This window comes from Sorangium sp. So ce321 (genome assembly GCF_051530195.1).
Taxonomy (GTDB): Bacteria; Myxococcota_A; Polyangia; order Polyangiales; family Polyangiaceae; genus Sorangium.
Genome location: NZ_CP150329.1, coordinates 9,567,248 through 9,624,918, shown reverse-complemented (window position 1 = coordinate 9,624,918; position 57,671 = coordinate 9,567,248). Strand labels below are relative to the sequence as shown.

Here is a 57,671-nt window from a genome sequence, read left to right as displayed (position 1 = left end):
ACAGCGGGCCACCCTGTCTCGCCCTCGGACGAGGTCGATCAGGTCTGGCACCTGCACCTGCTCTACACGCGATCCTACTGGGAGGACCTCTGCGGCCGCGCGCTCGGTCGCCCGCTGCACCACGAGCCCACGCGGGGAGGCCGCGAGGAGCAGGCGAAGTTCGCGGACTGGTACGCGCGGACCCTCGAGAGCTACCGCCGCGTCTTCGGCGAGGCGCCGCCGCCGGACCTCTGGCCCGCGCCCGCGGCGCGGTGGCGTCCCGGCCAGCGCTTCCAGCGCATCGACGTGACCGCGTGGTGGCGCCTGCCCCGGATCCGCCTCGGCCGGGGCGGCCTCGCCCTGCTCGCGGCGATCGCCGCGTTGATCTCCGCCTCGGGCTGCGCCGCGGGCGCGCGAAGCCTCGAGGCCATGAGCCTGAGCGGGGCGCAGCTCCTCGCCGTCTACCTCATCCTCGAGGCGAGCCTCTTCGCCGCGGCCCTGTGGATCCGGTCTCGCGCCCGGAAGCCGCATCTCCGCGACGTCGCGCCCGTGCCGGAGCTCGATCCCCATGAGGTCGCCTACCTGAGCGGCGGCGCCGAGCGCGCTGCCGACGCAGTGCTCACGAGCCTGGTCGACCGGGGCGCTGCCGCGATGCACCCCTCGCACGGCCTCGTCCGCCAGGAGCCCTCGAAGGCCGCGAACCTGGGTGAGGGCTCGTACCGCGGCTCCTCGTCATGGCCGGCTGGCTCGCACCCCTTCGAGCGCTCCGTTCTCACGGCCCTCAGCTACACCGAGCCCACGTCGCTGCGCGACGCGCGCGCCGCGTCGGCCAGCGCCGCCTCGGCCCTCGCACAGCGTCTCGAGGCCGCCGGCCTCGTCCTGCGCGCCGACGTGCAGCGGCGTCTCCGTCGTATCGGCCGCGCCGTCGCGCTCGCGGCGCCCGCGCTGGGGGCGCTCCTGTTCTTCGTCGGCCTCTCGCTCGCCATGGGGGGCTGGTTCTGCGCCCTCGCGCTCCTGGGTGCGCTGGCGTCGTGGCTGCTCGCCCGCGACCTCTTCGGCGCCCGTCCGGTCCACCGCACCCACGCTGGCGACGCGGTCCTCGCTGCCCTGCAGCTCGCCCATCGCGACCTCCGCGAGCGTGGGCCGGCCCTCGCCGGCGTCGAGGCGTCCCTGGGCGCTGCCCTGTTCGGCGTGGCCATCCTCGGCGGCGGCTCGCTGGATCCAGTAGCGCGCGGCCTCCAGCAGGCGCAGCGGCCGGTCCCCGCCGCCGCCAACGGCAACGGCGGCGGTTGCGGCGGCGGTGGCGGGTGCGGCAGCGGTGGTGACTGCGGCGGCGGCGGCGGCGGCGGTTGCGGCGGCGGCGGCGGTTGCGGCGGTTGCGATGGTTGATCACCGCCGTCCCCCCGGGGTCGTCCCTCCGGGGCGGCGGCCTCCTCAGTGCTCTCCGCGACGCTCGCGCTGAGCGGCGGAGGTTCCCGCCGCAGAGCGGCCCTCCGCCCGCCTACCTGGCGAAGATCGACCCGTTCCAGACGTAGCGCACCGGCTGCGCTCCCCCCCACGGCAAGAGCAGCGGCTCGAAGCCGCCGACAGGCCCCTTGTCCTGGTTGAAGGGATACGTCTGCTCCGTCCACTCCCCGGCCCGCCCGGGGGCGAGCTCGATCCCCACCTTGTCGCCCACGCGCACGAACTTGAGCTCTCCGGAGACCTTCTTGTCGCCGATGCTGCGCGCGACCTCGGCCGCGAAGATGCGCTGGATGCTCTCGCCCTCGACCCGGAAGATGAGCACCACGTCGCGGTCCACGGTCCCGGCGCCCGCCTCCTTCGGCGCCGCCGCGCGCACCGTGCCGTGGACGATGATCTCCGCCTTCCCGTCGCCGGTCAGATCGCGCGCGCTCACCGAGCGGATGTCGGCCGGCGAGGCGAACTGCGCGAGCGTCATGAACGCGTACCCCGTGCCGCCCCGGAAGCCCTTGCCGAACACGACGAGATCGCGGTCGTGCAGGAGCACCCGCTCGGGCTCGCGGCCGCTCGCCACGTCGGCCCCCAGGTCGAACCGCGGCTTGCTCGACGAGGCGCTCCGGTCGCGCCGGTAGAGCGCGTACACCTTGTCGAGCATCTCGGCCGGCGAGAGCGCGGGCGGCTTCGCCGGGCCCCGCGCCTCCTCGGCCTTGGCCTGCGGCGGGCGCGGCCCCGCGGCCGCCGCCTGCTTCTGCTCGCTGGCCTTCGTGAACACCGCCCCGGTCAGCTTGTAGAGCTGCGACTTGATCGACCCCCACGGCAGCAGCAGCGGGTCGTACGTCGTCTCCACCCCCTCCGCGTAGTTGCTCGCGTCGTACCGGGTCGCCTTGCCCGGCTCCACGCGGATCGCCATCTTCGCGCCGTCGGGGACGAACTCGACGTCGTTGACCACGGAGCCCTTCTCCGTCGCGATCGCGATCTCGTGCTGGAAGATCGGCTTCGGCGTGTCGCCGCCGCCGAACTGCAGCACGTGCATCACCTCGCGGTACTTGGCGCCGCTGCCGGACCGCTTCCTCAGGATGAGCTCGGCCTGGCCGTCGCCCGTCACGTCGCGCGCCGTGAGCGACGGCAGCATCCCCTCGTTGGCGTCGACCCCGAGGTCCTCGAAGTAGTACTGCGCGCCCTTCCGGAACCCGGGGCCGAGGACGATCAGGTAGCGCTCGTGGACGATCACCCGCTCGCGCATCGCATCCCCGGCGATGTCGGCGACGAGGTCGTAGCGCGCGGCGCCGCGGATGCCCTTGCTCCGCAGGAGGCCGTCGGTCAGCGCGAGCTCCGGCTCGGTCGCGAGCGGCGAGAGCGACCCGTAGGCCTCCGAGGCGGCGCTGCCGACGACAGCGTCGACCCCCCCGCCGCCGTCGGCGTCGTGGACGAAGAACCCCGCCCGTAGCCCGACCCGGGTCGTCGCCGCCTCCGGGAACGCCGACCAGGGGATGCTCGCCTCCAGCGTGTACCCGCCGCTCCGGGGCGCCTCGACCACCTTCGCCCCGGCCACCGCCTTGCCGCCCGGGAGCTTGACGCTGCCCGCGGTCTTGCCCGGCTCGCCCGGGTACAGCGCGACCTCCTGGACCCTGCCGCCCGGGAAGCCGAGGACGAGCTTCACGTGGTCGGCGCCGCCGCGCAGCGCGTCATCGGTCACGTCGGCCGCCACGTAGACGCGCGCGTCGTCATAGGCGATGGCCGCCTGCGCGGAGAGATCGGCCTTGGTCGGCTTGCCCGTCACCCGGGTGCCGAGGGAGACGAGCGCCACCGGCCACTCCTTCGGGACCCCATCGAGCTTGAGCCACTTCGACTCGACCAGCGGCGCCGCGAGGGGCGCGCCGGCGGCGAGGGCGGGGGAGGGCGCGGCGGCGCTTACGGTGACCAGCGCGACCAGCGCGACCGGCGCCAGCGCGGCGAGGCGAGAACCGAGGGCGGGAGCCCCCGGCGCACGGAGATTCGGTGTTCGACGTCTCATAAGCTCGGGTTTGGACGCCTCTCCGCGCCCGCTTGTTCTTACCACGAGCACTTTGTTTCCGGATCGTCCCGCGTGAGCGCGGCGACCCCCCCGAGCTCGCCCCCCGAGCGTGGCCTGGGCGGCTACCTCGACGCGGCAGGGGAGGGGGCCGGCGACGCCGGCCCACAGCGGCGGTCAGCGGGGATCGGTCGACGCGGCGAGGCGGGCAGGGCCGGCGTCGGCGGGGCGGATCCGGCGGTACACGAGCTTTGCGATCTCGACGGCCGGCACGATGAGCGCCGAGAGGACGAGCAGGAGCATCCACTCGTTCGTGGACATCGCGTAGGTGCGGAAGACCGGGCGCAGCGCGGGCACGAGCAGCGCGATCAGGTGGATCGCGGCGCTCGCCGCGACCGCCAGCAGGAGCGGCAGGCTGACGAGCGGCTTCGACGCGAAGATCGAGGTCACCGGGCTCCGGCAGCTCCAGGCGTGGAAGAGCGGCGACAGCGCGAGCAGCGAGAAGGCCACGGCGCGCGTGCGGAGCAGCGCGTCCTCGGTCTGCTCCGACGTCGCGTAGAGCGCCACGGCCGCGAGCCCCATGATCGCGCCGACGTAGAGGATCCCGAGGTAGTCGCGCTTCACGAGCAGGCCCTCGTCGCGCGGGCGCGGCGCCTCGGACATGAGCTGCGGATCCGGCGGATCGATGCCGAGCGCGAGCGCCGGCAGGCCGTTCGTCACGAGGTTGATCCAGAGGATCATGAGCGGCGTCAGCGGCGGCCACTTGCCGAAGAACGAGACGACGAACACCGCCACGAGCAGGCCCATGTTCGACGAGAGGAGGAAGAAGATGAACTTCTGGATGTTGCGGTAGATGGCGCGCCCCTCGCGCACCGCCTCGACGATGGTCGCGAAGTTGTCGTCCGCCAGCACGAGGTCCGCCGCCTGGCGCGCGACGTCGGTGCCGCCGCGCCCCATCGCCACGCCGATGTGCGCCTCGCGCAGCGCGGGCGCGTCGTTCACCCCGTCGCCCGTCATCGCCACGATGTGGCCGTGCGCCTTGAACGCCCGCACCAGCCGGAGCTTCTGCTCCGCCGTCGTCCGGGCGAAGACGCGCAGGTGCATGATCCGCCGCGAGAGCTCCTCGTCGCTCATCGCGGCGAGCTCCGCGCCGCTGAGCGCCTCGTCGCCCTCGTCCCAGAGCCCGATCTCCTTCGCGATCGCCGTCGCGGTGAGCCGGTGATCGCCCGTGATCATGACGGCGCGGATGCCGGCGCGGCGGCACTCGGCCACCGCCTCCTTCACCCCTTGCCGCGGCGGGTCCATCATCCCGACCAGGCCGAGGAACGTGAGCTCGCGCTCGACGTCGGCCTCGTCGCGGCTGACCCGGACGCGGCGGCAGATCGCGAGCACGCGCAGCGCGGACGCGCTCAGGCGATCGGCCTCGGCGAGGATCGCGCGCCGGTCGTCCTCGGTCAGCGCGCGCACGCCCTTGTCGTCGGCGAACTTCACGCAGAGCGGCAGGAGCACGTCGACGCTCCCCTTCACGTGCGCGATGTCGCGGCCGCGATCGTCCCGCGTGATCACCGTCATCCGCTTGCGGTCGCTGTCGAAGGGCAGCTCGTGCACGAACGCGTGCGACGGCGCCACCGACTCGCGCGAGAGGTCGCCCTTCGCGGCGAGCGTGAGCAGCGCCGCCTCGGTCGGGTCGCCGACGATGTTCCAGCGGCCCGTCTCCTTGTCCTCGTTGAGCGACGCGTTGTTGCAGAGCGCCGCCGTCGCGAGCAGGTACGTGAGGGGCGCCGTGAGCTCGACGACCTCCGCGCCGGCCTCGTCGCGCAGCGCGCCGACCGGGTTGTACCCCTCGCCGGTCACCGTGTACTGGTGGCCGCCCGCGTAGAGGTTGCGGACGGTCATCTCGTTCTGGGTGAGCGTGCCCGTCTTGTCCGACGCGATGATCGTCGCGGCGCCGAGCGTCTCGACCGCGGGCAGCTTGCGCACGATCGCCCCGCGCCGCGCCATGCGCTGCATCCCCAGCGCGAGCGTGATCGTCGTGATCGCGGGCAGCCCCTCGGGGATGGCCGCCACGGCGAGGCTCACGCCCTCGAGCAGGAGCTCGTGCCACGGCCGGCCGCCCCGGATGAACCCCCAGCCGAGCAGCACCGCGGACAGCCCCAGGCACACCCGCAGGATCACCGAGCCGAAGCGGTCGAGCCGCTCCTCGAGCGGCGTCTTCTGGTCGCCGACCGAGCGGATCATCTCGCCGATGCGGCCGAGCTCGGTGTTCACGCCGGTCGCGGTCACCACCGCGCGCCCCTTGCCGCGCACGATGCTCGTGCCGGTGAAGACCATCGTGACCCGGTCCCCGAGCGGCGCGTCGCGCGCGACCGGGGCGAGGGCGTCCTTGACCGCGGCCGCGCTCTCGCCCGTCAGCGCCGCCTCCTCGGTGGCGAAGCTGATCGTCTGCACGAGCCGCGCGTCGGCGGGGATCGAGTCGCCCGCCTCGAGCTCGAGGATGTCGCCGGGCGCGACGTCCTCGGCCGCGATGACCACGGTCTTGCCGCCGCGGCGCACGCGCGCGTTCGGCGCGCTGAGCTTCTGGAGGGCCTCGAGGGCCGCCTCCGCGCGCCGCTCCTGGTAGTAGCCGAGGAACGCGTTCAGGATGACGATGAGCAGGATCGCGATCGCGTCGCCGAACCGGTGGAGGAAGCTCTCCGCCTTGTCGGCGGTGAACCCCACGACCACGGCGATCGTCGCCGCGGCGAGGAGCGTGAGCACGAGCGGGTTCGCGAACTGCTCCAGGATCCGGACGAGCGCGCTCTTCTTCTTCGTCTCGGGCAGGCGGTTCTTGCCGTGCTCGGCGAGGCGCTTCTGGGCCTCGTCCTCGGAGAGCCCTCCGGACGAGCTCACCCCGACGCGCTCGAGGAACGCGCCGACCTCTTCGGCGTGCACGGGGATGGGGGCGGAAGGCGGAGCGGCGTTCGACTCGGTCCGGCGGAGCGCCGTGGCGGCTTGGCTCATGGGCGGTCGTGCTCTAGCGCTTCATCCTGGCTTGTTCACGTTGTTCTTCGGCCTCGAGCTCCGCGATCGCCGCCGCGAGCTCGTCCTGCTCGGCCTGGGGCATGCCGGTCGGCGCGCCCCCCGTCCCGGCCACGCGCACCTGCGGCGGCGCCGCGGCGGGCGGCGGCTCGGGCGGCAGCACGCCCATCTTCCGCTTGAGCGCGAGCAGCTCCTCGTCCGCGCCCGCCGTCGCCTCGAGCTGACCGAACTTGTGCGCCAGCGTGTCGCCCGTGTACTGCTCGGCGATCTCCCCCGCGGCCTCGGCCTCGGCCTCGATCTGGTCGACCTTGCTCGCCATGCGGTCGAACGTCTCGAAGGCGGAGGCGTTGTTGAGACCGCTCATGGTCTCCTGGATCGCCTTCTGCGCCTCGGCCCGCTTCTTCCGGGCGATGAGCACGTTCTTCTTGCGCTTCGCCTCCTCGATCTTGTTGTTGAGGAGGCGCAGCGCCGTCTTCAGCTGGTCGACCGCCTGCTTCTGCTTCTGCCACTGGTCCTTGTAGGTGGCGGCGAGCTGGTCGTGCTCCTTCTTGCGGTTCAGCGCCTCCTTGGCCAGCGCGTCGTCCCCCGCCTTGATCGCGAGCATGGCCCTGCGCTCCCACTCCGCGGCGTGCGCGGCCTCCTGCTCGGCCTGCTTGGCCAGCCGCTTCTCGTCGGCGATCGAGACGGCGACCTGCTTCTTCGCCTCGATCAGCTGGTTCGACATGTCGATGACGACCTGGTTCAGCATCTTCTCGGGGTCCTCCGAGCGGCTGATGAGGTCGTTCAGGTTCGACTTGATGAGGGTCGCAAGGCGCGCGAAAATTCCCATAGATCAGCTCCAACTCTCGGGTAGCGCAGGGGTCGAGGGCGCGGCGGGTCCAGTCAGCTCAGCGCGAGATCGTGCAACACGGGAACGTGGCGGGCGAGCGCGAGATCGATGTCGCTCAGGATCGCCTCGAGCTCGTTCATGTCGAGGTTCTCGAGCTCCAGCGCCGCTGACAGGACCACGGTGCCCGCTTCGATCCCGTACGAGGCGTGCATGAGATCCGTCGCGTTGTACTCCAGCAGGCGCCGGAAGAGCTTGGTCTGGTGGGCGTCGTCCCCGGGCACGGCGCCGATCGAGACGCGCACCGCGACGATCGGCGGATCGATGCGGATCGCGATCGGCGGCGCGTCGGGGCCCCCCGAGACGAGGTAAGTACCGGCGTCGTTTTCGAACCGGCGATCGAGCTGCAGGAGGTAGGTTTCGACGTCCTCGGCTGTACGCGGCATGGCGCGGCGAGCCTACAGAATCATCTCGCCTCGGGCTAGTGCCGCGTCCCCCGAGTTCCTCCCGGGATTCCGCGTCGTGGCGCGGGGCACGGTCACGCCCGGCGGGAGCGCCCCGCAGGGCCGCGCTCCGCAGGGCGCGCTCCGCGCCGCGACGAGCCTGGTTGGGGCGCGCGCCGACCCGCGCCGGCCCCGCGCGGACGAGCGCCGCGCGCCGACCCGCGCCGGCCCCGCGCGGGCGGGAGCCGCGCGCCGGCTCCCGTCGAGCAGCGCCCGCGCTCCCCTCGCGCCGCCGCCGCGCGGGCGCTGCTCGACGGGAGCCGGCGCGTTTTTTCGCTCTCTCCTCGTGCCACGCGAGCGCGCCGCGATGTGCCGCGCGAGCGCGCCGCGATCGGCGGCTCCCCCGCGCCGCGAGACGGCGCGTGTCGGCCGCGCCTCGCGCCGCGAGAATCTCGGCGTTTGCCCGCGCTCTCGCTTTTTTCTCACCCGATCGAGGATGGCGGTGGTACGGTCCCGATCCAGGTTACGTGGCGATCCACCCGGGCGACCTTGTTGCTGGCTACCGTGTCACCCGCCTGCTCGGGCGGGGTGGTATGGGCGAAGTCTGGGCCGCGACGCGGGAGTCGGACATGCAGCAGGTGGCCATCAAGGTCCTGCTCGCGCGCGCCGCGATGAAGCCCGACCTGGTGCGGCGCTTCGACCGGGAGGCGAAGATCGCCTCGGCCATCAAGAGCCCCTACGTCTGCCAGCTGCTCGAGGTCAACGAGGCGGACGACGGCGCGCACCTGCTCGTGTTCGAGCAGCTCGACGGCGAGTCGCTGGCGGACCGGCTGAAGCGCGAGCAGTACCTGCCGTTCAGCGAGGTCGGCCCGATCATCGACGACGTGCTCCAGGGGCTCGTGGCCGCGCACGCCGCGGGCGTCATCCACCGCGACCTCAAGCCGGGCAACATCTACCTGGAGCACCTCGGCCTGCCGGACCGGCGCGAGCGCGCGAAGATCCTCGACTTCGGCATCTCCAAGCTCACGCGGCGCGAGAAGGAGGAGCCGACGCTCACCGCCTTCGACGCGACGCTCGGCTCGTTCGCGTACATGGCGCCGGAGCAGGTGCGGGGCGCCGCGCGGGCCGACGAGCGGGCCGACATCTACGCGGTGGGCGCCGTGGCCTTCCGGGCCCTGTCCGGGCGGCTGCCGTTCGAGGGCGCGACGGCCGCGGTGCTCGTCGCGATGAAGCTCGACCGCGCGGCGCCGTCGCTCGCCGAGGCGACCGGCGAGAAGTGGCCGGTGGGCATCGAGCGCTTCCTCGAGCGGGCGCTCGATCGCCGGCGCGAGCGGCGCTTCAGCACCGCGGGGGAGGCGCTCACGAGCTGGCGCGCCATCCAGCCGGCGAACATCACGCGCGCGGCGCGCCGCGCGCAGCGGAGCAGGCTGCCGTCCGAGCTGCCCGACGAGTTCCTGGAGGACAACCCCACGGTCGTGGACGGCCCGCCGACGATGACGGAGAACGGCGGCTTCGCCGACACCGGCCAGAGCGCGCCGCCCCCCGCCCCGTCCAGCAGGACGGGCGGCTCCGCGCCCTCCAGCCGGAGCGGCGCCGTACCGCCGCCGCCCCCGAGCAGGACGGGCGGCTCCGCGCCCTCCAGCCGGAGAGGCGCCGTACCGCCGCCGCCGCCGAGCCGGACCGGCGGCGCCGTGCCCGCGGCGCCTCCGAGCCGGAGCGGCGCCGTGCCGCCGCCGCCGCCCCTGAGCCGGAGCGGCGCCGTGCCCGCGGCGCCTCCGAGCCGGGGCGGCGCCGTGCCGCCGCCGCCGCCCCTGAGCCGGAGCGGCGCCGTGCCCGCGGCGCCTCCGAGCCGGAGCGGCGCCGTGCCCGCGGCGCCTCCGAGCCGGAGCGGCGCCGTGCCGCCGCCGCCGCCCCCGAGCCGGAGCGGCGGCGCAGAGATCCCTCGGCCGGAGGGCCCGCCTTCGCGCCGCAAGACAGAGAGGAACTGATTTGCTCGACGCCACGGTAGGCACGAAGAACAGGGTGGAGGTGCGCGGCGGTCGCATCCGCCCGATGAAGTCGTCGGCCGCGCGCGGCGGCGGGTGGCTCGAGATCGGCACGGATCCCGTCATCGTGGGCCGCAACGCGGCCTGCCAGCTCGTCCTCGACGACGCCAAGGTGAGCGCCGTGCACGCCGAGTTCGTCGCCACCGAGCAGGGCGTGCGCGTGCGCGATCTCGACAGCAGGAACGGCACCTTCGTCGGCGGCGTGCGCGTCGGCGACATCTACCTGCTCACGAACACGAAGCTCAGGCTGGGCGAGACGGAGATCCAGTTCGAGCCGCTGCGCCCCGAGCGCATCACGGTCTCGGCGATCCCGGCGTTCGGCCCGCTCGTGGCGAGCAGCGCCGGGATGCGCGGCATCTTCGAGCGCCTCTCCAAGATGGCGCCGACCGACCTCACGGTGCTGATCACGGGCGAGACCGGGACGGGCAAGGAGCTCGTCGCGCAGGCGCTGCACATCGCGAGCGCCCGCTCGAAGAAGCCGTTCGTGGTCGTGGACTGCGGCTCGATCCCCCCGACCCTGGCCGAGGCGACGCTGTTCGGGCACGAGCGCGGCGCGTTCACGGGCGCGGTCGACAAGCGCCTCTCGCCGTTCCTCGAGGCGGACGGCGGGACGATCTTCCTCGACGAGCTCGGCGAGCTGCCGCTCGAGGTGCAGCCGAAGCTCCTCCGCGCGCTCGCCGAGCGCCGCATCAAGAGCGTCGGCGGCTCGAGCTACCGCGAGGTCGACGTGCGCGTGCTCGCGGCGACGCGCCGCGACCTCGTGCGGGCCGTCAACAGCGGCAATTTCCGGAGCGACCTCTACTTCCGCGTCGCGCAGATCAAGATCGAGCTGCCGGCGCTCCGGCAGCGCGTCGAGGACATCCCGGTGCTCGTCCGCCGGATGCTGAAGGATCTCGGCGACGAGAGCGCCTACGAGCGCATCTCGAACAGCACGCTCGAGCGGCTGATGCGGCACGACTGGCCGGGCAACGTCCGCGAGCTCAGGAACGCGGTGGCCGTCGCGTTCGCGCTCGCGGCCGAGGGCGAGGAGATCGACGTCGCGGCGCACCTCGGCGCGCTCACCGAGACGCCGGTGCACGGCAACTCGTCGCCGTCGATCCACCCGGGCGGCGGCGGCGGCGCGTTCAACGGGTCGTTCGCGTCGCTGAAGGGCCGCCAGTTCCAGGAGGCGAAGCGCGACGTCCTCGCGCGGTTCGAGCGCGACTATTTCGCCGCCCTGTCCGAGGACGCGAAGGGCAACGTGAGCGAGATGGCGCGGCGCGCGGGCATGGAGCGGGCGCACGTGCGGGCTTACCTCCGCCGCCACGGCATCGGGGCGAAGCAAGAGCCGGAGTGAGCGGCCCGCGCGGCGGGCTCGGCGCGCCGCGGCCCGCGCGGCGGGCTCGGCGCGGCGCGGCCCGCCCGCCCCGGCCCGCGCGGCGCGCGCCGTGAACCAGTGCCATGCTGCGCGCGTGCGGCTCTTCTCCTCCGAGGGCGACGTCGTCGAGCTCCCGCCCGGGCACCGGTTCCCGATGGCCAAGTACGAGCGCGTGCGCGCCGAGCTCTCTCGTGAGCTCCCGGCGCTCGTGCACGAGGCGCCGCGCGCTTCCTGGGACGACCTGTCGCTGGCGCACGACGCGGCCTACCTCGGGGCGGTCTGCGACGGGACGCTCCCGGCCGCGGAGGTCCGGCGCCTCGGCCTCCCGTGGAGCGAGGCGCTCGTCGCGCGCTCGCGCCGGTCAACGGGCGGCACGCTCGCGGCGCTCGCCTGGGCCATGGAGCACGGCGCGGCCGGGCACCTCGCCGGCGGCACGCACCACGCCTTCCGCGACCGCGGCGAGGGGTTCTGCATGTTCAACGACCTGGCCACGGCCGCGCTCGTCGCCCGGCGGGACCACGGCGTGCGGCGGCTCGCCGTGGTGGACCTCGACGTGCACCAGGGCAACGGCACGGTGGCGCTGCTGCGCGGCGACCCCGGCGTGTTCACGCTGTCGCTGCACGGCGCGAAGAACTATCCCTTCCAGAAGGAGGTGAGCTCGCTCGACGTCGAGCTCCCGGACGGCTGCGAGGACGCGGACTACCTGAGGGCGCTCGACGGCGCCCTCGAGGCGGTCGCCGCGCACCGGCCCGAGCTCATCCTCTATCAGGCCGGCGTGGACGCGCTCGCCGGCGACCGGCTGGGCCGGCTCGCGCTGACGCACGAGGGGCTGAGGCGGCGCGACGCGCGGGTGTTCGAGCTCACTGCGCGCCTCGGCGTGCCGCTCGTGGTGACGCTCGGCGGCGGCTATGGCCGGGACATCGAGGCCACGATCGTGGCGCACAAGAACGTCTATCGCGGCCTCGTGGAGCGGCTCGGCTAGAGCACCGCTCAGCTTGAAACGCCCGGGAATGAAGAGATTTGAACCACAGAGGCACAGAGGACACAGAGGAACAACAAAAAACTCTGTGCCCTCTGTGCCCTCTGTGCCCTCTGTGCCCTCTGTGCCCTCTGTGCCCTCTGTGCCCTCTGTGCCCTCTGTGCCCTCTGTGCCCTCTGTGCCTCTGTGGTTCATTTTCTCGGGGTTTCAACCGCCCCGATCGCTGGCCGATGCGTCCCCGGGGGGCAGAGGGGGCCGCGAGCAGCCCGGCCCCTGCTTCACACCGCCGCGGCCTTGTCGTCCCTGCCAGACGGCGCGACCTCGTCGGTCTCGAACAGCCCCTCCAGCTCCTGTGCGGCCTGCCTCGCGGCCTGCATGAGCTTGGCCTCGTCGTGGTGGACCGCGTGCCCGCGCTGGAGCACCCGCTCGTCGTGAGCCCTGAACCGCGCGACGGTGGTGCGGGCCTCTGGCTCGCGCATCCCGAGGCCCTCGAGCACGCGCGCCGCCACCTCGAGCGATGAAAGGAACGTCTCCCGCTCCAGCACCTCCACCCCGATGTCCATCAGCTGGTACGCGTGCTGGCGGTTCCGGGCGCGCGCGTAGATCCTGAGCTCCGGGAAGTGCCGCTTCACCACCTCCGCCGTCTTCACCGAGGACGCGACGTCGTCGATCGCCAGCACGAGGATCTTCGCCTTGTCGGCGCGCGCCGCGCGGAGCAGGTCGAGCCGGGAGGCGTCCCCGTAGTAGATCTTGTTGCCGTACTTGCGGACGAAGTCGACCTGCGTCGCGCTCGCGTCGAGCGCGGTGAAGGGGATCTTCCTCGTGCGCAGGACGCGAGAGACGATCTGGCCGAAGCGGCCGTATCCAGCGATGATGACCCTGGGGTCGTCGTCCTCGATGGCGTCGAACTCCCGCGCTGGGCCGGTCCGCTGCCATCGCTTGATGAGCTGGTCGCCGAGCGCGAGGACCAGCGGCGTGAGCGCCATGGACAGCGTGACGACGACGACCAGGAGGTCGGAGAGGAGCCTGTCCATGATGCCCTGTCCCGCGGCCAGCCCGAAGAGGACGAAGGCGAACTCGCCCCCCTGCGGGAGCGCGAGCGCGAGGTCGCGCGCCGAGCCCGCGGCGTGCCCGTTCGCCCTGCCCAGGGCGAACAGGACGGCGGCCTTGAGCGCCATCATGCCGAGGACGAGCCCGAGGACGAGCAGCGGCCGCTCGATGAGCAGGCCGATGTTCGCCGACATGCCGACGGCGATGAAGAAGAGCCCCATGAGCAGCCCCTTGAACGGCTCGATGTCCGCCTCGAGCTCGTGGCGGTACTCCGAGTCGGCGAGCAGCACGCCGGCCATGAAGGCGCCGAGCGACATGGACAGGCCCACCTGCACCATGAGCAGCGCCGTGCCGAGCACGACGAGCAGGGCCGCCGCGGTGAAGATCTCGTGGGCGTGGACGGCGGCGATCGCCCTGAACACGGGGCGCACGAGGTAACGGCCGCCGGCGACCACGGCGAGCAGCACGCCCACCGCCTTGAGCGACGAGGCGAGGGCGCTCCCCTCGGCCGGGGCCCCGCCCGCCGCGCCGAGCAGGGGGAGCACCGCGAGCAGCGGGATCACGGCGAGGTCCTGGAACAGCAGGATGGCGAACGCGGAGCGGCCGTGCTGCGACTGCATCTGGCCCTTCTCGCCCAGGATCTGCAGGACGAACGCGGTGGACGAGAGCGAGAGCCCGAGGCCGGCGATCGCCGCGGTGTCGGCGCGAAGGCCGAGCGCGACGCCGGTGAGCGCGATGAGCGCGCCCGTGACGGCGACCTGCGCGCCGCCGAGCCCGAACACGGCGCGGCGCAGCACCCAGAGCCGGGACGGCTGGAGCTCGAGGCCGATGAGGAAGAGGAGGAGCACCACGCCGAGCTCCGAGAAGTGGAGGATGTTCTCGACATCGGTGATGAACCGCAGGCCCCACGGGCCGATGAGCGCGCCGGCGACGAGGTAACCGAGCACCGCGCCGAGGCCGATCCGCTTGAACAGGGGCACGGCGACCACGGCCGCGCCGAGAAAGACTGCGGCGTGAGAGAGCAAGCTCATTCGTCGTGGGTCTCCTTGGGGCTCCGCGTTGGCCGGAGCGCGCGAGAGAGGGTGCTCCGGAGGTGGCGGCGCGCCTAGCGCAAAGCAGGGAGGCCCTGATGCTGGCGGCGCGCTGCGGCCCTACGCTCGGCGGATGATGAAGCGCGACGAGATCCACGGCGCCGGTGGGGCCGGCGCCCAGGCCGCGACGTTCGCGATCACCCCCGAGGTCCCGTTCCAGCCGGTGCCCGGGGCGCCTCCGGAGCCGGGCCAGCCCGGGCCGGGGACCCCCGGCAGGCCGGCGCCGGAGGTGCCGCATCCACCGGGTCAGCCCGGGCCGGAGATCATCCCGCCGACCGAGCCGGGGCGAGAGGTCCCCCACCACCCCGAGCCGCCGCAGCCGGACCGTGAGGTGCCCTACGAGGTCCCGCCCGCCCCCGAAAAAGGACCCCCGGGGAGCCCCGAGGTGCCGACACCGCCGGGCCAGCCGCGGCCAGAGATCCTCGTGCGCCGAGCCTCGGCAGTAGGGCCCGGCGCGGCCCCGTGATAAGCCCGATCTGCCATGCAGATCGAGCTCATCGCCACGGCAAGCGAAGACTCCGCCTATCTGCCCCGGGTGGGGCTCGGCACGCTCGCGGCCCTCACGCCCCCGGAGGACGAGGTCATCTACACCGATGACGTCGTACAGCCCTTCGATCTCCAGCGCGACGTCAAGGACGTCGACCTCGTCGGGATCAGCGTCGACAGCAAGACCGCCCGCCGGAGCTACGATATCGCCGCCGCGTACCGCAGGCGCGGCGTCAAGGTGGTGCTCGGGGGCATCCACCCCACGGCGTGCCCGGACGAGGCGATGCAGCACGCGGACGCCGTCGTGGTCGGCGAGGCCGAGGAAGCGTGGCCGGCGCTGCTCGCGGACGTGAAGCGCGGCGAGCTCAAGCCCATCTACCGCCCCGAGCTGCCGAGCCTCGCGGGCAGGCCCGCGCCGCGGCGCGACCTGTTCACCTCGAAGAAGTACATCCCGTTCCAGGTCGTGCAGACGATGCGCGGCTGCCCCTATCCGTGCGAGTTCTGCAGCGTGTCGACGGCGAACGGCACCACGATGCGCTTCCGCCCGACCGACGAGGTGCTCGCCGAGCTCAGGTCGCTTGGCAAGCTCATCATGTTCGCGGACGACAACGTGATGATCCACCGGGCCTACTCGAAGGAGCTGTTCACCCGGATGGCCCCGCTCAAGAAGCACTGGATCGGCCAGTGCTCGCTCGCCGCGGTCAAGCGCCTCGAGAACGTGAAGCTCATGGCCGAGAGCGGGTGCAAGGCGCTCTTCATCGGCTTCGAGAGCATCGACGAGGAGACGGTCAAGTTCACCGGCAAGCGCCAGAACCGGCCCTCCCAGTACAAGGACACGATGGCGATGCTCCACGATCACGGCATCTCGGTCTGGGGGAGCTTCGTCTTCGGGTTCGACACGGACGATCCCGAGGTGTTCGATCGCACGGTGGAGTTCGGCATCGACATGAAGCTGACGATGGCGCTGTACGCCATCCTGACCCCGTATCCGGCGACGCAGCTCTACCGCCGCCTGAAGGCGGAGGGGCGCCTCACGGACGAGCGCTGGTGGCTCCGCCGCGACCACGACGCCGGCTCACCCTATTTCGTGCCCAAGCGGATGTCCCGGGAGCGGCTCCGCGAGGGCTGGGTGTCCGCGTGGACGAAATTCTACTCGCCCACCTCGATATGGCGCCGGTTCACCCTGACACGGCAGTCGAGCTGGATTCAGCTGGCCGGCTTCTTCCCGCTGAACTTCATGCAGCACTCGCTGGCGCACCGCAAGATCGCGGGCGGCGAGCAGCGCTTCCGGTCCGGCGTGCACATCGAGGAGACGGCGCCTCCGCCCGCGGCGCAGCCGGAGCAGCCCCAGCCGCCGAAGGCCAAGGGCGGAAGGCAGCTGCCGATCATCGGCTGAATCTCCCCCTGCCGAGCCCGCGGCGGCGCGCCACGCGGCGCCGCCCTGCGCGCCGCGGCGCACCGCGACAGACCTCCGCCGGCCGCGGTGACGCGGCGTCCTGCCGCACCGCTCCTCGCTGCGCGGCGCCGCGCGTCGACGGCTGACGCGCGCCCAGCTCGCCGCCGCGCGCCGGCCGGCCGCGCTCCGGATCGAGGGCAGCGACCGCCGCGCGATTCACGCTCTCCCACAGCGCTACAGCAGGGCTGTGGCTTGGTGATTTTGCTACACTCGCACGAGCTCCTGGGACACCGGGAGTGTGGGCGGGGGGTGAACCCGCTTGGTCCCCGCATCGAGGGTCCCTCGAATGGAGGTCTCATGGGTCGACTTCGTTTCTCCTCCTCGCTCCTCATCTTCGCGGGCGCTGCGGTGTTCAGCGCCGGCCTCGCGGCCAGCTGCAGCGCGACGGGCAAGCAGGGCACGCTCAATCTCAGCGGAGGTGACGATACGGGAGCAGGCGAGGGCGGCGCGGCGGGCGGGCCCGACGGGCTGGGCGGGATCATCAACATCGATGGAGGGCAGGAGCAGCCGGACGACGTGACGGTGAACCCGTGCGGGAGCGCGTGCGGCCGCAAGGAGCTGTGCACCGGGGCCTACCTCGGCCTGGATGACGACTGCGACGGCAGGATCGACGAGGAGTGCCCCTGTGTCCCTGGCCAGGCGCACTCCTGCTTCCGCGGGGACCCGTCGTTCAGGAACAGCCCGGGGTGCTTCCCCGGCTCCCAGCTCTGCGACGAGACGGGCACGTGGGGCCCGTGCGTCGGCGGCGTGCACGCCGACGAGAGCTGCTATGTGAACAGCTCCGCCGCCTGCCACCCGCTCCAGTCGCCGCCCTTCGCCGACGTCGACCTCAAGGAGGGCACCGGCATCTTCAGCGCGGATGCGGTCCCGGGCTCCGAGCGGTGGGCGGTGGCTTGCCCCGAGGGCATCGACCCGTGCCCCGCCGTGAGCGGGACGGGTCCAGCGGATGACTTCACGCCGCTGCAGTCGGGCGAGTACACCGTCACGTACACGAAGCGCCTCGCGAACGGCGAGACCGGGAGCTGCAAGTACCCGCTGTTCGTCGGCGCCGGCGGCCTCCGCGTCGAGCTCGAGTGGGAGCACGACTTCGGCGTTGTCGATCTCGACCTGCACGTCCACAAGCCGAACAACACGCAGCCCTGGAAGACGACGGGCGCGGCGGCGGACTGCGGCTGGGCGAACTGCACCATCAAGCAGTTCGGGGCCGCCTCGGGGGTCCGCTGGTTCAGCGACAGCGCGACGCCGCCGGACCCGGTGAACTGGTTCCTCGATCCGGTGGACAGCAAGAACAACTGCTTCTTCGCCCCGCGGGGCGTCGGGGAAGCCTGGCGGGACAACGACATGGGCTGTCACAACCCGCGCCTCGACCTCGACAACGTGCGTTGCGACGCGTCCGTGACCGACCCCGACGACGAGGAGTTCTGCGCGCCCGAGAACATCAATATCGACTTTCCGCCGAAGTCCCGGTGGATCCGGATCGGCGTGCACTACTACGGTCACGGCGGGGTGCTCGACGACATCCACCCGCGGGTCAAGATCTTCTGCAACAGCGCGCTCGGGGCGGATCTCGGGCCCACGGGCTTCTACAGCCCCGAGCAGGCCGTCGCGTTCGCCCCCGCGGACGTGCTCGACCGGTTCTGGCTCGTGGCCGACGTGCTCTTCCCCGAGCCCGACGAATGCGGTCAGGAGACCTGCGTCGTCCAGCCGATTTACCTGGATGCAGAGACGAAGACGCCGCTGCTCACCACGAAGGACGACGTCGAGACGAACTTCGGTCCCGCCTACCCGCCGCTCCCCTGACCGGCGGGCGCGCTGCCCGCCCTCCAGCGCCCCGCGCCGGCCGGCGCCGCCAGGGTCGCGCCCGGGCGACCGCGGGCGCCCGGACCAGGGGCGCCGCCTCGCCTGCCGGCGCCGGAGACGTGGCCCGCGGCGCGGGCGCCGGCCGGCGAGGCAATGACTCTGTAGTGATTTGCCTGATAGTGATTCGCCTGACTCCGCGCCTCGGGAGAGGGCGCATCGCCGGCCAGCGGCCGTTCGTTATCATCGGCGCTCGCCGGCGCTCGCCGGCGCTCGCCGGCGGTCGTGCCAGGCGTTCTGCGTGGCACCCTGTTGAACCTGTAAATTGGTTTTGTTTCTTACCCGATGAAGCTCGATGCCTGGTGCTCTGCCATCCCCTGGCGCGGGGCGGTGTGCATCGTGAGGCCGAGGCGTCTTCGCTTTGCTAAGCTACGGGGCTCATCGCCGTGGCGCTGAGCGGAGGCAACCCCGCTGCGACCCTGCGCCGAGTTCCCCTCAAGTGGAGGTATCATGTTTCGTCTTCGTGTCCTCTCCGTGCTCCCCGTCGTGATCGCGGCCTCGGCGTCGGGCGCCGTCGTGGCGGCCGGCTGCAGCGCAGAAGGCAACCGGTTCGGTTTCGATGGCGCTTCAACGAGGAGCAGCTCGGGCACCGGCGGTGCGGGCGGCGCCGGCGGCGTGGGCGGCGCCGAGGCGACGCCGGGCGCCGGCGCGGCAGGCGGCTCCGACGGCTTCGGCGGCAACCTCGTCATCGATGCAGGGCCGGAAGACGAGCAGCCTGACGTGGCGGTCAACCCGTGCGGGAGCGCGTGCGGCCCGACGGAGCTCTGCGGTGTGGATGAGCTCGGCGTCGACCACGACGGGCTCGACGACGACTGCAACGGCATGATCGACGAGACCTGCGCGTGCATCGCTGGCCAGGCGCACTCCTGCTTTCGCGGTGACCCGTCGTTCCGGGAGAGCCCGGGGTGCTTCCCCGGGACCCAGCTCTGCGACGAGACGGGCACGTGGGGCCCTTGCGTCGGCGGTGTGCACGCGGACCAGAACTGCCAGCTGAACGACGCCGCGGGCTGCCACCCGATCCAGGCGGCGCCCTTTGCCACCGTCAACCTCAAGGACGGTACCGGCTCGTTCGGCGAGAACGCGGTCGCGGGCTCCGAGACGTGGACGGTGACCTGCCCGCCGGGCGTGGACCCGTGCCCCTCGGTGAGCGGGACGGACCCGTCGGATGATTTCAAGCCGCTGCAGTCGGGCGAGTACACGGTCACGTACACGAAGAGCGTCGCGGGAGGCGAGACAGGGACCTGCGTTTACCCGCTGTTCGTCGGGGCCCGCGGCCTCCGCGTCGAGCTCGAGTGGGAGCACGAGCCGTCCAGCGTCGACCTGGATCTCTACCTCCACAAGCCGAACAACACGCAGCCGTGGATCATCGGCGGCTCGAACGTCGCCTGCGGCTACGGGAACTGCACGATCGACAAACTCCGGGATGGCCCGGGCATCACCTGGTTCAGCGGTACGGCGACGCCGCCCGATCCGGTGAACTGGTACCTGGATCCGGAGGAGACCAACAACACCTGCTTCTACGCGCCCCACGAGGTGGGGGAGGACTGGCGCGAGTTCGGCAAGGGCTGCCACAACCCGCGGCTCGACCTCGACAACATCTCCTGCGCTCACGAGACGACGGATCCCGACGACTCGACCTTCTGCGCGCCGGAGAACATCAACGTCGACTTCCCGCCCAAGGCCGGGTGGATGCGGATCGCCGTCCATTACTTCGGCGGCGACGTGTCGTTCGACGTGCACCCGCGGATCAAGATCTTCTGCAACGGTGAGCTCGGGGCGGACCTCGGGCCGACCGGCTTCCACGACCCCGAGCAGCCGGTCGCTTTCCTCCCGGATGACTCGGGCAAGAGGTTCTGGCTGGTCGCCGACGTTGTCTTCCCCGACCCGGGGGAGTGCGGCAGCAACACGTGCGTCGTCAGGCCGATCTACCGCGACGAGACGATGAAGACGCCGTTCCTGTCGACCGCCCGGACGGTCGAAACGGATTTCGGCCCGCCCTACCACAGCCTGCCGACGCCCTGACGGGGCGGCCCAGGCCGGCGCGGGGAGCGCCCGTCACGCCTCGACGCCGGCTCGCCTGAGGAAGGCGAGCGCCGGCCCGAGCGCGTAGGCGGGCGCCTTGCCCAGGCGCAGCTGCTCCCCGGTCGACAGGTGAAGGAGCAGCCAGCGCGGCGCGAGGCCCGGCTCGTCGACCTCAGCGTCCAGGGCCGGCGGGGTCGAGACGCGGGCGATCGCCTGCACTGGAAAAATTCGCCGGAAGCCGCGGCCTTCCTGGACGATCTCGGCGCGCTCGAAGTCGAGGCGGAACAGCCCGTGGAGGCGGCGGCGCCGCCGGACGAACACCAGCGCGGCGGTCGCTCCTGCGGTCCACGTGGCCGCGATGAAGACGATGGGGAAGGGCGCGGCGCGCGCCGCCACGATGCCCACGACGATGAGCGAGGCGGTCAGCGCGAACGCCGCGACGCGGCGCACGGCGAGGTCGAGCCCGTCGCCCGGGCAGTCGCAGACGAGCACAGCAGGGCCGTGCGCCCGGATGGTACCTTCCGCGTTCGAGAGCAGGACGTCTCCTTCGGGCACTGCGTTCCTCCGGACCGGGTGAGGGTGTCGATACCGCAGTCCGCGGGGGGAGGCCCGCTGATCTCGGAGCGGGGCGCGCGGCGGGAGGAGGAGGGCGCGCCGAGCTGCCCGGCCCCCTGCGAGGGGGCTCGTGGGGCCGAGCGGGGGCTCCGCCGAACTCGCCTGGGACGTTCGCCCTCGTCGCGCTGCGCACGCCGGAGAGCGAACGTCGATCGGGCTCGAACATCGGCCCGTCCCCCGCTCGGCGCCACGAGCCCCCTCGCAGGGGGCCTACCGCGTGCGAGGGGGGCATGCGCCGTGGCATCCTTGGAAGCACGGCAGTCGCGTGACGCCGGGGGCGATCTGGGTTTCGCCGGAACAGATGGGGTCAGGCCGTCAGTCCGCTAACGCTTCATGCGCGGATCGGGCGCGCGATGGAGGGAAGAACAGGCCGCGACGGGATCGCTTACGCAGTGAATTCACGGCGATGCGAGCGTGGCACGCGGTGTGCTGCTGTCATGGGGAGATACGTCATTTGCAGACGCGGGGCGGTCTTCACGGAAGTTCGCACGGGGACGCCGAGGTTCTCATGGGGGCATGCGCGCTCTAGACCGAGCGTGCCAGGGGAGGACTCTGCGATGAGTTGGATTGTGAGACAGGCATGGCTCGCGGCAGCGGTGGGCCTCATCGTGGGCTGCGCCGAGGAGCGGGCGCCGCTCAGCCAGGTTCAGGCGAACGCGCTCGCGAAATCATTCTTCGTCGGCGCCGATCTGCAGAGCAAGGAGGACGATCCGGAGTTCTGGGCGCGGACCACGGTGGTCGACGTGGGCTACGGCGCGTCGCAGGACGGGCTCTTCTCGTCGTCGTACGCGCAGGCGGAGGTCGCGCGCATCAAGTGGGTCATCCAGGAAGATCTCCTGATCGGACGCATCACCTACGAGCGCGTGAACGACTCCGACGGGAAAGGGGCCGGCGCCGCCACGGACGAGGGCGTCGTGGCCGTCGCGTACAAGATCTTGTCGCACTTCGACGTCCAGCGCGATTACAACCGCGCGACGGGGGAGGAGGGCAACGTCGTCGTCGAAAACACGACCGACCGCCCCTGGTACGCGCGGGAGTACATCCGGGTCGACTGGTCGAAGAACCTGAACGTCGACTCCTACGACTTCGACACCCTGTCGCTCCTCGGCATCTACGGCGGCGTGCAGTACGAGCCGCTCTCGTACACCATCAGCGATCCGGGCCACCCCGACGCGCCCCACTTCGACCCCGAGGAGGGGTATTTCGACGTCACCAACAAGGCCTTCGCGGTCCCCCAGCTCATCGACCTGAGCCACCTCGGGTGGGGCATAGACCGCTTCCCGGCCTGCATGCTCGACGCGGACTTCTCGGGCGGCGCCGCGCCGATCGGGTCCTGCAACCCGGTCGAGATCACGCTCCGGCAGTCGTTCCGCCGCGTCGTCGATCGGGACTACGAGCCGGCCGAGTGGGACGGATACCGTTTCCAGGCGTACGGCGCCTTCGTGCGCGAGCGCCTCGGGTACGCCCGCAACTACGGCATGAGCGACGCCAAGTGGCACCGCATGATCAGCCGCTACAACCTCTGGGAGCGCAGCCACTACTACGCCGATCCGGAGGGCATGACGGGCGAGATACCGTGCTTCACGCCCGAGACCACCCCGTTCGGCGCAGATCCGCACCGCGACGAGGACGGGAACGGGACCGAGGACGAGTGCGAGGCCGTCGCCGAGGCGACGATCGACGGGGAGGGAGGGGCGGTGATGGTGGGCCCTGGCTCCCGGTGCGACACCTTCAAGCAGCGATGCACCCTGCCTTACCAGCAGCGGAAGGCCGTGCCGCAGCCGTGGTACGTGACCTCGAGCAGCAACCCCGACTATTTCGACGCCACCGACTGGGCAGCCCACGAGTGGGACGTCGCCCTGCGCAGCGCCGTCGTCACCGCCAGGTACGCCGAGTGCACTCGGACGGTGGGGACGTCGGGCGACGCGGCGCGCTGCAGCGCGGCGTTCCCGGTCTACGACGGGCAGATGGACGACAACGCCGACGCGATCGCGCTCGCGCGCGAGGTCGACGCGTGCCGGCGCGGCAGGGCGCACGAGGGGCAGGACTGCGACGCGCTCGCCGACGAGATCGGCCAGCGGCGGGGGTACGCGCCCGGCGTCGTGGCGCTCGCCAGGATGCCCGAGATGATCGTGCTCTGCCACAGCCCGGTCGAGGCGGCCGACCCGGCGGCGTGCGGCGGCCCGCGCCTGCCCGAGGGCGTGACCGCCAGGATGTGCAGCGACGAGCGCCGCAAGGAGGCGGGGCGCGACGAGGCGCTGATGAGGGCGTGCGGCGCGGCGCTGAGCGCGCGGATCGGCGACCTGCGCTATCACCAGATCAACAACTTCGAGGCGCCGCAGTCGCCCTCGGCCTGGGGTATCTACAGCGACTCGGAGGACCCGCTCACGGGCGAGAAGGTGGCGGCGAGCATCAACGTCTGGACGCACGTGAGCGACATCTGGAGCCAGGGGGTCGTCGACACGGCCCGTTACATCAAGGGAGAGCTCAGGACCGAGGACGTGACCGACGGCGATAACGTGCGGGACTGGGCCCAGGCGAGCGAGGGCGCGTCGAAGGGCGGCGCGCTGCCGCGGCTCACGCGGGAGGAGCTCGCGCGGCGGATCGCCCGGTCGGCCGGGGTCGACGGGCAGGCGGCCGAGGGCGCCGCCGAGCTCGCGCGCGATCCGCACCTGCGCGAGAGCCTCCGGCGGCTCTCGAAGGAGGTGCGCGCGATCGCCGCCGACGCGACGGCGCCGGACAGCATGCGCGCGATCTACGAGGCGCGCCGGCGGTCGGCGATGGGCACCGAGCTCGAGGCCGAGCTCACGACGAAGAGGATGCAGGAGCTCACCGGCACGGAGGGGCTGCCGCTGACGGACGAGGTGATGCGCTTCGCCTCGCCGCTCCGCGGGGCGAACCCGAGCGTGCAGCGCGAGCTCAGGAACCTGAAGGAGGTCGCGCTGGCCGAGCGCGGCGCGTGCGTGATGCAGGAGGCGCCGGCGCCGGTCGCGACCGCCAACCTGGCGGACATCCTCGAGGAGAAGTTCGCGGGCCAGCACGGCCGGTTCGGGGAGGGAGACGACGCCCAGAAGGCGCGGCGCGCCGAGGCCATGCGGCGCTACCTCGCGCAGCGGGCGCACTACGCGGTGGTCCTCCACGAGATGGGCCACTCCGTCGGCCTGCGCCACAACTTCGTGAGCTCGTCGGACGCCTGGGGGTACCGGCCGCAGTACTGGCAGCTGCGCACGGGCAACGGGCAGGTCAAGGCGCTGTGCGAGACGCTCTCGGACGACGGCGAGGCCTGCGTCGGGCCCCGCTATTTCGACCCGATGACCGAGAACGAGCGGAAGAACCTGCTCTGGATGTTCATGCAGTCGTCGACCATGGACTATGCCGGCGAGCCCACGCAGGACCTCATCGGCCTCGGCGCCTACGACTTCGCCGCGGCCCGCATGTTCTACGGCGACGCCGTCGCCGTGCACGCGGACCCGAGCTACAGGGCGACCACCCCGCGCGGCAAGGGCATGCTCGAGAAGATCGACGACTTCGGCGGCGTCCTCGGCCTGCAGCCCGAGTACGACGGCGAGGACATCCACTACTCCGACCTGCAGAACCGATACGAGCTGATCCGGCGGGACAGCTGCGTCGAGGTCGATCCGGGCGCGTACCGGCCCTCGGACTGGAACGAGGCGCGGGACGGCGCCTGGCACCCCGTCCTCGACGGCCAGATCGTGCCGGTCGGCGGCAAGTACACGCGGTGCCGGCAGCAGAAGGTCGATTACGTGGCGTGGCGCGCGCTGAGGACGCCGAAGGACGCGAAGGGGCCCTCGGTGGACCCCGCGGGGCGCACCCGCGTGCCCTACGGCTTCGCGACGGACCGGTGGGCGGACCTCGGCAACCTGAGCGTGTACCGGCACGACAGCGGCGCGGACGCTTATGAGCTCTTCAATTTCTTCATCACGCAGCAGGAGGTGAACCACATCTTCGACAACTACCGGCGCGGCCGGCAGTCCTTCAGCGTGCGCGCGGCGTCGGAGCGGACGTTGAACCGCTACAACGCCAAGATGCGCGACGGCGCGAAGGGCCTCGGCCTGCTCGCGAACATCTACCGCGAGTTCGCGCTCGACCGCGGCTACGATTTCGACACCCTCTGGGTCCAGGCCGCGGGCAGCCTCTTCAAGGAGAACATCCTCGCGGCCGGGGTCGCGTTCGATCACTTCGCGCTCCAGATGGCGCGCCCGCAGCCGGGCAAGCACTTCCTGCCCAAGGGGGACACGGTCCTCCGGTCATCGACCGATGTCTTCGGCGACGCCGGCGACACGCTGGTCGTCGTCCCGAACGGCGCGACGGGGTATTTCGGCGACATCGCCCTCGGCGGCAAGCCGCTCGAGAACGCGCTCGCGGAGGACAAGGGCGAGTACGACTCGTCCTACACGATGAACGCCGGCTCCTATTACGACAAGGCGTGGGTCGCGATGCTGATGACCGAGTCGGTCGACAACTTCATCAGCGACTCGCGCCACGACTTCCTCGACGCGCGCTACCGCGCTGTCTCGCTCGCGGACGTCTTCCCGGAAGGGTACCGCCGCTGGCTCGCCAACAACCTGACGGGCGACGACGCGATCAAGGGTGTCCGCATCGAGGCGGACCCGAGCGGCCAGCCGGTCAAGGACCCGAGCGGGTACCCGGCGAGGGCCATGGGCTGGACCTCGTGGTGGAGCACGAGCGGGCCGGAGAGCTGCTTCCCGGGCGCAGGGAGCATCGTTTGCAGCACCTACGGCGCGACGGACAGCGCGCCATGGAGCCCGCGGGCGCCCGCCAAGGTCGCCATCCTCGACCCGCAGATCGGGTGGGAGCAGCAGAAGTTCCTCATCGCCTGGACGCTCCTCTACCTGCCCGAGAACCAGAAGCAGCGGTGGCTGGATATGATGCAGATCTGGGAGACCGGGGCAGACACCGATCCCGGGTTCCCGGACCGGATCGAGCTCCACCACCCGTCCGGGAAGGTGTTCGTGGCCAAGGCGTACGGGACCGAGACCATCTTCGGCAAGGTCGTGCAGAAGGGCGTCGGCGCGCGCGTGCTGGAGTACGGGAATGAGCTCCTGGCCAGGGCCTATGTCACGGAGCCGGGGCCCGACGTCAACGGCGACGGCGCCCCGGACTGGCACAAGGTGAAGCTGAGCCCGGAGGACGGGCAGCCGATCGTGCGGTGGGACCCGACGATCGCCGCGATCGCGCCGGACGGCGAGGTGGAGCGGGAGGGCGTGCCCGGCTGCGAGGCGGACTCGGACGAAGACGACGACGATCACAGCGACTTCTACCGGTGCACGTGCTCCTCGAACCGCGCCTGTGTCGCGCTCGAGAGCTACATCTCGGTGCCCGTCTTCATTCGCCAGGCGCTGTCGGCGTTCAGGCTGGGCGACCCGACCATGAGGGGCCTCCCGTGAGCGCGCGGCCCCGCGAGCAGGCCTGACGCAGAGGGCACGCGCCGCGCGCGCTTCCCCACACCCTGCGGTGAAGAGCGGCCCTGGTCGCACCCGAGATCACGAGAGCACCAGGCTCATCCAAGGCGAATTGGACGTTGCGTCGACGTTTCGCTGACGTCCCCTCGTCCACACGCGCTCTGACTCTGACGTTCAGAGTGCAACCTCCCGGAGCGCGCCAGTGGCGCCCTGGCGCACGATGGGTCGTGGCATCTTGCCGCATGGGGCGCTTCGCCCCATGCGGCCGCCTGGCCCGGCCGCGGTCCTCGGAGCTGACCGGGGTGGCGCAGGTCTTGCTGAACTTTTCCATGAAATGACGTGCTGTTGGATACCGCCCGCTCCAGGCATCTCCTGTGTCGGTGACGCAGGACGACCGGGCTGGTCGCGGTTCCGACGAGCTGCACCCTCAGCTTGCCATCGTGGAGCGCCGAGCCGGTCGTAGCGCCGATACGGGGACACCGGGAACGTAAACACGAGAGCCTTCCCTCGCGCCGCGAGCGCTGGAAGGGTCGGTTGCCCGAGGGCACAGAAAGAGTCAGCAATGGACTTCGAGAATGTCAAGCACGTCCAGAGAGCGCAGGCACGCGTGGGAACGGTGCTCAACGGCGCGTGGCGGCTGGATGCGCTGATCGGTCTCGGGGGGATGGCGGCCGTGTATGCGGCGACGCACCGCGCCGGAGCGCGGGTCGCGATCAAGCTGCTGCACCCCGAGCGGGCGAGGGACAAGGTCGATCGGGCCCGGTTCCTCCGCGAGAAGGCCATCGCGAACACCGTCAATCACCCCGGGATCGCGTCGGTGCTCGCGGATGACGTGACCGAGGACGGGTCGCCGTTCCTGGTGATGGACCTCCTCGATGGGGAGACCCTCCTCCAGCGCTGGAAGGCGCAGAGGGGACCGCTTCCGCCCGCCGAGGTGCTCACCCTGAGCGAGCAGATCCTCGATGTGCTCGCGGCGGCGCACGAGAAGGGGGTCGTCCACCGGGATCTCAAGCCGGACAACATCTTCCTCACGCGCGAGGGCGGGGTGAAGCTCCTCGACTTCGGCATCGCGCGCCTGCGGCTCCCCTCGGGGCAGACGTCGCTGGCGGGGCTCCGCGCGATGGGGACGCCGGCGTACATGCCGCCCGAGCAGGCCCGCGCGCGCTGGGATCTCGTGGACGCGCGGACGGACATCTGGGCGCTGGGCGCGACGATGTTCTCGCTGCTCACGAACCGGTACGTGCAGGACGCGCCGACGGTCAACGAGCTCTTCTTTCTGAGGATGACCTGCCCGATCCCGTCGCTCGCGCGGGTCGAGCCGTCGATGCACCCGGCCGTGGTGCGGGTGGTGGACCGCGCGCTCGAGTTCGCGCAGGCGGATCGCTGGCCGGACGCGCGCTCGATGCAGGCGGCGGTGCGCGAGGCGCTGACCCTGGTGGCCCTGGCGCCGCCGCCACGGAGCACGCTGGCGCCGCCGCGGAGCACCGTGGCGCCGCCGCCGCGGAGCACCGTGGTGCCGCCGCCGCGGAGCACCGTGGTGCCGCCGCCGCGGAGCACCGTGGCGCCGCCGCCGTCGTCGACAAGCACCGTGGTGCCGCCGCCGCGGAGCACCGTGGCGCCGCCGCCGCGGAGCACCGTGGCGCCGTCCAGGAACCTGCGCGACCTCGGCGCGCTGGAGGGGCGGGCGCAGCCTGGTCGTCCCCAGACGCGGCCCTCCCGGGCGCCGGGCCTGTCGTCGCCGGGGTCGCTCTCCACGATCCCGCGCGCAATCTCGACGATCCCCCGCGTACCGTGAAACGAGCGCCTGCCGGCGACGGCCTGCGCTGGGCCGTGATGTGCCCGGGTGAGGGCTCAGCCCCTCATGAGGACTCGAGCCCTCACGAGGGCACGTCGCGCCCTGGAGCTCGCTGCGTGGGGTGACGAGGAATGGCGTCGCCCGGAGGGGCAACGGCGGGAGCGGCCGGGGCCCCGTGAACGCTCCGCGGCAGAACGGCGCGAGCCGTCGCCGGACGCCACGGCGAAGCGAGCCGGCGACGCCGCGCGCTGCGGAAGCATGGAATGCAAGAGCGCGGAGGGCGCAGAGAGCGGGCTGCGTTCTCTGCGCCCTCCGCGCTCTCGCGGCGGTACCCGAGCCGGCTGGCCGTCCGTCCCCGCGCGCGTGGGCCGCGCGGGGCTCCGTCGCGCAGGCTAGGCGTTCAGGCCGGCGAGCAGCTCGCTCGGGCGCAGGACGGCGCGTCGATCCGACTCTCGCCGGGCGAGGAGCGCCTCGTAGATGTCCATGTAGCTCGCCATCATCCGCTCGGCCGAATAGCGGCCCAGCGCGAGCTGCCGCCCCCGCTTGCCCATCGCCTTCGCGAGCTCGGGATCCGCCTTCAGGGCGGCGAGCTTCGCGGCGAGGGCGTCGACGTCGCCGGAGGGCACGAGGAAGCCAGCCTCTCCGTCGGCCACCAGCGCAGGGATGCCTCCGACGGAGGTCGAGACGACGGGCAGCCCCGTGGCCATGGCCTCCACCATGGAGAGCGGCAGCCCCTCGGAGTTCGACGACAGGACGAAGACGTCGCTCGCCGCGAGGAAGGCCGGCACGTCATGGCGCTCGCCGGCGAACACGACGCGGTCGCTGATGCCGAGCTCCTCGGCGAGGGCGCGCAGCGGCGCGGCCTCCGGCCCGTCCCCGACGAGGAGGAGGCGACCGTTGTCCGAGAGCACGCCCGCCGCCGCGCGGAGCAGGAGGGCGTGGTTCTTGACCTGCGACAGGCGGCCGACCGCCCCGGCCACCCACGCGTCCTTGGGGATCCCGAGCTCGGCCCGGATGCGGCCCCGAGCCGCGGAGTCCGGCCGGAACCGGGAGAGGTCGATCCCGTTCAGGACCACGTGCAGCTTCGAGCTCGGCACCTCGTTGTGCTTCAGCATGAAGTCCGCCGTCGACTGCGACACGGCGACGTGCGCGTCGGCGAGCTTGGCGGCCAGGTGCCGCAGCCACGCCCGGCGGCCCTGATCGAACATGGCGCCGTGCAGCGTGTGGCACACGGGCACGCGGTGGAGCCGGCCCGCGGCCGTCGCATAGATGAGCGGTAGCTGGTTGTGCGAGTGCACGATGGAGACACCATGCTTGGCGAAGAACGCCGCCAGCTTCCCGGGGAGCTTGAAGTCGAAGCCGGGGCGCTTCGGCACCATGTGCACCGCGACGCCGCGCTCGCGGAGCTGCTCTGCGCGCGGGCCGTCGGGGTCCATGGCGATGCCCACGACCATCACCTCATGACCCGCCTCGCGCTGCAGCCCGGCGAGGTCCACGACGACCTGCTCGGCGCCTCCCACGTGGAAGGAGTTCAGCACGTGAGCGATCACCAGACGGCTTTGACGCGCTCGGGTCATGGGTGCGTGGTCGCTGGTCTTCATGGCGTAATCTATACTCATGGTTCCCCTCTAAGGCACGCTCGGACGCGTGTGGTCTGACCTGAGAGAAACCCCTCCTTCGTGTTCTCGTCCCCAGGGGGAATTTACCACAGAGTCTACGAAGCAAGGGGATTTCTCTTGGGTGCTGCCCAACATGCCTCGTACCTCTGGGTTGACGTGAGGGGGTGCCTTCATGGACCGGTCAGTTGACTACCTGGAGTACCTGCTGTGGCACTTGGCGACAGTGTGACAAATGGCGCCATCGATGTTGAACGATCTGCCGCAGCTCGTGCGGAGCAACAGCCCGAGCGGCGCAGCGTTCCGGGAAAAACAGCGGAAGCCGCGCAATCTTTTCGGCAATGCGGAAGAGTCTCGACGCTCACGAGGTCACCGACCCGGCTCCATGCGAAAAGCGTGCAAGCTGCACCACGCGGCCCGGAAGGCATCGGTGCGGCGGTGCGCAAATAGGGGGCGGAGGTCGCGCGAGGGAGGCAAAGGTGCTCCAGTGTAGCATGTTTTTCTTGTGGGCGGAATACAGAAGCGCGTGCGGCGATCGTTGACGTACGGTGTACGGCTACGAGCCGGGGGATGGTCACTGGGAGGGCGCCGCGCACGATCAGGTCTGGGTGAAGCGACAGGCTCCGCGCCTCCGCTCAGGGGCCACGGTCTCTGCCGGCGTCAGGTGCGTGGCGCCGTGCGTGGTCAGTGCGAAATGGTGGCATCGCTCGACGTGGTCGTGCTTCCAAGTCTGCGTGGTCCTGCCGCGCCGGGCGGGGGGCGCGGCGACGAGGCGCTCGTGGCGATGCGGGGTGCGGTGCGTGGGGAGCAACGGTGAGGCATGGAGCCAGCTGTCCCCGGCCTCGGGGCCATGGTGAAGGCACAGGGACAGCTGGTCGGAGGAGGGGCTCACGAGGTCACGTGAGCATGGCGCTGCGGTCTGGCGAGCTCAGCGCTCGGGGACCTCGGCGCAGATGGCGTAGGTGGTCAGCGTGATGCTCGTCGCCTTCTTGCCATAGCCGCTCTCGAACGCGGCAGTCGACGTCCAGCCTGCGCGGCCCTCCTCGGCGGCCTCGAACGGGGAGTTCTCGATCACCCTGCTGGTCGTCTGCGCTCCCCCGGCGACCGAGAATCCACCGCTGAGGACGATCTCACCGGCGTTGCAGATCGCCTTGACGCTGATGACCGAGCTGTTGGGCTCTGCCTGGCGCGTCACGGAGACCACGCGGATCTTGGCGAGCCCGGGCGACCCGGTCAGCCCTTGAGGACCGCGTGCGCCGTCAGCGCCGCGCGGCCCGACCGGCCCCTGGGGACCGCGCTCGCCCTTGGGTCCAGCTGTCCCCTGCGGGCCAACCTCGCCCTTGGGACCAGCCGGCCCCTGGGGACCGCGCGCGCCGTCGGCGCCCTTGAGGCCCTGGGGACCGCGCGCGCCGTCAGCGCCCTTGGCGCCGTCAGCGCCCTTGAGGCCCTGGGAGCCGATCTCGCCCTTGTAGCCCTGAGGACCGCGCACGCCGTCAGCGCCCTTGAGGCCCTGAGGACCGCGCGCGCCGTCAGCGCCCTTGAGGCCCTGAGGGCCGATCTCGCCCTTGTAGCCCTGAGGACCGCGCACGCCGTCAGCGCCCTTGAGGCCCTGAGGGCCGATCTCGCCCTTGTAGCCCTGAGGACCGCGCGCGCCGTCAGCGCCCTTGAGGCCCTGGGGGCCGATCTCGCCCTTGGGGCCCTGAGGACCGCGCGCGCCGTCAGCGCCCTTGAGGCCCTGAGGGCCGATCTCGCCCTTGGGGCCCTGAGGACCGCGCGCGCCGACCTCGCCCTTGTAGCCCTGGGGGCCGACCTCGCCCTTGGGACCCATGGGCCCCTGAGGACCGCGCGCGCCGTCGGCGCCCTTGAGGCCCTGGGGGCCCTGGGGGCCGATCTCGCCCTTGAGGCCCTGCGGACCGCGCGCGCCGACCTCGCCCTTGTAGCCCTGGGGGCCGACCTCGCCCTTGGGACCCATGGGCCCCTGAGGACCGCGCGCGCCGTCGGCGCCCTTGAGGCCCTGGGGGCCGATCTCGCCCTTGGGCCCCTGAGGACCGCGCGCGCCGTCGGCGCCCTTGAGGCCCTGGGGGCCGATCTCGCCCTTGGGGCCCTGAGGACCGCGCGCGCCGACCTCGCCCTTGTAGCCCTGGGGGCCGACCTCGCCCTTGGGACCCATGGGCCCCTGAGGACCGCGCGCGCCGTCGGCGCCCTTGAGGCCCTGGGGGCCGATCTCGCCCTTGAGGCCCTGCGGACCGCGTGCGCCGACCTCGCCCTTGTAGCCCTGGGGACCGTGCGCGCCGTCGGCGCCCTTGAGGCCCTGAGGACCGACCTCGCCCTTGGGACCCATGGGCCCCTGAGGACCGCGCGCGCCGTCGGCGCCCTTGAGGCCCTGGGGGCCCTGGGGACCGACCTCGCCCTTGAGGCCCTGAGGACCGCGCGCGCCGACCTCGCCCTTGTAGCCCTGGGGGCCGACCTCGCCCTTGGGGCCCTGCGGACCGCGCGCGCCGATCTCGCCCTTGAGGCCCTGGGGACCGATGTCGCCCTTGAGGCCCTGGTGGCCGATCTCGCCCTTGAGACCCTGAGGACCGCGCACGCCGTCGACGCCCTTCATCCCCTGCGTCCCGTCGTGGCCCGCGGGCCCTTGCGGGCCGCGCTCGCCCTTGGGCCCAGCCGGCCCCTGCAGCCCCTGCGGGCCGCGCTCGCCCTTGAGGCCCTGGGGGCCGATCTCGCCCTTGAAGCCCTGGGGACCGTGCGCGCCGTCGACGCCCTTCATTCCCTGCGTCCCGTCGTGGCCCGCGGGTCCTTGCGGGCCGCGCTCGCCCTTGGGCCCAGCCGGCCCCTGCAGCCCCTGCGGGCCGCGCTCGCCCTTGGGCCCAGCCGGCCCCTGCAGCCCCTGCAGCCCCTGGGGGCCGATCTCGCCCTTGAAGCCCTGGGGACCGTGCGCGCCGTCGACGCCCTTCATTCCCTGCGTCCCGTCGTGGCCCGCGGGCCCTTGCGGGCCGCGCTCGCCCTTGGGCCCAGCCGGCCCCTGCAGCCCCTGCGGGCCGCGCTCGCCCTTGGAGCCCGCGGGCCCCTGGAGCCCCTGTGGTCCCATGGCCCCCTTGCCCGGGCGGCTCCAGGACACCAGATCCTCCGAGGCCTGACACTGCTCCGGGCCGTTCACGATCCGGACCTGTCCAGTCTGCCTCTGCGCGCAGGTGTAGATCAGATCAGCGTCTGCCTTCACCTGCGCTGGACCGCCGGCCCAGCCGGCGCCCGCACTGGCCATCACGCCCGCAAACCCGGCGACGATTCCAGCAGAAACCGCACTCGCTCGATACTTCCGCATGTGACTCCACCTTTCTATCCATCCGAGCTTCAATGCGCTCGATCCCGCAGGCAGCCGTGTTCAGATGAGGTGGAGCCCAGGAAGCGAGCTCGTCGGACGAAGGGCGATCTCGGGACGGGTCTCCCCCCCCGCGCCCAGCCCTGCCTTGCTCGACGAGAGTCCCACCAATAGCGGCACGAAAAGTCAGTGCGATGCGTCGATGCGACACCCGAGAAGCCGCGCCACGACGTGGGCGCAGCCAGGTGCAGCCAGCGCTCGAAGGCTCCTGTCACCGATGCGCTGTGTCTGGAGCGATCCTAGGTTGATGGGGGCGGTTCACCAAGCCCCCATGTTGAGGGCTTGACAGCCACGACGAGAGTCGACTGGCCGACGCCAATCCGGGGAGCGCCGTAGCCGCCCCGCCAGGGCGCCGGCGCGCCGCCCGTCATCGAGGATCGATCGCGGCGAACGCCTGAAAATACACGCCCGTCGAGCCCGCGAACGCGCAGAAGGCGTCAGGGACGAACAATGGATATCGGAGCGGCGAACGAACACCGTGAGAGGCCGCCGCCGCGCTTCCAGCCCATCGCTCGCCGCGCCTCGTACAGCGACCCGGAGCAGGAGAAACGCGAGGCGCCGACGCCGCCAGGAGAACCGAGGAGAGCCTCTCCCTGGCTTCCCTGGTGTCTCGGCGGTTCAACTCCTCATCGCCCGGGCATCTCTCCAGGGCAGCGGGCCCGGACCTCCGCCGCGACAGGAGCAGGGAGAAGTAGAGAGAGCCTGGCGCTCCTGGCGTGGCCGCTGGCGCTCTCCCGGGGCCACGCCCGCATCAGCCGCGGCGCGACGACCGCGGGCCGCCGCGCCGCCGCCGGCGAACCGCGCTCGCCAGCGTCAGCGCGAGCGCCGCCAGCGGCGCGCCGGCACGGCCAGGCGCGCCGGCCACGAGGCAGCCGCAACCCCCGCCGCCCTCGCCGCCCCCGGCGCCGGCCCCGCCGGAGCCACCGCCCATGCCGCCGCCGCCGCCGCCGCCGTCCGCGCCGCCGCTGCCCGACGGGCCCGTGGCGCCGCCGCTCGAGACGGCATCGAGGCCCGCTCCGGTCGAGGCGTTCGTGCCGCTCGCGCCGCTCGCGCTCGGGTCCTCCACGCACGCGCCCTGAGCGCAGCGCTGCCCGGCCGGGCACACCGCGCCAGCGCACGCGTCCACGCACGACCCCGCGTCGCAGCGCTGTCCGGCCGGGCACTCCACGCCGATGCAGGCCGGCTCGCTGCAAACGCCGCTCGCCTCGTCGCACGCGCGCCCGCCCGCGCACGGCGTGCACGGACAGCTGGGCTTGCACACGCCACCATCGCAGACCGTGCCGTCATCGCAGGTCACGTCCTTGCATGGGTCGACGCAGACCCCGACCCGGCACACCGACGGGAAAGGACAGCGCACCCCGTCGCAAGGCGCGCTGCACGTCCCGCCAACGCAGACCTGACCCGCGTCGCACACGACCTCGCTGCAGGCCGGATCAACGCAGAAACCCGCGTTGCAGGCCTTCTCCGGCGGACACGTGTACTCGCCGGCGCCGCACGCCTGCACGCAGACCCCCCGGTCACAGACGAAGCTCGGCGGACAGAGCTCGCCCTCGTCCGTCACGCCGTTGCAGTCGTTGTCGAGCCCATCGCAGGCCTCCTGCGACGAGGGCACGAGCCCCTGACACGTGAGCCCGCCCGCCGCGCACTGCGTCAGCCCCGGGGCGCACACGCCAGGCAGCCCGGTCTCGCACGGCTCGCCGCCCCCGGTGCACGTGAGGCCGCTGAAGAAGTAGACGTAATCGTTGTAGTCACCGTCATTGTTGAAGTCGCCGGGGTTCGCGCCGACGTTGCCGTCCTCGAAGGCGACGTAGAACGCGTTCGGCGTGGACACCGAGGTGTAGATGACCGCGGTCACCCACGGGCCAGCGGGGGTACACCCCGTACACTCCTGATTCCACCGCTGCTCGGTGTAATGCGTCTGCGCGCCGATGAGCGCAAAGCCGATCTGCCCGCCCGCATAAGCGGGGGCGCTCCGGATGTCCGCCGACCTGATCACCGTGCCGACGGGGGAGCCGGCAGGGACGATCTCGTGGATGTCGGCGCGCGCCGGGGGCGCCGTGGCGGCAGGGTCGACGTTGTACCAGCCGACCCCGAGGCGCGCCCCGGTCTGCGAGAGCACGAGCTCCGCCGTGAAGCCGCAGAGCGGGGAGAACGTGGCAGGCTCGGTGTTGCCGTCAGCGCGGTAGTCGATCGCCTCGTCGCGGCTCGTGAACAGGGTGTAGAGCTGGACCTCGCCGTTCATCGAGTCACGGGGCATGATCTCGCCGTTCGGCTGCGTGATCACCGCGCTCGCGGGGAGCGACGAGAGGCCGAGCGAGAGGGCGCCGAGCGCGGCCAGGGCGGGCTTCATGGCACGGTGATACAGAAGGCCGTCCGCGAGCGTCAACGACGACGACGGCGCGCGCCTGGATCGAGGCGGAGATCGCCGCCGCGAAGCTCCGCGCGAGCCGCCGCGCCCGCCTGCTCCACGGGCACCCCGGCGTGGACCACGAGCGCCTGGTCCACGCCGCGCCGCGCCTCTTCCTCGAGCCCGGCGAGCGCGCCGCGCCTCCTGCACGCGCCGCCGCTCGGCGGGCGAGAGCCTCGGGCGCACCCACGCGTCGAGCGCCCACGAGAGCTTCGCGTGCCGCGCCTCGTCGCGGGCGATGCGCGTCATCGCGCGCCGGATCGAGGGAGGCCATTCGTGCATGGTCGTGGCGGACCCGCCACGATGGGGTGTATGCCTGTCCCTCGCATGAACCAAACCGACGAAGAAGCGGTCGTCCTCGCGACGGAACGCCTGGATCTACGCCCCCATGGGCCCTCTGACGTCCAGTTCATGATCGAGCTGAACTCGGATCCGGAGGTGATCCGCTACACGGGAGACTCCGCGTTCGCCAGCGAGGAAGAGGCGCGCGCGGTGATCGGGCGGCTGGCGCGCCAGTTCGAGGCCTGGCGCATGGGGCGATTCGTCGCGCTCCGCCGGAGCACGGGGGAGAAGCTCGGCTGGTGCGGGCTGAGATGGCATGAGGAGCTCGAGCTCGCGGACCTCGGATACCGCTTCTTCAGGAAGCACTGGGGCCAGGGGTACGCGACCGAGGCGGCCGCGGCGTGCGTCCGCTATGCCTTCGAGGATCTCGGGCTCCCGCGCCTCGTCGCGCACGCGATGCTCGAGAACGCGGCGTCGGTCAGGGTGCTGGAGAAGCTCGGGTTCCGGCGGACGGGGCCGACCGTGTTCAAGGGCCTCGTGGCCGAGGGGTTCGAGCTCCTGCGGGCCTGACCGTCGCGCCCCCCGCGGTCAGGGCGCGACGGGGCGACCGGCTCACCGGTCCGTGCCGAGCAGGCCGGAGACGAGCAGATGGCCTTCAGGCCAGAGCCCGAGCCCGGACTCCGCGTTGATGTGCCCGGCGTCCCCGGCGTCGACGAAAGCGGCCCCCCAGGCCCGGGCGAAGTGCCGCGCGCGCGCCGCCTCGGCGTACGGGTCGTTCCGGCTCGCCGCGACGATCGTCGCGAACGGCAGCGGATCGAGCGGCATCGGCGAGAACGAGCGCACCTCGGGCGGCGTGCGCTGCTCCGAGTCCACGTCGGCCGGGGCGACGAGCAGGGCGCCGATCACGCGGCCGGTCGCCGCGGCGCGCGCCCAGTGCGCCACGAGCGCGCACGCGAGGCTGTGCGCCACGAGCGCGACGGGGCCAGGCGCGCCGCGGACCGCCTCGTCGAGGCGCGCGACCCAGGCGTCGAGCGCGGGGCGATCCCAGTCGTCCTGGAGCACGCGCGTGTAGCCGTATTCGCGCTCCCACAGCGTCTGCCAGTGCTCCGGCCCGGAGCCGCCCAGGCCCGGCAACAACAAGATCCTCGTCGCCTCCACCGCGAACCGTCCTTTCGAGAGCCCCGCAGGGCACAGGGTGTACCCCACCTCGAGGGCGGAAGGAATTGCCGGGAGCGGCGTGGCGCGCGGTGACTCGCACGCGACCCGGATCTTTTCGCCGCCGGCGGCGAGAGGCGGCGGCGCGGGCGCGGCTCACTCCGGCAACAGGTAGTCGAACGGCTGCCCCACGTTGCCCACCCAGTCCGTCGGGCGCACGCAGAACCGGGCCGGCAGGTCGCGGGCATCCAGGAAGATGGGGAACCGCCGGTAGCGGAGCCACTCGGCCTCCGGATCATCGCAGTCCGTCGCCTCCGGCGGGCCGAAGCGGTACTCGAAGTCCGCGAGCTCCGGCAGCGAGAAGATCGGCTCGACGTGCATGCCCTCGGTCGCGTCGCCCCCGCGCGAGAGCTCGGGCCGGCGCGTGGGCGGGGTCGTGTCGATCGTGGTGAGCACGACCGTGGGGAACGAGAGCGGCTGCCACGCGTCGTCGGGCGCCTGCGTCGGGCCGGCGAGCACGCACAGCTGGTGGACCGCCTCGGCCTCGGGCAGCGACAGGCCCGAAAGGGACTGCGCGTCGAGCTTGATCGGGGCCGAGTAGCCCTCGGGCCGGCGGCAGTCGACCTCGCCGGCGCGCCCCAGCTTGTAGCGGAAGAAGCCGAGCGCGTCGCGCTCGCCGAGCGTCACCTCCCAGGTGTTCGTCGCGCCGGTCGCCGGATCGCTCGGCCGCTCGCGGGGCGAGGGATAGGTGAGCACGTCGAGCGCCCGGCCGGCGTCGAGCGGGCAGCCCTCCAGGTCGAGCGCGAAGCGCCCGTCGGCCGCGAAGCAGGCGCTCACGGACGTCACGTCGACAGCGTAGCTCGCGCCCTCGGCCGACACGCCGGGGGGCGCGTCGACCTCGCACGGCCTGCCGAGGAAGCAGTCGCCGTCGGGCGGGCTGCCGAGGGTGGTGGTGTTGACGACCGCGTAGACGCGCTGCGCGTCGTCGAGCACCGGAGATCCCGAGCTGCCGTTCGCGATGTCGGCGCAGCGGTTCCGGTGCGCGCCGAACCAGCGCCAGCCGTGCTCGACGAGCTCGAACGTGCCCTCCTCGCTGCAGCGGGCGCGCCGCAGGAACTCCACCTCGAGCTGCGGCGCGCCCACGACCGACACGGGCGCTCCGGGAGCCGGCGCCGAGGTGGCCAGGCCGAGCGCGACGACGCCGCGCTCCCGGAGGGCGCCGATCGTGGCGTCGAGCTCGACCACCGCGAGGTCCGTGCCCTTCATCGTCGCATAGCGGATGGCCTTCGCCGGGACCGCCACCTGCGCGTCGACGGTGTCGCTGAAGTAGTTGAAGATCATCTGCAGCTCCGGGGTCGCGGCGGTGTCCACGTGCACCGCGTTGGCCGACGTGAGCTCGGCCCACGCGTGCGTGCAGTGGGCGTTCGTCAGCACGTGCGCCGGCGCCTCGGGCCGCCCCGCAGGGTCGACGAGAAAGGCGGTGCAGGCCCCGGAGCCGAGCCCGCCGCTCAGCCGCCCCACCGCCCGGAGCGGCGCGCTGGCCTCGTCGAGCCCGCGCAGGAGTTCGGACTGGCCCTCTCCAGGCCCCGGACCGCCGCCAGCGCCCCCCGCGCCCCCGGCGCCGCCCGTGCCGCCAGCGCCCCCGGCATCGCCCGCGCCCCCGGCGTTGCCCGCGCCCCCGGCGTCTCCTCCGCTCGCGCCCGTTCCGCCGGCGCCTCCCTGTCCGCCAGCGCCCCCGGGGGGATCCGACGTCGAGCAGGACGCAGAGACGAGGCCCGCGCAGGAGAGCAGCCCTGCGAGCGTCAGCGAGAGAGAACGCGGCGTCATCGATCGAGCTCCTTCTTGAGCGAGGTGCCGTAGCTTAGCCGCCGCCTGTGAAGCTCGCCCGGCGTTCTCCCGAACGACGCCCTGAGCCGCTGCTTGACAGCCCGCCGAGGTCGGCTCATAAGTTGGTTGTACGACCAACCAATAAACCGGCGGGCCGCTCGACGGGCGAGCGAACGAGCGCAGACCGGACGCAGGAACGCCAGCATGCCTCGACCGTCCAACACCGCGGAGCGCCGAGCTCAGATCGCGCGCGCTCTCCTGAAGACCATGGCGGAGCGCGGCTACGAGGGGGCGTCCGTCGGGGCGATCGCCGCGGCGGCGCAGCTCGCGCCGGGGCTCGTGCACTACCACTTCGAGAGCAAGCGAGAGATCCTGCTCGCCGCGGTCGAGCTGCTCGCGCAGGACCACGGCGAGCGGCTCGATCGGCTGCTCGCGACCGCGGGGGACGACCCGGCGGCGGAGCTCCGCGCGTTCATCGACGCGCACCTGCGGGCAGGCGATTCGGCCGATCCGCAGGCGCTCGCGTGCTGGATCTGCGTGAGCGGCGAGGCCCTCCGGGACGCCGGGGTGCGCGCGGCGTTCGCGGGAGCGCTCGCGGACGCGGTGCAGCGGCTCGTCGCGATCCTGAGGCGCGGCGCGCGAGCGCGGGTGTTCTCCTTGCCGCGCGCGGAGGTCGACGCCGCGGCCGCGGCGATCGTGGCCGCCATCCAGGGCTATTTCGTGCTCGCGGCCACGGCGCGCGAGCTCATCCCGCCGGGCTCGGCCGCCGGCGCGACGTGGGCGATGGCGGCGGGGCTCCTGGGTCTCTCTTCTTCGACTTCAACCAGGAAGGCGAGCCGCTGATGCGCTTTCCCCATCTGTCCTTGCGAAGGCTCGGGCTCCTGACGTCGCTCTACATGTGCCAGGGGCTCCCGTTCGGCTTCTTCACGCAGGCGCTCCCCGTCCTGCTCCGCAAGCAGGGGATCTCGCTCGAGGGGATCGGGCTCGCGTCGCTGCTCGCCCTCCCGTGGGCGCTCAAGTTCCTCTGGGCGCCGCTCGTCGATCGCTTCTTCTCCCCGCGGCTCGGGCGCCGCCGCTCGTGGATCCTCCCGTCGCAAGGGCTCATGACCCTGGTGCTCGGGCTGCTTTCGCTGCGGGGGCCGGGCGAGGGGCTCTCGTGGGTGCTCGCGGCGGTGCTGATCGTCAACCTGCTCTCGGCGACGCAGGACATCGCCACGGACGGCCTGGCGGTGGACATGCTGGCGCCGGGCGAGCGAGGGTGGGCCAACGGCGTCCAGGTGGCCGGCTACCGCGCCGGGATGATCGTGGGCGGTGGGGCGCTGCTCGTCCTCTTTGACCGGCTCGGCTGGGGGCTCACCTTCGCGTTCATGGCGCTGTCCATCGCGCTCCTGAGCATCCCCACGCTGCTCACCCGCGAGGCGGGGGGCGCGCCCGGGTCAGGTCGAGCCGCCTCGGTCGCCGCGATCGCCACGTCGTTCTGGCGGCGCCCTCACGCGAGGCAGGTGCTCGCGCTCCTCGTCGTGTACAAGCTCGGCGACGCCTTCGCGGTCGGCATGCTGCGGCCGTTCCTCTCCGACATCGGCCTCTCCCTCTCGGACATCGGCTGGCTCGTCGGGACAGTGGGCTTCGTGGCGGGGCTGCTCGGCGCGCTGACCGGCGGGGCGCTGGTGCTGCGGCTCGGGCGGCGCTCGTCGCTCGTCGGCTTCGCCGTCCTCCAGGCGGTGAGCGTGCTCGGGTACGCGTACGTCGCGCGCGCGGAGCCCGGGGTGCCGCTGCTGGCGGCGCTCTGCGCGTTCGAGCACTTCGCCGGCGGGATGGCCACCGCGGCGCTCTTCACGTGCATGATGGACTGGACCTTTCGGGAGAGCGCCGCCACGGACTACACGATCCAGGCGAGCGCGGTGGTGATCGCCACCGGGGTCGCGTCGGCCGCCAGCGGCTTCTCCGCGGGCCGCCTCGGCTATCCGCTGCATTTCAGCCTGGCGGCCGCCCTCGCGGCGCTCTCGCCGGTGGCGGCCCTGCTGCTGTTCCCGGGCCGGCGCCGCCCGGCGGAGCCCGCGCTCGCGCTGAGCACGCGGGGCGCGTCACATCCCATCACGTGTCGGTGTACGCAATGCGGTAGATGACCCCGCTCGTGTCGTCGCTCACGAGGAGCGAGCCGTCCGGCAGCTGGAGCAGGCCGGCGGGGCGGCCGAAGACGGCGCGGCCGTCCTCGATGAGCCACCCGGTGACGAAATCTTCGAAGCCCTTCGGCTGGCGGGTCTCCTTGTCGAACAGGACGCGCACCACCTTGTAACCGACCGCCGGGTAGCGGTTCCACGAGCCGCGCATGGCGACGAACGCGTCGTTCTTGTACTCGGCGGGGAACTGATCGCCCGTGTAGAAGCGGAAATCGATGGGCGCGCTGTGCGCGTCATAGATGAGCTCCGCGGGCTCGGTGGTCTCGGCGTAAGCCTCCTTCGTCGTGCCGGGCGGGTCGTCCATGATCGGATCGATCCCGCGCTCGCCAGGGCCGGCCGAGTAGACATAAGGCCAGCCGTAGTCCTTGCCCTCGACGAGCCGGTTGAGCTCCTCGGGCGGCACCACGTTGCCGCGCTGATCGCTGCCGTGATCCATGCCCCAGAGCTCGTCCGTGCCAGGGTACCAGTCGAAGCCGATCGTGTTGCGAAGGCCCCTGGCGAACACGGTGCGGCTCAGCTTCGTCGGCCCCTCGAGCGACGGGTCGATCAGCAGGAGCGTGGCGTGCTCGGGGTTCGTCTCCGCGCACGCGTTGCAGCTGCTGCCGACCGAGAACAGGATGGACGCGCCGTCGGGGGTGAAGCGCATCGTGCGCTTGCCGTGCTGGCCCCCGTCGGGCAGATCGGTGATGAGGGGGAGCGGATCGCCGAACCTGCCGTCGCCGTTGATGCGGGCGGCGTAGAGGGTCGTGGCCGTCGCCAGGTAGGCCGTCTCGCCATTTTCGCTGATCGCGATGGCGTGCAGGGTCTCGAAGCTCTGGTCCCCGGCGAACGCCGGCTCCCCCTCGTCCGCCACCCCGTCGTCGTCGGTGTCGCGCAGGAGCAGCACGTCGCCGGGCGTCGGCCGCGTGACGTACACGCCCCCGGCGGGGGAGAGCGCCATCATGCGCGCATTGCCGACGTCCTTCGTGAACACGCTGATGGTGAACCCGGGCTTCGTCTCGAGATTCTTGAGCAGCTCGTCGGAGAACGGCCGCTCCTCCGGCCTGAAGGTGTTGTCGTCCTCCGGGCTGTAGCCGCCACCCCCGGCGCCGCCGGCGCCCGCGCCCTGGCCACCCCCGCCCGCCTGCGTTGTCTGGTCGTCCGGGGGCGCGCCGCCGCTCCCCCCGGAGCCGGCCGGGGAGTCGACGGGCTTCACGCCGCCATCCTCGGCGCACGACGGCGCGAGCAACAGAACGAGCAAAGGCGCAAGATACCGCTTCATGCGAACTACCCTTTCCGAACAGGCAGGCGCCAGCCGCGCGGGAAGTCCGCGGTCCAGAGCCTTCCCGATGACGTCGTTGCGAGAGACGGCCGAAAGCACGCCGCATACCCGCCCGCGGCGCTGGGGTATGCGAGGACATTTTACAAAGAGGACGATGCGCGCGCTGTGGCAGAAAGGATCGGCGCCGGAGCGCGCGTGGCACAAAGCGACGTGCGGTGCGCCGCCGCCCTCCAGGGCACCGCGCCCGGCCGCGGTCACAGCCCCGACCGGCAATGCTGTGGGGCAGCGGCCGTGCCCCGCGCCGCGAGCGCGACGCCGGGGGCCTGGCCGGCACCTGCGACCCGGAGGCCACGAAATAGGTGAGGCCCGGGACTGTAGCCTAGTCCCGGGCCTCGATTTGCCGCCATCTGCGCACACCCACACGTTTAAGGTCAGAGGTCAGTCTTTACACCGCCGTGTTCTGCCATTGAACTACCGGCCAGTACGTCTGCGCGCCAGGGGCAGGAGAGCGCCCCGGCGCCGCGAGGAACGGTGATACCTCACCGCGTCGCGGGCTGGCCAGGCTGGAATTGAACCAGCATCCGACGATTCAAGCCTCTTCCCATTTGATTGGGTGATCGGCGGCGAATGCTCGAGCTTGGAGTGAGAGCTTGAGACCGTCAACGGGCCAGCGCTGCCTCTACCGAATTGGGCTACCCCGCCGCAAAGGAGACGATGAAATGGCGGGGGCAGGGCTCGAACCTGCACCGGGGCGCCGTGCCCATCAAGCTGAGTTTGAGCTTCAACTTGCACTCCGCCGCCACGATATCGCCCGAGCGGCCGCGGCGCAAGCGCCGGCAGGGAGCCGGGCGCGTCAGGAGCGCGTCAGGAGCTGAAGATGAACCCGAGGACGGCGGCGCCCACCTTCTGCTCTTCGGCCGTCTGGTTGTTCGCCTCCTCGCGGGCGAACTTGACCGCCCTCTGCAGCTTCTCCACCCGGTCGAGCAGCTCGTTGATGCGCCGCGCCGGCAGCGCGCCCGAGAACTTCACCGTCTTCCAGTAACCGACGACGACGTCCTCGTGATAGACCTCCACCTGCGCCGGGTGCTTGTCCGTCGCCTCCGCCTTGACGTGGTTGCGCGGGATCTTCTTGGTCCGCGCCGTCTGCACCGGCTCGGTCGCCCAGGAGTCGGCGGAGGGGTCGAACGTCCAGCTCTCCGACGCATCGAGCACCGGCAGCTTCTTGATGAAGGTCTGCAGGTCGACGAGCTGCTTCTCCAGGAAGAGCAGGTAGGTCACGGGCGCCCCCGTGAGCAGCACCTTGCCGTCGACCACCACGTCGGCGCGCGCCTTGCAATTGGTGTAGTCCTTGGTGGCCGTCACGTCGAAGAGCTCGCCCAGGATGTCGACCGTGCTCCGGATGATGTCCTCTGCTTTCGCCTGCACCCTCGTCGCCTCGGGCGGGAGCTGCTCTCCCTCCTCGTCCTTGGACCGGTAGGTGCGCGAGATCCCGGAGAGCAGCGCCGGCTTTTGCAGGGCGTGGTGCGCCTCGGTGAGGCGCTGGTGGGAGCGGGCCTTGACGCCCTTCTCGATGGCGATGATCTGGTTCAAGCGAGGCATGGCAGTCTCCTGGCGGACCACGCTATCAGAGGAGCAACGCGCCTGTCAGCGCCGCAGCGCGAGCCTGCGAGGCGGGTCAGCCTCGGCCTCCGCCCGGCGGCTGCTGGAGCGCTCGAGGGGCGAGGGGCCATGGCGCGCGGAGCGCGGTCTCGTCGCGCCGCGCGTCGCGCGCGCTGCTACAGTGCGGCCGACGTGCACGCCACAACGAAGCTGATGCTCATCCGGCACGGGGAGACGGACGACAACCGCGCGCAGGTCTTCCAGGGACAGGCGGGGAGCGGCCTCAACGAACGAGGGCGCGACCAGGCCGCGCGGCTCGCGGCGCGGTTCGCCGGCGCCCGGATCCGGCTCGCGGCGGTCTACTGCTCCGACCTGGAGCGCGCGCGGGAGACGGCGGAGCGGCTGGCCTCGGCGCTGGGCCTGCGCGCGACCGAGGACGCCGGGCTGCGCGAGGTGGGCCTCGGCGCCTGGCAGGGGCTCAGCCGCGCCGGTGTGCAGGCGCGCTTCCCCGAGGAGTGGGCCGCATGGCGGCGCGGCGAGGACGTCCGGCGCGGCGGCGGCGAGACGTACGCGGAGCTCGGTGACCGCATGATGCGCGCGCTCGACCGGATCTCGGAGCGGCACGCGGGGGAGGCGGTGGGGATCGTGTCCCACGGCGCCGCCATCAAGACCGTCGTCGGGCGCATCCTCCAGATGGGCACCGGCGGGCAGAAGGCGCTCCAGGTGCCGGCGAACACGGGCGTTTCCCTGATCGAGCACGACCGGACCAGCGGCTACCGCCTCGCGGTCTGGAACGACGCCGCCCACCTCGGCGACGCGCTGGCCGAGGCGCTCTCCGCGCCCCCGGCCTGAGGCGCGGCGCGGGGACGACGATGGCCCGAGGCCCGGGGCAGCGGCCGCGCCGCCAGGGAGCCCGGCAGCGACGGAGCTCCCCTCGGGGCCGCCTGTGAACGCCTACGCCGGCGCGAGGCGGGCGCCGTGGCCGTCCGTGTCCATGTCCGCTTCCGGCACGTGCAAAGGAAGCTCGACGATGAACGTGGCGCCGGCGCCCGGCTCGCTCTCCACGCGGATGGCGCCGCCGTGCGAGGCCACGATCCAGCGCACGATGTAGAGCCCGAGGCCGAGCCCGCCGAAGTTCCGGACCGACACCGCGCGCTCGAAGCGCTCGAAGATCCTCGCTTGATCCGACGCCGCGATGCCGATGCCGTGGTCCCGTACCACGAGCAGCGCGCGATCGGGCTGCCCGCGCGCGACGACGTGAATGGGGCCACCCGCGCCGTACTTCATCGCGTTCGACAGGAGGTTCATGAGGACCTGCTCCAGGCGGGACGAGTCCCAGTGGCCGACCACAGGGCCGTCCAGATCGAGCTGGACGCTGCAGCGTGCGTCCGCGAGCTGCTGGCTCATCCGCTCGACGACCTCGCGCGCCAGGGCCGCCAGATCGACCGGGGCGCGCACGAGGGTCAGCCGCCCGGCGTTCAGGCGCGTGACGTCGAGCAGCTCGTTGATGAGGTGGCCGAGCCGCGCGATCTGGCGGTTGAGGACCTGGAACGCCGCGTCGATCCGCTCCGGGGCGACCTCCGCGCGCTGGTAGCGGGGCAGCAGCCGCTCGACGAGGTACGCTTGCATCTTCAGCGAGGTGAGCGGGGTCTTGAGCTCGTGCGAGGCGACGAGGAGGAACTCGTCCCGGCGCGCGATCGCCTCCTGGGCCTCGGCGAACAGACGGGCGTTGTCGAGCGCGAGCGCCGCACGGCGCCCGAGCTCCTCGGCCAGCCATAGGTCGGCAGGGCCGTAACGGCGCCGGGGCGCGGTCGCCAGCAGGGTCATGACCCCGAAGCACCGGTCGCGGGCGCCGAGCGGAATCCGGAGGAAGGCGTGAACGCCGAGCTGCTGCAGCAGCGGCGCGGCGCCGAGGTCGCCCACCTCGGGCCGGCTCGGCGACGCCGCCATCAGGGGCCGCAGCGCGTCCATCAGCGCGCCGGCCAGCTCTGGCGGCACGCCGGCCGTGGCGGCCGTGTGTCCCGGGGCGGCGTGATCGGGGCGCACGTCGATGAGGCACTGGTCGGCCAGATCGGGCACGGCGAGCTGCGCCACGCTCTCGAGGGTGGCGCTGTAGCCGAGGGCCATCAGCCTGTGGCTCGCCTCGGCCAGGAAGCGCTCGGCCTGCTCGGCCCGCTTGCGGTCGGTGATGTCGGTCGAGATGCCGCAGAGCACGCCGGGCATGACATGGTCGCCGAGAGGGAATTTCACCGACAGGAAGGTGTGCGGCCCGTCCTTCAGCAATATCTGCTCCTCGCACTCCAGCGGCTCGCCCGTATCGAGCACCCTCCGGTCGTTGCCCTGGAGGGTCTCGGCGGCCGGAGCAGGAAAGAGATCGGCGTCGGTCTTTCCAAGGAGCTCACGGCTCGACCGGTACAGGACACTGCCAGCGTGACAGTTGGCGAGCAGATACCGGCCCTCGCGATCCTTGAGGTAGATGGCCGCCGCCGAGTTGTCGACGATCGCCTGGAGGGTCGCCTGGTTGGTCCGGAGCGCCTGCTCCGCCCGCCGCCGCTCGGCGTTCTTCTGCTCGATCCGTGAATAGAGCATCGCGTTCTCGAGCGAGATGGCCGATTGCGAGGCGAGCAGCTCGAGCACGCTGAGCCGCGTGGCGGTAAAGGCGCCGGCGACGAGGCTGTTCTCCAGGTAGAGCAGGCCGAGCAGCCGGTCCTGCCGCACGATCGGGAGGCACAGCACCGATCTCGGCCGCTTCTGCGCGAAATACTCGTCCTCGGAGAACGGGTGCCTGGCGGCGGCGTCGTCGAGCAGCACGCGCTCGTGGCTCCGGTGAACATAGTTGAGGATGGCCCGCGGCAGCGCCGCCGTCCTCGCTTCTTCGGCGTCGAGCAGCCGCGCCGTGCCCTCGGAGGCCGCGAGCGCCGCCGCGGTCGACAGGCGATCTCCATGGACCAGGAGCACATACCCCTCCTCGGCGCCGGCGTGCTCGACCACGATGCGCAGCAGCATCTCGAGCAGGCGCGGGAGCCTGAGCTCGCCGGAGATGCTCTGCGAGGCCTTGACCACCGACAGGACGTCGAACTGCTCGGCGCGCACCGCGAAGGTGACGGTGGGGGCCATGGGCCTGCGCTCGACGAGGTGGGGATGGCGCTGGTCGAGCTGCTCGACCTTGGCGTGGGCGCCCCAGCGGAAGTAGCCGGCGCGGGCCCTCTGCAGGTAGGCGCCTTCGGGCGTGGCGAGGCCGCGCGCGCGGCAGAACCCCGCGGCGAGCTCGCAGGCGATCGCCTCGTGCTGGACGAAGCCATTCTCGCGCGCCGACGCGATGGCCTGCTCGTAGAGCCGGAGGGCCTCCGGCTCCTGCCCGCGGAGCCGGGCGATCTCGGCGCGCACGAGGGCATGCTTGTGGCCGAAGTTCTCGGGGCAGCTCTCCGCCCAGACGCCGAGCTGCCGCTCGCCCTCGAGGAGCCCGCCGGGGAGCTCCCCCGCTGGCAGCGCCTCGCCGCAGGCGGCGGCGAGCGCGAGCGCGCGATAGTAGAAGCTCTCGGCGACCAGCGCGTGCGCGTCCGTCGTCCAGTCGTCATCGATGATCACGCGGGCCGTCGCCGCGAGCACCTCCGCGGGGGAGCCGAGGACGAACAGCGCCTGGAGCTTCACGCCGTAGTACAGGCTGTGGGCGCTGCGCGAGTCCGGAGGAGGGAACCGCGCCTCGAAGCCGGCCTGATCCAGCTCGGACCCGTCCAGCATCGAGAACTGGAGCGGCCGCCCGCGCAGCGCCTGGATGACGTACCGGACGCCGAGGAGGACGCCGTGAACGAACGCGTAACCTGCCTTGCGCACGAAGCCGAGGCGATCTTCGGTCAGGTGGAGGACGTCCTCCAGCGGCTCGCCGCAGAGCAGCGGGAACACCGTGGCCCAGATGCAGTTATAACAGGCGTTGTTCCAGTCGCCGCACTCCACGGCGGCGTTGAAGCCCTGGCGCGTATAGACGCAGGTCTCCCGGTAGTGGCGCGTCCAGAAGGCGACCTGCTGTCCGAACAGCGTGAACACCAGGGACTTCGTGGCGAGGACGGGGCTCCTGTCCGCCAGGTCGTAGCCGAGCTTGCCGAACAGATAACACGCCTCGTACCTGTCGAACCGCGGGCCGAGCACCCGCGCGAAGGCGGCGTACGCGTGGGCAGAGCTCTCGGCGTTGCCGTGGCGCAGGCTGAGCTTGACCATGCGCGCGACGAGCAGGTAGTGCAGGCTCTGGTCCACGAAGAAGGCGGCGATGGCCACGCCCCGGAGGACGCTCATCGCGACCTTGATCTCCGGGTGCTCCATGGGGGGCAGGTGGATCAGGTCCTCGATCTTCCGGTCGCCGAGGGCCTGCCAGACGCCCTCGGTCTCCTCCTCGACCTGCGCGCCGGTGATGGGGAGCGACAGCTCGACGCCAAAGGCGCGGAGGCACGCGAGCCCGATCTGCACGGCGCGGGCGCTCCGCTCGCGGGTGATGTTCAGCGCGACGGCGAGCTCGACGACAGCGGCCCTCTCGAGCTGGGTCCTCGCGCGATCCATGAGCTCGCCGATCAGCCGCTCGGCCTCCGCGAAGCTGCCGGTGACGTACGCGGCGTGCGCGCGCTCGAGGCTCAGGTGGTAGGCCAGCGCGTACTGCGCCTCCCAGCGATCCTCGCCGAGGAGGGCCATGCCCGCGGCGAAGAGGGCGGCGGCGGACTCGTGGGCCGCCGCGGCCCGCGCTCGCCGGCCGGCGCGGAGGTTCAGCGCGGCGAGGTCGCCCCGCTCCGCCGGGGAGCGGATGAGCGCGGCGCCGCGGTTGAGGTGGCCCACGATGTCGAAGAGCGCCTCCTCGCGCGCTCCCGCGCTCCGCCCCTCGAGGAGCAGCCGGCCGATGCAGAGGTGCACCTCGGGGAGCTGCGCCGCCGGGATGAGCGCGTAGGCGGCCTGCTGCACGCGGTCGTGGAGGAACCGGTAGGTGACGTCCCGGCAGAGGAGCAGCCCTTCCCGCACGGCCGCCGCGAGCGCCTCGGAGAGCTCCGCCGCCGGGCGGTTCGCGATGACCTCGAGGATGTCGAGGGTGAAGCTGCTGCCGAGGCACGCGGCGAGCTTGAGCGCGTCCTGCGTCGGGGCCGAGAGCCGCCTCAGCTTGCCCGTCATCAGGTCGACGACGTTGTCGCTGAAGCCCTTGTCGCGGATCGCGGCGATGTCCCACCGCCACGCGCGCTCCTCCGCGTCGAAGGCGAGGAGCCCCTCCTGGTAGAGCGCGATCAGGAACTGGATCAGGAAGAACGGGTTGCCGCCGGTCTTCTCGTGGACGAGCCGGGCGAGCGGCTCGACCTGCTCGGCCGGAGCGTGGACCGCCCCGGCGACGAGGGCCCCGACGTCGGCGGCGGACAGCGGCGCGAGGACGATGTCGGTGATGGCCGCGCCGCCTTTTCGCGCGTCGGACAGCATGATCGACAGCGGGTGCGCCGGGCCGATCTCGTTGTCCCGGTAGGCGCCCACCAGGAGGAGGTGATCGGCCTCGGCGTGCGTGATGAGCTGCTCGAGCAGCTGGAGGCTGCCGGCGTCGGCCCACTGGAGATCATCGAGGAAGAGCACCATCGGGTGCTCCTTCTGGACGCACGCCGCGAAGAAGCGCCGGAGCGTCGCGTGGAACCGGTGCCGGGCCTCCGCCGCCGGGAGCTCCGGCGCGGGCGGCTGTGGGCCGAGGAGCAGCGCGAGCTCGGGGAGCACGTCGGCGAGCAGCCCGCCGTTCGGGCCGAGGGCCTCCCGGAGGCGCTGCCGCCAGCGCTCGAGCTCGTCCTCGCTCACGCAAAGGATCTCCTGCACGAGCCCGCGGAACGCCTGGAGGAAGGCGTGGTAGGGGATGTCCCGCTTGAGCTCGTCGAACTTGCCGCGGAGGAAGAAGCCCCGCGCGCGCGCCACCGGCCGGTGCAGCTCGGCCACGAGCGACGACTTGCCGATGCCCGAGTAGCCCGACACGAGCGCGAGCTCCGGCCGGCCCTGCGCCGCCACGCGGTCGAAGACGGCGAGCAACGCCTCGACCTCGCGCTCGCGCCCATAGAGCCGCTGCGGGACCTGGAACCGGTCCGAGACGTCGCGCTGCCCGAGCGGAAATGCCTGGATGGTGCCGCTCGCCCTGAGCTGCGCGGAGCACGCGTCGAGGTCGTACCGCAGGCCGAGCGCGCTCTGATAACGCTCCTCGGCGGCCTTGGCCAGCAGCTTGAGCACGACCGCGGACAGGGCCGGGGGAATCGAGGGGACGAGCGCGTGCGGCGGCTGCGGCTTCTGGGCGATGTGGCAATAGACCCACGCCACGGGATCGCTCGCGTGGAAGGGGAGCGCCCCGGTCAGCATCTCGTAGAAGGTGACGCCGAGCGAGTAGAGGTCGGTCCGCTCGTCGATCCAGCGGTTCATCCGGCCTGTCTGCTCGGGCGCCATGTACGCGAGCGTCCCCTCGATGAGCCCGTCGTGGACGAGCTCCTGGGACTCGCGCGGCGCCAGGCAGGCGATCCCGAGGTCGGTGATCTTCACCTCTCCGGTCTCGGGGTTGCAGAGCAGGTTCTGCGGCTTGATGTCCTTGTGGATGACGTGGTGTCGGTGCAGCTCGGCGAGCGCCGCGGAGAGGCGGAGGGCGATGGGGAAGAAGCGGTCGAGCGGCATCGGGCCGTCGAGGAGCTTGTCGAGCGAGCGACCGCCGAAGTCCTCGAGCACCAGCGCCACCTGGTCGCCGAGCGCCTCGATCGCGCAGGGCTTGACGACCGCCGGCGTGTCGAGCGCCCTGGCGACCTCGTATTCGTGGTGCAGCCGCCCGAGGGCGCGCGGGCTCGCGTGATCGCGACGAAGGACCTTGAGCACCACGGGGCGATCGCTCTGCCGGTGCCGAGCCCGGTAAAGGATCGTGTCGGCCCCCTCGTGGATGACCTCCAGGGAGACGTACTGCGAAAGGACGGGCATACCAGGATCTCTGGAGTCGTCGAGGGGCGGCTTCCGATGTGCTGAGCGTCGACCGGGGATGTTGCCAAACGCGCCGCGCTTCGCCACGATCAATCCAAGGGGGTGCCCGCGCCTGGGGGCGCGCCCGCGCCGGCTCGCCTGCGCGCCGGGCCGGGATCGCGCGAGGGGCCTGGGAGCGGTGCGCTCGCCGCGGGCGTGGGCCACTCCCGCCTGCCGGCAGCGGCGGGCCGCTACGCGAGGCCGTGCCTGGACAGCACCTCACGGACGCGATCCAGCGGAAGGGCTTCGACGCGTCGGCCGTTGCCGGCGGTGGTCTCGGCCGTGAAGAGCGAGTTGTAGATGGCCTCTTCCGTCGCCTCGATCACGGCCTGGAACAGCGCGGAGGTCTCCTCGTTGGAGAGCTCCGTCGTGACGAGCCGCCTCGCGCCGGAGGGGCGCCGGACCGATGCGCTCGTCGAGAAGGCGACGGCGTAGTCGCCGGAGCCGCTCGCGGCGGAGGAGCCCGTGCGCGCCAGGCCCAGCATCGCGCGGGCGGCGAGGCGCCCGAGGTTGCGCTCGGACAGGGGCGCGTCCGTCGCGACGACGATCATGATGGAGCCGTCTCCCCGGTCCGCCTCGACCTCCGACCGGAAGGCGTACCGGCCGAGCTCCTTGCCGACCGGCGCCCCCATCACCTGCAGCACGCCGCCGAAGTTCGACTGGACCAGGACGCCGACGCAGGCCCCGCCGAGCGGCGCGGGCAGCACGCGCGACGCGGTGCCGATCCCGGCCTTCCATCCGAACGCGACCGTCCCCGTGCCCGCGCCGACGCACCCCTCCGGCACGGGGCCTCCGCGGGCCGACGAGAGGGCCGCGCGCACGTGCTCGGCGGTGATCGGCCGGAGTCGGATCGCGTTGAGCACGCCGTCGTTGGTCTCGCCGACGACCGGGTTGAGCGAGCGCACCTCCTCCATGCCCGGCTGCTCCAGCATCCACGCGACGAGCGCGTCGGCCGCGCGGAACACGGACAGCGTGCTCGTGAGGAGGACGGGCGTCTCCAGCTCGCCGAGCTCGCGGACCTGCGTCGAGCCGACGAGCTTGCCGAACCCGTTGCCCACGTGGATCGCCGCGGGGACTCGGTCGAGGTAGAGGTTCGCCCCGTGAGGGAGGACGGCGGTGACGCCGGTGCGGATCGCGTCGCCTTCGATCACCGTCGCGTGCCCGACCCGCACGCCTTCCACGTCGGTGATCGCGTTCAGCGGGCCCGGGGCGAAGATCCCGGGCGCGACGCCGAGATCACGGGCGCGCACGGCGCCCCCTGACGGGCAGCCGGGCCCGGGCGCCACGCGCGCGCGGCGCGCCCCGTCCGGGCAGCTGGCGCCCGAGCCTCCGCGAGGAGAGGGGCTCTGCCGGGCGATCGGCCGAGGTGTTCGCCCGGGTCACGGGAGATGGCGAGTCGAGACGTGAGGTATCCACGGAGATGTTGCGGTAACAACCTCCGTGCCAGGAGCCGGGAGAGGGAGACGGAGCAGGGAGACGGGAGAATCAGTGAAATCCAATCCGCTTCACGTCAGCTCGGGACAGGCCCCGCTCAACGCGCCGGCAGGAGGACGCGCGCGCCGCGGGCGAGCGTCACGGCGTCCACGTGGCCCATCAGCGGCCGCTCCGGCAGGACGACGTGGAAGTGCGTGTTCGACCCCATGTGCGTGAAGACGCCGTGGTGACGCTTCGAGAAGAAGCCCACCAGCGTCCCCTCGGCGGCGGCGAGCGTCCCGCTCACGGACGCCCGCGCGTGGTCCGCGTGCCCGCCGCCGGGGGCGAGCTTCCTCCCGTCGATCACGTGCCAGCTCAGGTCGCGGAAGCTCCCGTGCACCTGGACCGGGACGGCGCCCTCCGCGTCGAGGCCGCGCTCCCGCAGCAGCGCCTCGATGCGCGCGTCGAGCTGCCCGTCGGGCACGTCGGCGTCGAGCGTCGCCTCCTGCCAGCGCGCGACGTCGGCCACGACGAAGAGCGCCGCCTGCTCCTCCGCCCCGCCGCGGCGCACGTCGGCGGTCCCGTCGTCGCGCGGATACGACGTCCAGATCGCGTCGTCGACGACGGTCACCTCGCCGCGCAGCTCGCTGAGCGCGCCGATCCCGAACGCGTGCGGGCCCGGGACGACGTCGCCGATGCGCACGGCGGGCCCGGTCTGCCCCTCGTGCATGATCGCGCGGAGCGCGCCGAACGAGCGGACCGGCGCCGCGCCCGACGCGCCCGACGCTGTCGCGCCCGGCGCGGGCGCGGCGGGCTCGCTGGCGGGCTCGCTCGAGGGCGTGCACGAGGGGCTCGTGGCCATGAGAAGGGCGCCGGCAACGGCGCTACGTCGCGTCGCTCGCATGAGGTGGCTCCTCGGTCGCGCGCCGGAGCGCGCAGTTCAGGACGTGCAGCGCCCGCACCACGGCGGCGCGCTCCGCGCAGGGGATCGCGTCCAGGATCGACTGGAACCGCAGCAGGCTCTGCTCCTCCAGGCGCCCCGCCACGCGGCGCCCGGCCGCGGTGAGCCGCAGGCGACGGACCCGGCCGTCCTCCTCGCTGACGTCCTGCTCGACGCGGCCGTCGTCGCGGAGGCGCTGGATCAGCCGGGTGACGTTGCTCTTGTCGACGCCGAGCTCTCGCCGCAGGTCGCTCTGGGAGAGCTGCACGCCCGCCCGCTCGGCCTCCCCGAGGACCGCCAGCGCGTGGGCCTCGCGCGGCGCTACCCGGACGCCGCACGGCGTGCGCTCCTCGTCCAGGAGCCCGAACCCGCGCACGAAGGCGCGGACCTCGGAGCGGAGCTCTCGCGTGGTCACCGCCCGAGAGGAACATAGATCGTTGCGCATCGCAACCATTTCGCGAACACGCGCCTCCCCGCGCGCGGCGAACGCCACCACGCCGCGCGCGGGCGCCCGCGGCTATCCCTTGAAGCCCGGCGCCTTCTGCGTCCGCGCGAGCTCGTCGGGGTAGCGCTGGAACCACGCGGACAGCAGCAGCACCTCGTCGATCTCGCTCAGCGGCACCGGGGCGGCGGCGGGCTCCACGGGGCCGAACACCTCGGCGGCGAGCCGGTCGAGCGCGCGGCGCTCCTCGTCCGAGCGCGGCGCCGGGACCTCGGCGCGGACGCTGCCGCGCCGGACGAGGTACACCCTGTCGTCGCCCTCGTGGCCAGGGACCGTGTAGAGGAACGACAGCGACTCGAGCGCGAAGCGGAGCCGCTGGAGCTCGCCGCGCAGCGCCGTGAGGCGCTGGATCCGGTCGCGCAGGGCGGCGGCGCGCTCGAACTCGTCGCGCGCGCGGCAGGCCTCCATCTCGTCGCGGAAGCGGCTGATGGGGCCGTCGCTCCGGCCCTCGAGGAAGGCGCGGGCGAGCTCGACCCGGTCGCCGTACTCCCGCGACGAGCAGCCCGCGACGCACGGGCCGAGGCAGCGCTTGATCTCGTAGCGGATGCAGCCGGGCGTGCGGGGCGAGAGCGTGAAGAGCGTCCGCTGCTCGTTGAAGTGCATCGGCACGTCCTCGGCGCAGTCGCGCAGCCCGAGCGCGTTGGAGAGCGCGCGCACGGCCTCGCGGACGCGGCCCGCGCCCGTGAACGGGCCGTAGTAGAGCGCGCCAGGGTCGCGCGCGGGGCCGCGCACGACATGGAGCTTCGGCGCCGGCCCGCGCGTGACCTTGATGAAGGCATATCGCTTGAGATCGCGCTTCATGGCCACGTTGAAGCGCGGCCACAGCCGCCGGATGAGCCTGAGCTCGGCGAGCAGCGCCGCGAACTCGCTCGGGCAGTACTCCCACGCGACGTGGCTCGTCTGCCGGAGGATGCGCGCGCCCTTCTCCTCGGGATCGCAGCGGAAGTAACCGAGCAGCCGCGTGCGCACGCGCTTCGACTTCCCCACGTAGAGGACGGAGCCGTCCTCACCGAACATCCGGTAGACGCCGGGCCGGTTCTCGGCGCCCGCCCGCACGAAGCTGCGGAGCAGCGCGAGCCGCTCTTCATCTCCGGGTCTCTTCCGCGTCGGGAGCAGCGCCTCGCGCGACATCGCCCCATGTTCTTGCGAAGCCGCGGCGGCCGCGCAAGGTGGTCCGCGAGCGCGGTCGCCGCGAGGGCAGGCGAGCTCAGGAGATGTCGAGCGCGAGCCCGCCGGATTGGTAGTCGCCGCGCCGCGCGCCGCGTCTGCTCGCCCGCGAAGGGCTTGACAAACTGGCGCGCTTACTCCCTCCTACAGCTCGCTGAACCCGAGCACGACCCTCGACAAGAAGGAATCACCCCCATGAGAGCGTTCTGTTTCGCGGCGGCCTCCGTCGCCGTCATGATGTGCGGCTGTCAGGAGGGCGGCACGACCGGCAGCGCCGCCGGGACCGGCACCACCACCCCTGCGGCCGCTGCGCCCAAGGTGGGTGTCGCCATCTACAAATTCGACGACACCTTCATGTCGTACGTGCGAAGGACCATCGAGGAGAGCGCCAAGGGCAAGGTGGAGCTCAACGTCGTCGACAGCCAGAATCAGCAGCCCACCCAGAACGATCAGGTCGATCAGTTCCTCGTGCAGGGCTACAAGGCGCTGGCCATCAACCCGGTCGACCGCACCGCCGTCTCGGTGATCATCGACAAGGCCAAGGCCAAGAGCGTGCCTGTCGTCTTCTTCAACCGCGAGCCCACGAAGGAGGACATGGGCAAGTGGGACAAGATCTACTATGTCGGCGCCAGGGCCGAGCAGTCCGGCACGATGCAGGGTGAGATCCTGGTCGACTACTGGAAGGCCCACCCCGAGGCCGACCGGAACAAGGACGGCAAGATCCAGTACGTCATGCTGACCGGCGAGCCCGGGCACCAGGACGCGCTCCTCCGCACCGAGCACTCCATCAAGGCGATCACCGGCGCCGGGCTCCAGGCGGAGAAGCTCGCCGAGGACACGGCGATGTGGGAGCGCGTCAAGGGACAGGAGAAGACGGCCGCCTTCCTCGCCGCCCACGGCGACAAGATCGAGGCCGTCCTCGCCAACAACGACGACATGGCGCTCGGCGCCATCGAGGCGCTCAAGGCCGCGGGGTACTTCACCGGCAACAAGTTCATCCCGGTGGTCGGCGTCGACGCCACCCCGCCCGCCCTCGACGCGATATCCCAGGGCACGCTGCTCGGCACCGTGCTCAACGACGCGAAGAACCAGGGCAAGGCGACCTACGAGATCGCCCATGCGCTCGCCACGGGCGCCGAGGTCAAGACCACCGTCGCGCCGCTCGAAGGCAGGTCCGTCTGGGTCCCGTACCAGAAGGTCACCAAGGAAAACTACCAGCAGTTCAAGTAGGCTGAGCGCGACCGCCGCGCGAGGCGAGGCTGCCTGGCCGCGGGGAGGACGCCGCGCGCGCCCCCCGCGACAGGCCTTGTCGCCGCTCGGCCGACGCCCTCTCCTTCGAGAGCACAGGAGGCCATCATGGCCGGAAGTGGCGCCCCCGTCGTACCATCGTCGAGTCCTGCTCCGCTGGATGACCATGACCGGAGCTCCCCCCGGGAGGCCGGCTACGTCCTCGAGATGATCGGCATCTCGAAGCAGTTTCCAGGCGTGAAGGCCCTGGACTCGGTGAGCCTCAGGGTGCGCCCCGGCACCGTCCACGCGCTCATGGGGGAGAACGGAGCGGGCAAGTCGACGCTCATGAAGTGCCTGTTCGGCATGTACAGGCCGGACGCGGGCACGATCACGCTGGCCGGCAAGCAGGTCGCGTTCCAGTCGTCGCGCGACGCGCTCGACAGCGGGATCGCGATGATCCACCAGGAGCTCCAGCCGGTCCCGTACCGGAGCGTCATGGAGAACGTCTGGCTCGGGCGCTACCCCGTCCGCGGCTTCGGGCCGTTCAAGCTGGTCGACCACAAGAAGATGCTCGAGGACACGCGCGCGCTCTTCGAGGAGCTCCGCATGGACATCGACCCGACGACCTGGGTCGTGAACCTCTCGGTCTCGAAGCTCCAGTCGATGGAGATCGCCAAGGCGGTCTCCCAGCGCGCGAAGATCATCATCATGGATGAGCCGACCTCGTCGCTCACCGAGCACGAGGTGGAGCACCTCTTCGACATCATCGACAGGCTCCGGCGCGAGGGCGTGGCCGTCATCTACATCTCTCACAAGATGGAGGAGATCCTGAGGATCTCCGATGAGGTCACCATCATGCGGGACGGGCGGGGCGTGGGCACCTACCCGTCCTCCGAGCTGACGACGGCCCTCATCATCCAGCGCATGGTCGGCCGCGACATGACCCAGCGCTTCCCGCCGCGCGAGAACGAGCCGGGCGAGGTGGTGATGCGCGTCGAGGGGCTGACGTCGGCCGAGCCGAGGTCGTTCAAGGACGTGAGCTTCGACCTGCGGAAGGGGGAGATCCTCGGGGTGAGCGGGCTCGTGGGCGCCCAGCGCACCGAGCTGATGGAAGCGCTCTTCGGGCTGCGCCCGATCGCGAGGGGCCGTGTCTCCCTCGGCGGCAAGGAGACGCAGATCAAGAGCCCCATCAAGGCGATAGCGCGCGGGATGGCGCTCCTCACCGAGGAGCGGCGCGCCACGGGCATCTTCCCGATGCTCGACGTGTCCGACAACACGCTCTCGGCGAGCTGGCGCAAGTACACGCGGGCGACTGGCCTGCTCGACCGCCGCCGCGCCGAGAAGGACGTGGAGCGGCTCGTGGAGGCGCTGCGGGTCAAGACGCCGAGCACGCGCGCCTTCATCCAGGACCTGTCGGGCGGCAACCAGCAGAAGGTCATCGTCGCGCGCTGGCTCCTCACGAGCCCCGACATCCTGATCCTCGACGAGCCGACCCGCGGGGTCGACGTGGGCGCGAAGTACGAGATCTACTCGATCATCGCGGACCTCGCGAAGCGGGGGAGGAGCATCGTCATGATCTCCTCGGAGCTCCCCGAGGTCCTCGGCATGTCCGACCGCATCATGGTCATGTGCGAGGGGCGGGTCACGGGCATCCTCCCGGGCACGAGCGCCACCCAGGAAGAGATCATGGCGCTGTCCACGCAGTTCATGTGAGCAACTCTCGCGTAGAGGAATTCATCCCATGGCAAGCAAGAGCGCTGGCGACGCCGCCCCGAGCCGCCTGACGGC

At 72.0% G+C, this 57,671-nt stretch carries 35 protein-coding genes and 1 tRNA gene (2 of these 36 running past the window's edge); 17 read left to right on the top strand and 19 right to left on the bottom strand.

Translation table 11 applies throughout. The annotated features are described in order from the left end of the window. Positions 1-1,368: the 3' portion of a TIGR04222 domain-containing membrane protein gene (locus WME89_RS35405; protein ID WP_438004060.1), read on the top strand. It extends 168 nt beyond the left edge of the window; 1,368 of the gene's 1,536 nt are visible here — the last part of the coding sequence; the start codon falls outside the window, past its left edge; the stop codon is at positions 1,366-1,368. A gap of 112 nt (positions 1,369-1,480) precedes the next feature. Here the strand turns inward: WME89_RS35405 and WME89_RS35400 are convergent, their stop codons facing one another. The 4 genes from WME89_RS35400 to WME89_RS35385 all read right to left on the bottom strand — a co-directional run bounded on the left by WME89_RS35400 (position 1,481) and on the right by WME89_RS35385 (position 7,741). Continuing rightward, on the bottom strand, positions 1,481-3,454 hold the full coding sequence (locus WME89_RS35400; RefSeq protein ID WP_438004059.1) for a hypothetical protein: 1,974 nt from the start codon (positions 3,452-3,454) through the stop codon (positions 1,481-1,483). A gap of 174 nt (positions 3,455-3,628) precedes the next feature. After that, positions 3,629-6,451 (bottom strand): cation-translocating P-type ATPase, encoded by a 2,823-nt coding sequence (locus tag WME89_RS35395; RefSeq protein WP_438004058.1) that lies wholly within the window; start codon positions 6,449-6,451, stop codon positions 3,629-3,631. A 13-nt stretch (positions 6,452-6,464) separates the two neighbouring features. Then, the gene (locus tag WME89_RS35390) at positions 6,465-7,298 is read right to left on the bottom strand and encodes a PspA/IM30 family protein (RefSeq protein WP_438004057.1); all 834 of its coding nucleotides are present in this window, start codon (positions 7,296-7,298) and stop codon (positions 6,465-6,467) included. A gap of 53 nt (positions 7,299-7,351) precedes the next feature. Then, positions 7,352-7,741 carry a hypothetical protein gene (locus WME89_RS35385; RefSeq protein ID WP_438004056.1) on the bottom strand — a complete coding sequence of 130 codons (390 nt, stop codon included), beginning with the start codon at positions 7,739-7,741 and terminating at the stop codon, positions 7,352-7,354. A gap of 524 nt (positions 7,742-8,265) precedes the next feature. On the opposite strand from WME89_RS35385, the gene WME89_RS35380 reads away from it, so the two are divergent. The 3 genes from WME89_RS35380 to WME89_RS35370 all read left to right on the top strand — a co-directional run bounded on the left by WME89_RS35380 (position 8,266) and on the right by WME89_RS35370 (position 12,122). Beyond that, a complete protein-coding gene (locus tag WME89_RS35380; protein ID WP_438004055.1) occupies positions 8,266-9,726 on the top strand; it encodes a protein kinase domain-containing protein in 1,461 nt (486 codons plus the stop codon). A gap of 1 nt (position 9,727) precedes the next feature. Continuing rightward, the gene (locus WME89_RS35375; protein WP_438004054.1) at positions 9,728-11,119 is read left to right on the top strand and encodes a sigma 54-interacting transcriptional regulator; all 1,392 of its coding nucleotides are present in this window, start codon (positions 9,728-9,730) and stop codon (positions 11,117-11,119) included. Between the two features lie 91 nt (positions 11,120-11,210). Further along, complete coding sequence (locus WME89_RS35370) at positions 11,211-12,122, top strand: histone deacetylase family protein (protein ID WP_438004053.1); 912 nt, start codon at positions 11,211-11,213, stop codon at positions 12,120-12,122. 275 nt (positions 12,123-12,397) lie between these two features. Here the strand turns inward: WME89_RS35370 and WME89_RS35365 are convergent, their stop codons facing one another. Continuing rightward, on the bottom strand, positions 12,398-14,200 hold the full coding sequence (locus WME89_RS35365; protein ID WP_438004052.1) for a monovalent cation:proton antiporter-2 (CPA2) family protein: 1,803 nt from the start codon (positions 14,198-14,200) through the stop codon (positions 12,398-12,400). A 133-nt stretch (positions 14,201-14,333) separates the two neighbouring features. On the opposite strand from WME89_RS35365, the gene WME89_RS35360 reads away from it, so the two are divergent. The 4 genes from WME89_RS35360 (at position 14,334) to WME89_RS35345 (ending at position 20,081) form a co-directional block, all read left to right on the top strand. Continuing rightward, positions 14,334-14,726, top strand: a complete 393-nt coding sequence (locus tag WME89_RS35360; protein ID WP_438004051.1) for a hypothetical protein — start codon at positions 14,334-14,336, stop codon at positions 14,724-14,726. Between the two features lie 15 nt (positions 14,727-14,741). Beyond that, positions 14,742-16,142, top strand: a complete 1,401-nt coding sequence (locus tag WME89_RS35355) for a B12-binding domain-containing radical SAM protein (protein WP_438004050.1) — start codon at positions 14,742-14,744, stop codon at positions 16,140-16,142. A 357-nt stretch (positions 16,143-16,499) separates the two neighbouring features. Beyond that, positions 16,500-18,002: a hypothetical protein gene (locus tag WME89_RS35350; RefSeq protein ID WP_438004049.1), complete on the top strand. Its 1,503-nt coding sequence runs from the start codon at positions 16,500-16,502 to the stop codon at positions 18,000-18,002. A 507-nt stretch (positions 18,003-18,509) separates the two neighbouring features. Further along, positions 18,510-20,081, top strand: coding sequence for a hypothetical protein (locus WME89_RS35345; RefSeq protein WP_438004048.1), 1,572 nt, complete (start codon positions 18,510-18,512; stop codon positions 20,079-20,081). A gap of 33 nt (positions 20,082-20,114) precedes the next feature. Here the strand turns inward: WME89_RS35345 and WME89_RS35340 are convergent, their stop codons facing one another. Continuing rightward, on the bottom strand, positions 20,115-20,636 hold the full coding sequence (locus WME89_RS35340; RefSeq protein ID WP_438004047.1) for a hypothetical protein: 522 nt from the start codon (positions 20,634-20,636) through the stop codon (positions 20,115-20,117). Between the two features lie 617 nt (positions 20,637-21,253). Between WME89_RS35340 and WME89_RS35335 the strand changes: the two genes are divergently transcribed. After that, on the top strand, positions 21,254-26,125 hold the full coding sequence (locus tag WME89_RS35335) for a hypothetical protein (RefSeq protein WP_438004046.1): 4,872 nt from the start codon (positions 21,254-21,256) through the stop codon (positions 26,123-26,125). A 577-nt stretch (positions 26,126-26,702) separates the two neighbouring features. Beyond that, positions 26,703-27,935: a protein kinase domain-containing protein gene (locus tag WME89_RS35330; RefSeq protein WP_438004045.1), complete on the top strand. Its 1,233-nt coding sequence runs from the start codon at positions 26,703-26,705 to the stop codon at positions 27,933-27,935. Between the two features lie 392 nt (positions 27,936-28,327). Here WME89_RS35330 and WME89_RS35325 read toward each other — a convergent pair whose 3' ends face one another. The 3 genes from WME89_RS35325 to WME89_RS35315 form a co-directional block, all read right to left on the bottom strand. After that, the gene (locus tag WME89_RS35325) at positions 28,328-29,473 is read right to left on the bottom strand and encodes a glycosyltransferase (RefSeq protein ID WP_438004044.1); all 1,146 of its coding nucleotides are present in this window, start codon (positions 29,471-29,473) and stop codon (positions 28,328-28,330) included. Between the two features lie 1,006 nt (positions 29,474-30,479). Further along, positions 30,480-32,771 carry a hypothetical protein gene (locus WME89_RS35320; protein WP_438004043.1) on the bottom strand — a complete coding sequence of 764 codons (2,292 nt, stop codon included), beginning with the start codon at positions 32,769-32,771 and terminating at the stop codon, positions 30,480-30,482. Between the two features lie 910 nt (positions 32,772-33,681). Further along, entirely contained in the window at positions 33,682-35,280 is a 1,599-nt protein-coding gene (locus tag WME89_RS35315) for a MopE-related protein (RefSeq protein ID WP_438004042.1), read from the bottom strand. 384 nt (positions 35,281-35,664) lie between these two features. On the opposite strand from WME89_RS35315, the gene WME89_RS35310 reads away from it, so the two are divergent. Next, a complete protein-coding gene (locus WME89_RS35310) occupies positions 35,665-36,189 on the top strand; it encodes a GNAT family N-acetyltransferase (protein WP_438004041.1) in 525 nt (174 codons plus the stop codon). A gap of 42 nt (positions 36,190-36,231) precedes the next feature. Here the strand turns inward: WME89_RS35310 and WME89_RS35305 are convergent, their stop codons facing one another. Beyond that, a complete protein-coding gene (locus tag WME89_RS35305; RefSeq protein WP_438004040.1) occupies positions 36,232-36,756 on the bottom strand; it encodes an RBBP9/YdeN family alpha/beta hydrolase in 525 nt (174 codons plus the stop codon). 174 nt (positions 36,757-36,930) lie between these two features. Further along, a complete protein-coding gene (locus WME89_RS35300; protein ID WP_438004039.1) occupies positions 36,931-38,601 on the bottom strand; it encodes a trypsin-like serine peptidase in 1,671 nt (556 codons plus the stop codon). A 204-nt stretch (positions 38,602-38,805) separates the two neighbouring features. Between WME89_RS35300 and WME89_RS35295 the strand changes: the two genes are divergently transcribed. Together WME89_RS35295 and WME89_RS35290 are read left to right on the top strand one after the other, a co-directional pair. Further along, complete coding sequence (locus WME89_RS35295; protein WP_438004038.1) at positions 38,806-39,444, top strand: TetR/AcrR family transcriptional regulator; 639 nt, start codon at positions 38,806-38,808, stop codon at positions 39,442-39,444. Then, positions 39,444-40,727, top strand: coding sequence for an MFS transporter (locus WME89_RS35290; protein WP_438004037.1), 1,284 nt, complete (start codon positions 39,444-39,446; stop codon positions 40,725-40,727). Before WME89_RS35295 ends, WME89_RS35290 begins: the two co-directional genes overlap by 1 nt. On the opposite strand, the gene WME89_RS35285 is transcribed toward WME89_RS35290, so the two are convergent. The 3 genes from WME89_RS35285 to WME89_RS35275 all read right to left on the bottom strand — a co-directional run bounded on the left by WME89_RS35285 (position 40,696) and on the right by WME89_RS35275 (position 43,641). After that, positions 40,696-42,042 (bottom strand): PQQ-dependent sugar dehydrogenase, encoded by a 1,347-nt coding sequence (locus WME89_RS35285; protein ID WP_438004036.1) that lies wholly within the window; start codon positions 42,040-42,042, stop codon positions 40,696-40,698. The genes WME89_RS35290 and WME89_RS35285 overlap by 32 nt on opposite strands. 554 nt (positions 42,043-42,596) lie before the next feature. Then, positions 42,597-42,742: transfer RNA gene (locus tag WME89_RS35280), tRNA-OTHER, on the bottom strand. Between the two features lie 164 nt (positions 42,743-42,906). After that, positions 42,907-43,641, bottom strand: a complete 735-nt coding sequence (locus tag WME89_RS35275) for a DUF7873 family protein (RefSeq protein ID WP_438004035.1) — start codon at positions 43,639-43,641, stop codon at positions 42,907-42,909. 192 nt (positions 43,642-43,833) lie between these two features. On the opposite strand from WME89_RS35275, the gene WME89_RS35270 reads away from it, so the two are divergent. Then, positions 43,834-44,493: a histidine phosphatase family protein gene (locus WME89_RS35270; RefSeq protein WP_438004034.1), complete on the top strand. Its 660-nt coding sequence runs from the start codon at positions 43,834-43,836 to the stop codon at positions 44,491-44,493. Positions 44,494-44,595: 102 nt separating this feature from the next. Here WME89_RS35270 and WME89_RS35265 read toward each other — a convergent pair whose 3' ends face one another. The 5 genes from WME89_RS35265 to WME89_RS35245 form a co-directional block, all read right to left on the bottom strand. Beyond that, entirely contained in the window at positions 44,596-50,592 is a 5,997-nt protein-coding gene (locus WME89_RS35265) for an AAA family ATPase (RefSeq protein WP_438004033.1), read from the bottom strand. A 230-nt stretch (positions 50,593-50,822) separates the two neighbouring features. Then, positions 50,823-51,881 carry a P1 family peptidase gene (locus tag WME89_RS35260; RefSeq protein ID WP_438004032.1) on the bottom strand — a complete coding sequence of 353 codons (1,059 nt, stop codon included), beginning with the start codon at positions 51,879-51,881 and terminating at the stop codon, positions 50,823-50,825. A 281-nt stretch (positions 51,882-52,162) separates the two neighbouring features. After that, complete coding sequence (locus WME89_RS35255; RefSeq protein ID WP_438004031.1) at positions 52,163-52,906, bottom strand: acetolactate decarboxylase; 744 nt, start codon at positions 52,904-52,906, stop codon at positions 52,163-52,165. Positions 52,907-52,928: 22 nt separating this feature from the next. Then, on the bottom strand, positions 52,929-53,399 hold the full coding sequence (locus tag WME89_RS35250) for a MarR family winged helix-turn-helix transcriptional regulator (protein WP_438004030.1): 471 nt from the start codon (positions 53,397-53,399) through the stop codon (positions 52,929-52,931). 102 nt (positions 53,400-53,501) lie between these two features. Then, positions 53,502-54,617, bottom strand: coding sequence for a GIY-YIG nuclease family protein (locus WME89_RS35245; RefSeq protein ID WP_438004029.1), 1,116 nt, complete (start codon positions 54,615-54,617; stop codon positions 53,502-53,504). A gap of 231 nt (positions 54,618-54,848) precedes the next feature. Between WME89_RS35245 and WME89_RS35240 the strand changes: the two genes are divergently transcribed. The 3 genes from WME89_RS35240 to mglC all read left to right on the top strand — a co-directional run. After that, entirely contained in the window at positions 54,849-55,883 is a 1,035-nt protein-coding gene (locus WME89_RS35240) for a galactose ABC transporter substrate-binding protein (RefSeq protein ID WP_438004028.1), read from the top strand. 225 nt (positions 55,884-56,108) lie between these two features. Beyond that, a complete protein-coding gene (locus tag WME89_RS35235) occupies positions 56,109-57,596 on the top strand; it encodes a sugar ABC transporter ATP-binding protein (RefSeq protein WP_438012012.1) in 1,488 nt (495 codons plus the stop codon). A 28-nt stretch (positions 57,597-57,624) separates the two neighbouring features. Then, on the top strand, positions 57,625-57,671 hold the 5' end (the start) of the coding sequence (gene mglC, locus WME89_RS35230; RefSeq protein ID WP_438004027.1) for a galactose/methyl galactoside ABC transporter permease MglC. Its footprint extends 997 nt past the window's final position; the window shows 47 of its 1,044 coding nt (coding positions 1-47); its start codon is at positions 57,625-57,627; the stop codon falls past the right edge of the window.

Excerpts from the sequence above, each read along its gene's own strand:
- WME89_RS35400 (WP_438004059.1), bottom strand. The coding sequence starts at position 3,454 with ATGAGACGTCGAACACCGAATCTCCGTGCGCCGGGGGCTCCCGCCCTC.
- WME89_RS35395 (WP_438004058.1), bottom strand. The coding sequence starts at position 6,451 with ATGAGCCAAGCCGCCACGGCGCTCCGCCGGACCGAGTCGAACGCCGCT.
- WME89_RS35390 (WP_438004057.1), bottom strand. The coding sequence starts at position 7,298 with ATGGGAATTTTCGCGCGCCTTGCGACCCTCATCAAGTCGAACCTGAAC.
- WME89_RS35385 (WP_438004056.1), bottom strand. The coding sequence starts at position 7,741 with ATGCCGCGTACAGCCGAGGACGTCGAAACCTACCTCCTGCAGCTCGAT.
- WME89_RS35365 (WP_438004052.1), bottom strand. The coding sequence starts at position 14,200 with ATGAGCTTGCTCTCTCACGCCGCAGTCTTTCTCGGCGCGGCCGTGGTC.
- WME89_RS35360 (WP_438004051.1), top strand. The coding sequence starts at position 14,334 with ATGATGAAGCGCGACGAGATCCACGGCGCCGGTGGGGCCGGCGCCCAG.
- WME89_RS35355 (WP_438004050.1), top strand. The coding sequence starts at position 14,742 with ATGCAGATCGAGCTCATCGCCACGGCAAGCGAAGACTCCGCCTATCTG.
- WME89_RS35350 (WP_438004049.1), top strand. The coding sequence starts at position 16,500 with ATGGGTCGACTTCGTTTCTCCTCCTCGCTCCTCATCTTCGCGGGCGCT.
- WME89_RS35345 (WP_438004048.1), top strand. The coding sequence starts at position 18,510 with ATGTTTCGTCTTCGTGTCCTCTCCGTGCTCCCCGTCGTGATCGCGGCC.
- WME89_RS35335 (WP_438004046.1), top strand. The coding sequence starts at position 21,254 with ATGAGTTGGATTGTGAGACAGGCATGGCTCGCGGCAGCGGTGGGCCTC.
- WME89_RS35330 (WP_438004045.1), top strand. The coding sequence starts at position 26,703 with ATGGACTTCGAGAATGTCAAGCACGTCCAGAGAGCGCAGGCACGCGTG.
- WME89_RS35315 (WP_438004042.1), bottom strand. The coding sequence starts at position 35,280 with ATGAAGCCCGCCCTGGCCGCGCTCGGCGCCCTCTCGCTCGGCCTCTCG.
- WME89_RS35310 (WP_438004041.1), top strand. The coding sequence starts at position 35,665 with ATGAACCAAACCGACGAAGAAGCGGTCGTCCTCGCGACGGAACGCCTG.
- WME89_RS35300 (WP_438004039.1), bottom strand. The coding sequence starts at position 38,601 with ATGACGCCGCGTTCTCTCTCGCTGACGCTCGCAGGGCTGCTCTCCTGC.
- WME89_RS35295 (WP_438004038.1), top strand. The coding sequence starts at position 38,806 with ATGCCTCGACCGTCCAACACCGCGGAGCGCCGAGCTCAGATCGCGCGC.
- WME89_RS35290 (WP_438004037.1), top strand. The coding sequence starts at position 39,444 with ATGCGCTTTCCCCATCTGTCCTTGCGAAGGCTCGGGCTCCTGACGTCG.
- WME89_RS35285 (WP_438004036.1), bottom strand. The coding sequence starts at position 42,042 with ATGAAGCGGTATCTTGCGCCTTTGCTCGTTCTGTTGCTCGCGCCGTCG.
- WME89_RS35275 (WP_438004035.1), bottom strand. The coding sequence starts at position 43,641 with ATGCCTCGCTTGAACCAGATCATCGCCATCGAGAAGGGCGTCAAGGCC.
- WME89_RS35265 (WP_438004033.1), bottom strand. The coding sequence starts at position 50,592 with ATGCCCGTCCTTTCGCAGTACGTCTCCCTGGAGGTCATCCACGAGGGG.
- WME89_RS35255 (WP_438004031.1), bottom strand. The coding sequence starts at position 52,906 with ATGGCCACGAGCCCCTCGTGCACGCCCTCGAGCGAGCCCGCCAGCGAG.
- WME89_RS35245 (WP_438004029.1), bottom strand. The coding sequence starts at position 54,617 with ATGTCGCGCGAGGCGCTGCTCCCGACGCGGAAGAGACCCGGAGATGAA.
- WME89_RS35240 (WP_438004028.1), top strand. The coding sequence starts at position 54,849 with ATGAGAGCGTTCTGTTTCGCGGCGGCCTCCGTCGCCGTCATGATGTGC.
- WME89_RS35235 (WP_438012012.1), top strand. The coding sequence starts at position 56,109 with ATGATCGGCATCTCGAAGCAGTTTCCAGGCGTGAAGGCCCTGGACTCG.